Source organism: Sinimarinibacterium thermocellulolyticum, from assembly GCF_040327995.1.
Taxonomy (GTDB): Bacteria; Pseudomonadota; Gammaproteobacteria; order Nevskiales; family Nevskiaceae; genus Solimonas; species Solimonas thermocellulolyticum.
This window is the reverse complement of record NZ_JBEPIJ010000007.1, coordinates 57672-115213: the sequence shown is the minus strand read 5'-3', so window position 1 is coordinate 115213 and position 57542 is coordinate 57672. Positions and strand designations below refer to the sequence as shown.

46 protein-coding genes (2 of these 46 cut by a window edge) are annotated in these 57542 nt (G+C 67.2%); 25 read left to right on the top strand and 21 right to left on the bottom strand.

Features of this window, described 5'->3' with window-relative positions; genetic code table 11:
- The 3 genes from ABSH63_RS08080 to ABSH63_RS08070 form a co-directional block, all read left to right on the top strand.
- Positions 1 to 330, top strand: partial view of an acyl-CoA dehydrogenase gene (locus ABSH63_RS08080; protein WP_352888874.1) — the end only. Its footprint begins 927 nt before the window's first position; 330 of the gene's 1257 nt are visible here — the last part of the coding sequence; its start codon lies off the left edge, out of view; its stop codon occupies positions 328 to 330.
- Between the two features lie 52 nt (positions 331 to 382).
- Positions 383 to 1381, top strand: coding sequence for an NADP-dependent oxidoreductase (locus ABSH63_RS08075; RefSeq protein ID WP_352888872.1), 999 nt, complete (start codon positions 383 to 385; stop codon positions 1379 to 1381).
- A 69-nt stretch (positions 1382 to 1450) separates the two neighbouring features.
- Positions 1451 to 2788: a spinster family MFS transporter gene (locus ABSH63_RS08070; protein WP_352888871.1), complete on the top strand. Its 1338-nt coding sequence runs from the start codon at positions 1451 to 1453 to the stop codon at positions 2786 to 2788.
- A 145-nt stretch (positions 2789 to 2933) separates the two neighbouring features.
- Here ABSH63_RS08070 and ABSH63_RS08065 read toward each other — a convergent pair whose 3' ends face one another.
- The 4 genes from ABSH63_RS08065 to ABSH63_RS08050 all read right to left on the bottom strand — a co-directional run bounded on the left by ABSH63_RS08065 (position 2934) and on the right by ABSH63_RS08050 (position 7317).
- The gene (locus ABSH63_RS08065) at positions 2934 to 3341 is read right to left on the bottom strand and encodes an MAPEG family protein (RefSeq protein WP_352888870.1); all 408 of its coding nucleotides are present in this window, start codon (positions 3339 to 3341) and stop codon (positions 2934 to 2936) included.
- A gap of 196 nt (positions 3342 to 3537) precedes the next feature.
- A complete protein-coding gene (gene ppnN, locus ABSH63_RS08060; protein ID WP_352888868.1) occupies positions 3538 to 4908 on the bottom strand; it encodes a nucleotide 5'-monophosphate nucleosidase PpnN in 1371 nt (456 codons plus the stop codon).
- A 62-nt stretch (positions 4909 to 4970) separates the two neighbouring features.
- Complete coding sequence (locus ABSH63_RS08055; protein WP_352888866.1) at positions 4971 to 6107, bottom strand: acyl-CoA dehydrogenase family protein; 1137 nt, start codon at positions 6105 to 6107, stop codon at positions 4971 to 4973.
- A 10-nt stretch (positions 6108 to 6117) separates the two neighbouring features.
- On the bottom strand, positions 6118 to 7317 hold the full coding sequence (locus tag ABSH63_RS08050; RefSeq protein ID WP_352888864.1) for an acyl-CoA dehydrogenase family protein: 1200 nt from the start codon (positions 7315 to 7317) through the stop codon (positions 6118 to 6120).
- A gap of 214 nt (positions 7318 to 7531) precedes the next feature.
- Between ABSH63_RS08050 and ABSH63_RS08045 the strand changes: the two genes are divergently transcribed.
- Positions 7532 to 9610 (top strand): 3-hydroxyacyl-CoA dehydrogenase NAD-binding domain-containing protein, encoded by a 2079-nt coding sequence (locus ABSH63_RS08045; protein WP_352888862.1) that lies wholly within the window; start codon positions 7532 to 7534, stop codon positions 9608 to 9610.
- Between the two features lie 58 nt (positions 9611 to 9668).
- Here the strand turns inward: ABSH63_RS08045 and ABSH63_RS08040 are convergent, their stop codons facing one another.
- The 3 genes from ABSH63_RS08040 to ABSH63_RS08030 form a co-directional block, all read right to left on the bottom strand.
- Entirely contained in the window at positions 9669 to 12146 is a 2478-nt protein-coding gene (locus ABSH63_RS08040; protein ID WP_352888860.1) for an acyl-CoA dehydrogenase, read from the bottom strand.
- A complete protein-coding gene (locus ABSH63_RS08035) occupies positions 12143 to 12835 on the bottom strand; it encodes a TetR/AcrR family transcriptional regulator (RefSeq protein ID WP_352888858.1) in 693 nt (230 codons plus the stop codon). Before ABSH63_RS08035 ends, ABSH63_RS08040 begins: the two co-directional genes overlap by 4 nt.
- Before the next feature lie 144 nt (positions 12836 to 12979).
- Entirely contained in the window at positions 12980 to 15175 is a 2196-nt protein-coding gene (locus tag ABSH63_RS08030; RefSeq protein WP_352888857.1) for a prolyl oligopeptidase family serine peptidase, read from the bottom strand.
- Between the two features lie 100 nt (positions 15176 to 15275).
- On the opposite strand from ABSH63_RS08030, the gene ABSH63_RS08025 reads away from it, so the two are divergent.
- Complete coding sequence (locus ABSH63_RS08025) at positions 15276 to 16442, top strand: OmpA family protein (RefSeq protein ID WP_352888856.1); 1167 nt, start codon at positions 15276 to 15278, stop codon at positions 16440 to 16442.
- A 45-nt stretch (positions 16443 to 16487) separates the two neighbouring features.
- Here the strand turns inward: ABSH63_RS08025 and ABSH63_RS08020 are convergent, their stop codons facing one another.
- Positions 16488 to 17204 (bottom strand): class I SAM-dependent methyltransferase, encoded by a 717-nt coding sequence (locus ABSH63_RS08020; RefSeq protein ID WP_352888854.1) that lies wholly within the window; start codon positions 17202 to 17204, stop codon positions 16488 to 16490.
- A gap of 273 nt (positions 17205 to 17477) precedes the next feature.
- Here ABSH63_RS08020 and ABSH63_RS08015 point away from each other — a divergent pair, with 273 nt between their 5' ends.
- Positions 17478 to 18566 carry an acyltransferase family protein gene (locus tag ABSH63_RS08015; RefSeq protein WP_352888853.1) on the top strand — a complete coding sequence of 363 codons (1089 nt, stop codon included), beginning with the start codon at positions 17478 to 17480 and terminating at the stop codon, positions 18564 to 18566.
- On the top strand, positions 18563 to 19459 hold the full coding sequence (locus ABSH63_RS08010; RefSeq protein ID WP_352888852.1) for a sulfotransferase family protein: 897 nt from the start codon (positions 18563 to 18565) through the stop codon (positions 19457 to 19459). The genes ABSH63_RS08015 and ABSH63_RS08010 overlap by 4 nt, the downstream gene beginning before the upstream one ends.
- Here ABSH63_RS08010 and ABSH63_RS08005 read toward each other — a convergent pair.
- Genes ABSH63_RS08005 through ABSH63_RS07985 form a run of 5 tightly spaced genes read right to left on the bottom strand, consistent with a single transcriptional unit; the run spans position 19427 to position 25287 of the window.
- The gene (locus ABSH63_RS08005; protein ID WP_352888851.1) at positions 19427 to 20458 is read right to left on the bottom strand and encodes a hypothetical protein; all 1032 of its coding nucleotides are present in this window, start codon (positions 20456 to 20458) and stop codon (positions 19427 to 19429) included. The genes ABSH63_RS08010 and ABSH63_RS08005 overlap by 33 nt on opposite strands.
- A gap of 3 nt (positions 20459 to 20461) precedes the next feature.
- Positions 20462 to 21952 (bottom strand): MBOAT family O-acyltransferase, encoded by a 1491-nt coding sequence (locus ABSH63_RS08000; RefSeq protein WP_352888849.1) that lies wholly within the window; start codon positions 21950 to 21952, stop codon positions 20462 to 20464.
- Between the two features lie 35 nt (positions 21953 to 21987).
- The gene (locus ABSH63_RS07995) at positions 21988 to 22833 is read right to left on the bottom strand and encodes a sulfotransferase family protein (protein ID WP_352888847.1); all 846 of its coding nucleotides are present in this window, start codon (positions 22831 to 22833) and stop codon (positions 21988 to 21990) included.
- Positions 22834 to 22893: 60 nt separating this feature from the next.
- Positions 22894 to 24444: a flippase gene (locus tag ABSH63_RS07990; protein WP_352888846.1), complete on the bottom strand. Its 1551-nt coding sequence runs from the start codon at positions 24442 to 24444 to the stop codon at positions 22894 to 22896.
- 21 nt (positions 24445 to 24465) lie between these two features.
- On the bottom strand, positions 24466 to 25287 hold the full coding sequence (locus ABSH63_RS07985; RefSeq protein ID WP_352888845.1) for a TylF/MycF family methyltransferase: 822 nt from the start codon (positions 25285 to 25287) through the stop codon (positions 24466 to 24468).
- A 146-nt stretch (positions 25288 to 25433) separates the two neighbouring features.
- Here ABSH63_RS07985 and ABSH63_RS07980 point away from each other — a divergent pair, with 146 nt between their 5' ends.
- Genes ABSH63_RS07980 through ABSH63_RS07970 form a run of 3 tightly spaced genes read left to right on the top strand, consistent with a single transcriptional unit; the run spans position 25434 to position 29249 of the window.
- Positions 25434 to 26975: an MBOAT family O-acyltransferase gene (locus ABSH63_RS07980; RefSeq protein ID WP_352888843.1), complete on the top strand. Its 1542-nt coding sequence runs from the start codon at positions 25434 to 25436 to the stop codon at positions 26973 to 26975.
- A 13-nt stretch (positions 26976 to 26988) separates the two neighbouring features.
- Entirely contained in the window at positions 26989 to 27843 is an 855-nt protein-coding gene (locus ABSH63_RS07975; protein WP_352888842.1) for a hypothetical protein, read from the top strand.
- On the top strand, positions 27840 to 29249 hold the full coding sequence (locus ABSH63_RS07970; RefSeq protein WP_352888840.1) for a hypothetical protein: 1410 nt from the start codon (positions 27840 to 27842) through the stop codon (positions 29247 to 29249). The genes ABSH63_RS07975 and ABSH63_RS07970 overlap by 4 nt, the downstream gene beginning before the upstream one ends.
- On the opposite strand, the gene ABSH63_RS07965 is transcribed toward ABSH63_RS07970, so the two are convergent.
- Positions 29145 to 30236 carry an alginate O-acetyltransferase AlgX-related protein gene (locus tag ABSH63_RS07965; protein ID WP_352888839.1) on the bottom strand — a complete coding sequence of 364 codons (1092 nt, stop codon included), beginning with the start codon at positions 30234 to 30236 and terminating at the stop codon, positions 29145 to 29147. The two genes, ABSH63_RS07970 and ABSH63_RS07965, sit on opposite strands and share 105 nt — an antisense overlap.
- A gap of 1 nt (position 30237) precedes the next feature.
- On the bottom strand, positions 30238 to 31776 hold the full coding sequence (locus ABSH63_RS07960) for an MBOAT family O-acyltransferase (protein WP_352888838.1): 1539 nt from the start codon (positions 31774 to 31776) through the stop codon (positions 30238 to 30240).
- Positions 31777 to 31897: 121 nt separating this feature from the next.
- Between ABSH63_RS07960 and ABSH63_RS07955 the strand changes: the two genes are divergently transcribed.
- The 3 genes from ABSH63_RS07955 to ABSH63_RS07945 all read left to right on the top strand — a co-directional run bounded on the left by ABSH63_RS07955 (position 31898) and on the right by ABSH63_RS07945 (position 34742).
- Positions 31898 to 32899 (top strand): glycosyltransferase family protein, encoded by a 1002-nt coding sequence (locus tag ABSH63_RS07955; RefSeq protein ID WP_352888837.1) that lies wholly within the window; start codon positions 31898 to 31900, stop codon positions 32897 to 32899.
- Positions 32900 to 32964: 65 nt separating this feature from the next.
- Complete coding sequence (locus ABSH63_RS07950) at positions 32965 to 33891, top strand: glycosyltransferase family 2 protein (protein WP_352888835.1); 927 nt, start codon at positions 32965 to 32967, stop codon at positions 33889 to 33891.
- 41 nt (positions 33892 to 33932) lie between these two features.
- On the top strand, positions 33933 to 34742 hold the full coding sequence (locus ABSH63_RS07945) for a 2OG-Fe(II) oxygenase (RefSeq protein WP_352888834.1): 810 nt from the start codon (positions 33933 to 33935) through the stop codon (positions 34740 to 34742).
- Here ABSH63_RS07945 and ABSH63_RS07940 read toward each other — a convergent pair.
- Entirely contained in the window at positions 34730 to 35674 is a 945-nt protein-coding gene (locus ABSH63_RS07940; protein WP_352888833.1) for a glycosyltransferase family 2 protein, read from the bottom strand. The genes ABSH63_RS07945 and ABSH63_RS07940 overlap by 13 nt on opposite strands.
- 67 nt (positions 35675 to 35741) lie before the next feature.
- Between ABSH63_RS07940 and ABSH63_RS07935 the strand changes: the two genes are divergently transcribed.
- From ABSH63_RS07935 to ABSH63_RS07905, 7 genes are all read left to right on the top strand, one after another.
- On the top strand, positions 35742 to 36479 hold the full coding sequence (locus tag ABSH63_RS07935; protein ID WP_352888831.1) for a class I SAM-dependent methyltransferase: 738 nt from the start codon (positions 35742 to 35744) through the stop codon (positions 36477 to 36479).
- Between the two features lie 172 nt (positions 36480 to 36651).
- A complete protein-coding gene (locus tag ABSH63_RS07930; protein ID WP_352888829.1) occupies positions 36652 to 37419 on the top strand; it encodes a hypothetical protein in 768 nt (255 codons plus the stop codon).
- Positions 37420 to 37545: 126 nt separating this feature from the next.
- Positions 37546 to 38676, top strand: a complete 1131-nt coding sequence (locus ABSH63_RS07925; RefSeq protein WP_352888827.1) for an outer membrane beta-barrel protein — start codon at positions 37546 to 37548, stop codon at positions 38674 to 38676.
- 20 nt (positions 38677 to 38696) lie between these two features.
- The gene (locus ABSH63_RS07920; RefSeq protein WP_352888936.1) at positions 38697 to 39452 is read left to right on the top strand and encodes a polysaccharide biosynthesis/export family protein; all 756 of its coding nucleotides are present in this window, start codon (positions 38697 to 38699) and stop codon (positions 39450 to 39452) included.
- A gap of 51 nt (positions 39453 to 39503) precedes the next feature.
- Positions 39504 to 41675: a GumC family protein gene (locus ABSH63_RS07915; protein ID WP_352888826.1), complete on the top strand. Its 2172-nt coding sequence runs from the start codon at positions 39504 to 39506 to the stop codon at positions 41673 to 41675.
- 58 nt (positions 41676 to 41733) lie between these two features.
- Positions 41734 to 42240: a hypothetical protein gene (locus ABSH63_RS07910; protein ID WP_352888825.1), complete on the top strand. Its 507-nt coding sequence runs from the start codon at positions 41734 to 41736 to the stop codon at positions 42238 to 42240.
- Positions 42240 to 43694: an O-antigen ligase family protein gene (locus tag ABSH63_RS07905; protein ID WP_352888824.1), complete on the top strand. Its 1455-nt coding sequence runs from the start codon at positions 42240 to 42242 to the stop codon at positions 43692 to 43694. Before ABSH63_RS07910 ends, ABSH63_RS07905 begins: the two co-directional genes overlap by 1 nt.
- Here the strand turns inward: ABSH63_RS07905 and ABSH63_RS07900 are convergent.
- Positions 43671 to 45446 (bottom strand): patatin-like phospholipase family protein, encoded by a 1776-nt coding sequence (locus ABSH63_RS07900; RefSeq protein WP_352888934.1) that lies wholly within the window; start codon positions 45444 to 45446, stop codon positions 43671 to 43673. The two genes, ABSH63_RS07905 and ABSH63_RS07900, sit on opposite strands and share 24 nt — an antisense overlap.
- A 38-nt stretch (positions 45447 to 45484) precedes the next feature.
- On the opposite strand from ABSH63_RS07900, the gene ABSH63_RS07895 reads away from it, so the two are divergent.
- Together ABSH63_RS07895 and ABSH63_RS07890 are read left to right on the top strand one after the other, a co-directional pair.
- Positions 45485 to 47314, top strand: coding sequence for a hypothetical protein (locus ABSH63_RS07895; RefSeq protein WP_352888822.1), 1830 nt, complete (start codon positions 45485 to 45487; stop codon positions 47312 to 47314).
- Between the two features lie 65 nt (positions 47315 to 47379).
- A complete protein-coding gene (locus ABSH63_RS07890) occupies positions 47380 to 47985 on the top strand; it encodes a YdbL family probable chaperone protein (protein ID WP_352888820.1) in 606 nt (201 codons plus the stop codon).
- Positions 47986 to 48045: 60 nt separating this feature from the next.
- Here the strand turns inward: ABSH63_RS07890 and ABSH63_RS07885 are convergent, their stop codons facing one another.
- From ABSH63_RS07885 to ABSH63_RS07875, 3 genes are all read right to left on the bottom strand, one after another.
- Positions 48046 to 49998 (bottom strand): M2 family metallopeptidase, encoded by a 1953-nt coding sequence (locus ABSH63_RS07885; RefSeq protein WP_352888818.1) that lies wholly within the window; start codon positions 49996 to 49998, stop codon positions 48046 to 48048.
- 19 nt (positions 49999 to 50017) lie between these two features.
- Positions 50018 to 51505, bottom strand: coding sequence for a peptide MFS transporter (locus ABSH63_RS07880; protein ID WP_352888816.1), 1488 nt, complete (start codon positions 51503 to 51505; stop codon positions 50018 to 50020).
- A gap of 116 nt (positions 51506 to 51621) precedes the next feature.
- Positions 51622 to 52095, bottom strand: coding sequence for a DUF4112 domain-containing protein (locus tag ABSH63_RS07875; RefSeq protein ID WP_352888814.1), 474 nt, complete (start codon positions 52093 to 52095; stop codon positions 51622 to 51624).
- A 91-nt stretch (positions 52096 to 52186) separates the two neighbouring features.
- Between ABSH63_RS07875 and plsB the strand changes: the two genes are divergently transcribed.
- The 3 genes from plsB (at position 52187) to ABSH63_RS07860 (ending at position 56683) form a co-directional block, all read left to right on the top strand.
- Entirely contained in the window at positions 52187 to 54676 is a 2490-nt protein-coding gene (plsB, locus tag ABSH63_RS07870) for a glycerol-3-phosphate 1-O-acyltransferase PlsB (RefSeq protein ID WP_352888812.1), read from the top strand.
- An 87-nt stretch (positions 54677 to 54763) separates the two neighbouring features.
- Entirely contained in the window at positions 54764 to 55507 is a 744-nt protein-coding gene (bamJ, locus tag ABSH63_RS07865) for a BamJ family beta-barrel-assembly machinery protein (protein ID WP_352888810.1), read from the top strand.
- A gap of 165 nt (positions 55508 to 55672) precedes the next feature.
- On the top strand, positions 55673 to 56683 hold the full coding sequence (locus tag ABSH63_RS07860) for a DUF3080 family protein (protein WP_352888808.1): 1011 nt from the start codon (positions 55673 to 55675) through the stop codon (positions 56681 to 56683).
- A 43-nt stretch (positions 56684 to 56726) separates the two neighbouring features.
- Here the strand turns inward: ABSH63_RS07860 and ABSH63_RS07855 are convergent, their stop codons facing one another.
- On the bottom strand, positions 56727 to 57542 hold the 3' portion of the coding sequence (locus ABSH63_RS07855) for a DUF1329 domain-containing protein (RefSeq protein ID WP_352888806.1). Its footprint extends 537 nt past the window's final position; only the last 816 of its 1353 coding nucleotides appear in the window; its start codon lies beyond the right edge, outside the window — the gene reads right to left on this strand; the stop codon is at positions 56727 to 56729.

The window sequence follows — 57542 nt, the reverse complement described above, 5'->3', positions numbered from 1 at the left end:
GACTCGGCGCGCCTGCTGACGCTCAAGGCGGCGTACATGATGGACACCGTCGGCAACAAGGTCGCGGCCAAGGAGATCGCGATGATCAAGGTCGCGGCGCCGAACATGGCCTGCCAGGTCATCGACTGGGCGATCCAGGCCCACGGCGGCGGCGGCGTGACCGACGACTTCGGCCTCGCCTACGCCTATGCGCAGGCACGCACGCTGCGCCTGGCCGACGGCCCGGACGAGGTGCACCGCAATGCGATCGGCAAGATGGAACTGGCCAAGTACGTCGGCAAGGACGCCATCAAGGCCTACGTCGGCGCCAGCGGCGTGTCGCGCGCGTAGTTCGGGCCACGCCCATCGCCGGCCCGCGCCCCCCACACTCACGGAGAAGCGGATGTCCACCAATCGCCAGTTCAAGCTCAAGCAACGCCCCGTCGGCATGGTCAAGCGCGAGGACTTCGAGTTCGTCTGCGGACCGGTCCCGGAACCGGGCGACGGCGAGTTTCTGGTCCGCAACGCCTATATCTCGCTCGATCCGGCGATGCGCGGCTGGATGAACGAAGGCAAGTCTTACGTGCCGCCGGTCGGTATCGGCGAGGTGATGCGCGCCGGCGCGGTCGGCAAGATCGTGAGGTCGAATCATCCGAAGTTCGCCGTCGGCGAGCACGTCGTCGGCCTGTTCGGCGTGCAGGACTACGCCGTGTCCAACGGCAAGGGCGTGACCAAGATCGACCCGAAGCTCGCGCCGCTGCCGGTGTACCTGGGCACGCTCGGCATGCCGGGCATGACCGCCTACTTCGGCCTGCTGGAAGTCGGCAAGCCCAAGGCCGGCGACACCGTCGTCGTCTCCGGTGCGGCCGGCGCGGTCGGTCAGGTCGTCGGCCAGATCGCGAAGATCAAGGGTTGTCGCGTCGTCGGCATCGCCGGTGGCGCGGAGAAGTGCCGCTACGTCGTCGACGAGCTCGGCTTCGACGCCTGCATCGACTACAAGAACGAGGACGTCAGAAAGGCGCTCAAGCAGCATTGCCCGCAGGGCGTGAACGTCTACTTCGACAACGTCGGCGGCGACATCCTCGACACCGTGCTCACCCAGCTCGCGATGCGCGCGCGCATCGTCATCTGCGGCGCGATCTCGCAGTACAACAACACCGCGCCGGTGAAAGGCCCGAGCAACTACCTGTCGCTGCTGGTCAACCGCGCGAGCATGACCGGCATGGTCGTGTTCGACTGGGCCGACCGCTACGGCGAGGCCGTGCGCGAGATGGGCGGCTGGCTCGCCGCCGGCCGGCTCAAGACGCGCGAGGATATCGCCGAGGGGCTGGAGAACTTTCCCGAAACCCTGCTGCGCCTGTTCAAGGGCGATAACATCGGCAAGCTGGTGCTCAAGGTATAGCCCGCGTCCGCAAAACTCGCGAGTGTCGCGCTCGATCGCGGCGCCGCCACAACGAGAGGAGAAGCACGCATGTCGCAGACCGGCGAGCGTCCGGTGACGGTGCCTTCCGCACCATCACTGGCGTACCCGTGGTTCGTCGTCGCGATCCTGATGATCGCCTATGTGTTCTCGTTCGTGGACCGGCAGATCCTCAATCTGCTGGTCGGGCCGATCCGCGCTGACCTGGGCATCAGTGACACGCAAATGAGCCTGCTGATGGGCTTCTCGTTCGCGATCTTCTACACGATCCTGGGCATTCCACTGGCGCGCATCGCCGATGCCAAGAGCCGGCGCGGCCTGATCGTCGCCGGCCTCGTCGTCTGGAGCGCGATGACCGCGTTCTGCGGGCTTGCAAAGCACTACTGGCAGCTATTGCTGTTTCGCATCGGCGTCGGCGTCGGCGAGGCGGCGCTGTCGCCAGCGGCGTACTCGATGATCGCCGACTACTTTCCGCCCGAGCGCCGCTCGACGGCGATGAGCGTGTACTCGATGGGCATCTTCCTCGGTTCCGGCCTTGCGTTTCTCGTCGGCGGCCTGGTGGTGCAGTACAGCGTCGCGCGGGGCACGGTGCTGTTGCCGCTGCTCGGCGAGATCCGGCCATGGCAGACCGTGTTCCTGATTCTGGGCATCGCCGGCATTTTGTTCAGCTTCGCCTTCCTGCTGGTGCGCGAGCCCAAGCGTCAAGGCGTGATCGACGGCCAGAACAGCCTGCCGTTTTCCGAGGTCGTCGCCTACCTGTGGGCCAACCGCCGTGCGGTGCTCAGCCACAACGTCGGCTTCGCGATGCTGGCGCTGTGCTCTTACGGCACCACCGCGTGGATCCCGACCTACTTCGTTCGCTCTCATGGCTGGACCGCGTCTGAGATCGGGATCGTCTTCGGTCTTGAGGTCGTGGTCTTCGCAAGCGCCGGCATCATCATCGGCGGCCGCATCGCCGACCGCTGGATCAAGCAGGGCCACCGTGACGCGGCGCTGCGCGTCGGTGTGCTCGCCGGCGTCATCACCATGATCGGCGGCGCCGGCTACCTGCTCGCGCCCAACGGCCCCTTCGCCGCGGTCGCCCTGGTGGTGCCGGTGTTCGGACTGGCGATGCCCTTTGGCGCCGCCCCGGCGGCGCTGCAGGAGGTCGTGCCCAACCGCATGCGCGGCCAGACCACCGCGGTCTACCTGTTCATGACCAACATGATCGGCCTGGGCATCGGCCCGACCGCGATCGCGCTCATCACCGACTACGTCTTCGCCGACGACGGCATGCTGCGCTGGTCGATGCTGATCGTCGCCTGCGTTTCGCTGCTGACCGCGATGGCGATTCTCGCCGCCGGCATGAAGCCGTATCGCGAGATGTACGCGCGGCTGGCCGCGCGCTGAAACGGCATCGGTGCGCCGGATCGGCAGCGGAGCAAATCGAGCACGGAGATCCGGCGCCGTGCGCCCGCTGGCGGCGCCGCCAGCGGGCAAAGGGTGCGTCCGCCGCCTCGTCAGTCGCGTCGAGACCGCGCGATATCCGCTCGCCTCAGAGCATCAGCAGCTTCACCGCGATATAGCCGATCAGCGCGATCTGGATCAGGAAGAACGTCGCGCGCAGCAGAATCTGGATGAACGAGGTGCCGCTGATGTGCATCACGCTCTGGGCCACGCGTGCGTAGAGCACGTAGGCAGCGACGCCGTCGGCGATCGCGATCTGGTCCATCAACGCGGCCACGGCGACCACGCCGACGAACAAGGGCAGGTTCTCGATACAGTTGAGGTGCGCGTTCTTGGCGCGCTGCAAGAACGGCGGATCCACCGGCGCCTTGTTGCGCTCCCAACTGTCGATGGGCTTGGCGCCCAGCAGCGCCTGCGGGATGCGCGGCCCCGCGTAGATCAGCAACAGCACGATCATCCACAGGATGTAGAGCAGTACTGCGTCGAATGCCGTCATCGCAAGTTCCTCGGTGCACGTGGATATCGGCCCTGACGCGACGAGCCGTCGCGGCTTGCCGAGACGCCGGGCCCAGCGGGTCCATCGCCTATCACTATAACCACCTCGCCGTGGCCCGCCAACACCCGCACCGGAAGCAGGGTCCGATCTCGGCCAGCCTCGGGCGCGCCGCAGCGCTCGAAACGTCGGCGGACGCTCAGCGCACGATGCGATAGCAGGGCACGTAGTCGCTGCCCGGCAGCTTCATGCGGTGGCTGGCGGCGAATGCACCGAGCAGAGCGTCGAGGCGCGCCATGATGCCCGCATCGCCGCGGATCTCGAACGGTCCGTGTTCTTCTACGGCCTTGATGCCGTCCGCCTTGACGTTGCCGGCGACGATGCCGGAGAAGGCGCGGCGCAGTTGCGCGGCGAGCCGATGCGGCGGCTGGTCGCGGTGCAGGTCGAGCCCGGCCATGTTCTCGTGCGTGGGGACGAACGGGCGCTGGAACGCCTCGTCGATCTTCAGCAGCCAGTTGAAGGCGTAGGCGTCGTTGCGCCGACGGCGGAACTCGGCGACTCGTTGCACACCCTCGGACATCTGACGCGCGACCTCGGCCGGATCGTCGACGACGATGCGATAGCGTTCGCGCGCCTCATCGCCCAGCGTCGCGGCGACGAAGTCGTCGATCTGTGCGAAGTAGTCGCGCGCCGATGCCGGGCCGGTAAAGACCAGCGGATACGGCATGTGCCGATTCTCCGGGTGCAGCAGGATGCCGAGCAGATAGAGGATCTCCTCGGCGGTGCCGACGCCGCCGGGAAACACCACGATGCCGTGCGCCATGCGCACGAAGGCTTCGAGGCGTTTCTCGATGTCGGGCAGGATCACCAGCGCGTTGACGATCGGATTCGGCGCCTCGGCGGCGATGATTCCGGGCTCGCTGATGCCGAGGTATTGGCCATCGGCAATGCGCTGTTTGGCATGGCCGATGGTCGCGCCTTTCATCGGCCCTTTCATCGCCCCCGGTCCGCAGCCGGTACCGATGTCCAAGCCGCGCAAACCCATCTCGTAGCCGACGAGCTTGCTGTAGTCGTACTCCTCGCGCGAGATCGAGTGCCCGCCCCAGCAAATGATCAGTCGCGGTCGCGTCGTCGCGCGCAGCACGCCGGCGTTGCGCAGGATGTGGAACACCGCGTCCGTCGTGCCCGCGGACGTCGTCAGATCGAAGGACGGGTTGTCCATCACGCGCTCGCTGACGTAGAGGATGTCACGCAGCACGGCGAACAGGTGCTCGCGGATGCCCTGGATGATGCGACCGTCGACGAAGGCCTGGGCCGGCGCGTTCTTCAGTTCGAGCTGCAGGCCGCGCTCCTGCGGCACGATGCGGATGTCGAAGTCCGGATAGCGCGCGAGCAGCGCACGGCCGTCGTCGATGTCGCTGCCGGTGCTCAGCACCGCGAGCGAACACTGCCGGAACAGGGCGCGCAGGTCGCCGCGGCTGGCATCGAGCAGGCGCGCCACCTCGGCGCGCGACAGCAACGCCAGATGACGGCTCGGTGAAACCGTGGCGTCGACGACGGCTAAGGACATGGGCATCGGGGCTCGCGGAAGCGGGCCCCGAGTGTAGCGGCTCGACGCACGCCGTTCGCGGCCTATGCCGCCATCTGTGCGCCGAACAGTGCGAGGTGATGGTCGGCGTCGCCGAACAGCATCGTGATCATCGTCAGCCGCTTGAAGTAGTGGCTGACCGGAAGCTCGTCGGTGACGCCGATGCCGCCGTGCAGCTGCACCGCCTGTTGCCCGACGAAGCGCGCGCTCTGGCTCACCAGCACCTTGGCAGCCGACACCGCGCGCCGACGCTCGGCGACATCGGCATCGAGCTTGGCGGCGGCGAGATACACCATCGAGCGGGCCTGCTCGGCGTGCAGATACATGTCGACAGCGCGGTGCTGCAAGGCCTGGAAGCTGCCGATCGGCACGCCGAACTGCTTGCGCGTCTTGAGGTAGTGGACGGTCTGCTCGATCAACGCCCCCATGTTGCCGACCGCCTCGGCGCAGAGCGCGACGTTGGCGGCATCGACGGCCTTCTCGATGACCGGCAGCGCGGCGTGCTCGGCACCGATCAACGCCTTGGCATCGACGCGGACCTGGTCGAAATGCAGATCGGCGGCGCGCTGGCCATCGTGGGTGGGGTAAGCCCGCCGGCGCAGGCCCGGGGCGCCGGCGTCGACCAGGAACAGCGACAGGCCCCTGGCGTCCCCCACCTCACCCTCGGTACGCGCGGCGACGATGATCTGATCGGCGATGTCGCCGTGCAGCACCGCGGTCTTGTCGCCGCTGAGCAGCCAGCCGTCGCCATCCCGCCGGGCGCGCATCGCGATGCGCGTCGGCGCGTAGCGCTGCCGCGGCTCGTCGAGCGCCACGGCCAGCAGAAGTTCGCCGCTGCCGACGCCCGGTAGCAGCGCCGCCTTCTGCGCCTCGTTGCCGGCGTCGGCGATCACGCCGGCGCCGAGCACGACGGTGGCGAGATAAGGCTCGACCACCAGCGCGCGCCCTAGGGCTTGCATGACCAACAGTGTGTCGAAGGCATTGCCTCCGAAGCCGCCGTGATCCTCGGGCAGCGCGATCGCCAGCGCGCCGAGTTCGGCGAGCCGCTGCCACTGCGCCCGGCTCCAGCCTTCGGCAGAGCGCATGATCGCGCGGCGCGTGTCGAAGTCGTAAGCCTCGCGCAGATAGCGCTCGAGGCTGTCGCGGAACTGGCGCTGCTCGTCGGTGAAATCGAAGTCCATGTCCCCGCCCTCAGAAGCCCAGGATCATCTTGGAGATGATGTTTTTCTGGATCTCGTTGCTGCCGCCGTAGATCGTGGTCTTGCGCATGTTGAAGTACTGACCGGTCAGCGGTGGTGCATAGGCGGGGCCAATGATCGGTCCGTCGTAGCCGGCGTCGAGCGCGGCGTGTTGGAAGGCCAGCGCGTCGTGGCCCAGCGCGAGCATCATCAGCTCCGAGAGGGTCTGCTGGATCTCCGAGCCGCGGATCTTGAGCAGCGAGGCCTCGGGTCCCGGCGCCTTGTGTTCCATCTCGGCGGCGATCACGCGCAGATTGGTCACTTCCAGCGCCATCAGCTCGATCTCGATCTGCGCGATGCGGTCGCGAAAGCGCGGATCGTCGATCAGACGGCCGCCATCGGCGGCCGGCTGCTGCGCGGCGATCTCTTTGAGCTGCTTGAGCCAGCGCTTGGAGCGGCCGATCTCGGCGATGCCTGTGCGCTCGTGGCCGAGCAGGAACTTGGCGTAGGTCCAGCCCTTGTTCTCCTCGCCGACGCGGTTGGCGACCGGCACCTCGACGTTGTCGAACCAGACCTCGTTCACCTCGTGCTCGCCGTCGAGCAGGATGATCGGGCGCACGGTGATGCCGGGCGATTTCATGTCGATCAGCAAGAAAGAAATGCCTTCCTGCTTACGCGCCTGATGATCGGTGCGCACCAGGCAGAAGATCCAGTCGGCGTGCTGGCCGAGCGTGGTCCAGGTCTTCTGGCCGTTGACGACGTAGACGTCGCCGCGGCGCTCGGCGCGGGTCTTGAGCGAAGCCAGATCCGAGCCGGCCCCCGGTTCGGAATACCCCTGGCACCACCAGTGCTCGCCGGAAAGGATGCGCGGCAGGAAGTACGCCTTCTGCGCCTGCGAGCCGAAAGCCATGATGACCGGCCCGACCATGCGCAAGCCGAACGGCAGCGTCGGCGGCGCGCCGGCGTCGGCCAGCTCCTCCTCGAAGATATGGCGCTGCACCGCGTTCCAACCGGTGCCGCCGTACTCCACGGGCCAGTTCGGTGCGACCCAGCCTTTGCGGTAGAGGATCTCGTGCCAGCCGAGATAATCCGCTTTGGTCAGGCGCTTGCCGCCGAGCACCTTGGCGCGCAGTTCGGGTGAGAGTTCGGCATCGACGAAGGCGCGCACCTCGGCGCGAAACGCCTGCTCCTCGGGCGTGAAGTTCAGATCCATGGGCCGCCGTGGACATGTCGGTGGAGGGCGCAGCTTAGTCAGCGCCACCGCACCGGCACAACTGAAACAAGTGCATGGGGATGTATAAGAACTCCGCATGTCGCGGCGCGCGTCACCATGCGTGCGACGAATCCTCGTGCATCGACGGATTTCATTTGCCCCGTCGGTGCGGCCTGCCTACCGTGCGTCGCTGGGCCATGATCGAGGAGACCCGATGAGCGTCTTGAGCTACGAAACCCGCGGCGAGATCGCCGTGATCCGCATGCACAGCCCGCCGGTCAACGGCCTGGGGCTCGACCTGCGCAAGGGCATCGCCGAGGGCTTGGCGAAGGCCGCGGCCGACGCCGCGATCAAGGCGGTGGTCCTGACCGGGACCGACAAGGCTTTCTCCGGCGGCGCTGACATCCGCGAGTTCGGCTCGCCGAAGATGACGGCCAGCCCGAGCCTGCACGAGATCATCGACACGCTCGACACGAGCAGCAAGCCGGTGGTCGCGGCGATCGCCGGCATGGCGCTCGGCGGCGGCCTCGAACTGGCGCTGGGCTGTCATTGCCGCGTCGCGCGCGGCGATGCGCAGATCGCGCTGCCGGAGGTCAAGCTCGGCCTTTTGCCCGGCGGCGGTGGCACCCAGCGCCTGCCGCGCGTGGTCGGCGTGCAGACCGCGCTCGACATGATCGTCTCCGGCGCGATGCTGCCGGCGGCGAAACTCGCGCAGACCAAGCTGTTCGACGCCGTCGTGGATGGCGATGTCGTCGAGGCGGCGATCGAGCTGGCGCGCCGCATGGACAAGCCGCGGCGCGTGCGCGACCTTGGCGTCGAGCTGCCGGACGCGGCGGCCTTTTTCGCCGAGGCGCGCGAGAAGGTAAAGAAGGCGGCTGGCCCCTTGCCGGCGCCGATCAAGTGTCTCGAATGCGTCGAGGCCGCGGCGACGCTGCCCTTCGACGAGGGCATGAAAGTGGAACAGGCTGGCTTCATGTTCTTGTTGAACGGCCCGGAATCGCGGGCCCTGCGTCACGCCTTCTTCGGCGAGCGCGCGTGCATGAAGATCCCCGACGTCCCCGAGGACACGCCGCTGCGGCCGATCGAGCGCGCCGCGGTGATCGGCGCCGGCACCATGGGCGGCGGCATCGCGATGAGCTTCGCCAACGCCGGCATCCCGGTGCACCTGCTCGAAATCGATCGGCAAGCCCTGGACAAGGGATTGGCCGTCATCCGTCGCAACTATGAGCAGCAAGTGCGCAAGAACAAGCTCACCGCCGAGCAGATGGAACGGCGCATGGCGCTGATCTCCCCGACGCTCAGCTACGCCGATCTGGCGCAGGACGACCTCGTCATCGAGGCGGTGTTCGAGGACATGCAGGTCAAGCAAAAAGTCTTCGAACGGCTCGATGCGGTGATGAAGCCCGGCGCGATCCTCGCGAGCAACACCTCGACGCTGGACCTCAACCGGATCGCCTCGTTCACGAAGCGACCGGCCGACGTCGTCGGCCTGCATTTCTTCTCGCCGGCGAACGTGATGCGCCTGCTCGAAGTCGTGCGCGGCGAGAAGACCGCGAAAGACGTGCTGGCCACGGTGATGAAGCTCGCCAAGACCCTGCAGAAGCTGCCGGTGGTCGCCGGCGTCTGCGACGGCTTCATCGGCAACCGCATGATCGGCAAGTACGCCGGCGAGGCCCTGCGCCTACTCGACGAGGGCGCGCTGCCGCAACAGGTGGACGGCGCGCTCGAACGCTGGGGCATGGCGATGGGGCCGTTCCGCATGAACGATCTGGCCGGCAACGACGTGAGCTGGCTGATCCGCAAGCGGCACTACGCCGAAGACCCCAAGCGGCGCCGCGAAGCCGTCGCCGACCGCCTGTGCGAGCTCGGGCGCTACGGCCAGAAGACCGGCAAGGGCTGGTACCGCTACGAGCCGGGCGACCGCACCGCGCACCCGGACCCACAGGTCGAACAGATCATCGACGAGCAGCGCAAAGCCGCCGGCATCACGCCGCGACAGATCAGCGACGAGGAGATCGTCGAGCGCCTGATCTTCGCACTGGTCAACGAGGGCGCGCGCATCCTCGAGGAAGGCATCGCCTTGCGCGCCTCGGACATCGACATGATCTACCTCAACGGCTACGGCTTCCCACGGCACCGCGGTGGGCCGATGTTCCATGCCGACACGATCGGGCTGGCCAAGGTCGCGCAGCGCATGCGTGAATTTGCGCAGCGTCCCGGCGCCGATGCCTCGTTCTGGCAGCCGGCGCCGTTGTTGGAAAAGCTCGCCGCGCAGAACAAGACCTTCAACTGACCATCCTCGTGCAAGGGCCGGGCGCATGCGCCCGGCCTCGTCCGCGCCGCGGCGGATTTCAGGCGACGCGGGCGCGCGCCGCCGCCATCACGGTCGGCTCCGTGCGCTCGGCGTCGTAGTCCCCGGCGATGTAGGCCTTGCTGAAATCGTCGGTGGCGATGACGTCGTAGCGCACCGTGTCGTAGGCCTCGGCTTGCTCGACTTCCTGCGGCGTCATGAGGCCGCGGGCCAGCGCGTCGCGCAGGCGTTCGGCCACCGTATCGCCGGCGAGCTCGCCCTGGTTCGCGAGCTTGAAGAACTTCGCATACGCCGCCTCGCAGTCCTGGGCCACGTGCCAGGCGTGCTCCATGCGGCCGATCGGATCGTCCTTGCCGCCGCTCACGAAGACCAGCCACGACAGGCGCTCGCGCAGCTCGCTGGGCTCGAGGATCAGATCGGCGACCCTGGCATTGACGCGGTCGGACACCGGAGCGAAGCGGTTGCCGAGCGGGAACACGACCAGGCGCATCACCGCACGCGCCCAGGCCACCGGGAAGTTGCGGATGAAGCCGTCGAAGGCCTGGGCGATCTCGTAGAGCGCGTGGTCCAGCGCCCAGCGCGCGTGCGCCCATTCGGCCTCGCCGCGCGGCCCTTCGAGGTAGTACTTGGCGACGCAGGAGGCGATGTAGAGCTGGCTCAGGACGTCGCCGAGGCGCGCCGACAAGCGCTCCATGAACTTGAGCTTGCCGCCGAGCACGCCCATGGTCAGGTCGGCCGAGAACGCCAGCGCCGCCGAGAAGCGCTCCAGGTGCCGAAAATACGGCGCGATCTGTCCCGTCACCGGCGCGCGCGCCAGACGCGCGCCGCTGACGCCGAGCGTGAAAGCGCGCACGGCGCGGTTGATCGAAAAGCCGATGTGGCCGAACAAGAGCTTGTCGAAGGCGACCAGATCGTTGTCGCGCGCCGCCTCCATCTCCGGGAACACGTATTCGTGGCAGCGGATCGCGCCCTGGCCGAAGATCATCAGATTGCGCGTGAGGATGTTGGCGCCTTCCACGGTGATCGCCACCGGCGTCGCCTTGTATGCGGTGGCCATGAAGTTGCGCGGCCCTTGCTGGATCGCGCGGCCGGCCATCACGTCCATGCCGTCGTTGATGATCCTTCGCATCATCTCGGTCATGTGGTACTTGGCGATCGCGGTGACCACCGAGGGCGCGCAGTGGTCCACCGCCGAAGCGGTCATCACGCGCATCGCCTCCAGGGTATAGGCGAGTCCGCCGATGCGGCCGGTGGCCTCCTGCACGCCTTCGAACTTGCCGATCGGCACCTTGAACTGGCGACGGAAACGTCCGTAGACGCCGGTCATGCGATAAGCGGTCTGCCCCGCCGCCGTCGCCAGCGCCGGCAGCGAGATGCCGCGGCCGGCCGACAGGCACTCGACCAACATGCGCCAGCCTTTGCCCGCCATCGCCGGCCCGCCGATGATCCAGTCGACGGGAATGAACACGTCCCTGCCATGGATGGTGCCGTTCATGAAGGCCGCGCCCGGATAGTGACGCCGGCCGATCTCGACGCCGGGGTGCCGGGCCGGAATCAGCGCACAGGTGATGCCGTAGTCGCGCCGCGACGCATCGCCGAGCAGCCCGTTTGGATCGCGCAGCTTGAAGGCAAGGCCAATGACCGTGGCCACCGGCGCCAGCGTGATGTAGCGCTTGGAGAAATTGAGCCGGATGCCGAGCACCTTCTTACCCTCGTGCTCGCCGTAGCAGACCACGCCCAGATCCGGCATCGCCGTGGCATCCGAACCGACCTCGGGGCCGGTCAGACCGAAGCAGGGGATCTCGCTACCGTCGACCAGGCCCGGCAGCCACTGCTTCTTCTGCGCCTCGGTGCCGTAGTGCATCAAAAGCTCGCCGGGGCCCAGCGAGTTCGGCACCATGACGGTCACCGCCAGCGTGATCGACTTGGTGGCGAGCTTGGTGACCACCGCCGACTGCGCATTCGCGGAAAAGCCCAGGCCCCCGTATTCCTTTTTGATGAGCATCGCGAGGAATTTCTTCTCGCGGATGTAGGCCCAGACCTCGGGCGGCAGGTCGCGGGCCTCGAACTCCACCTTCCAGTCGTCGCAGAGCTTGCACAGCGCCTCGCACTCGTTGTCGAGGAAGGACTGCTCCTCGGCGGTGAGTGCGGTGTACTTGAAGTCCAGCAGCTTGCGCCAGTCGGGGCGGCCGCGGAACATCTCGGCCTCCCACCAGGTGTCGCCGGCTTCGAGCGCCTCGCGCTCGGTCGACGACATCTCCGGCAGCACCTTCTTGAAGGCTGCGAAGATCGGCGCGGTGAGCACGGCGCGGCGCAAGGGCCGCAGGTTCAGCAGCAACGCGAGGGCGACATAGAGCGCACCGGCGACCGCAAAAGCGGCCGTGCCGATCAGGTCCAGGGCCGCGAGCGCGAGCAGCAAACCGCCGAGCGCGGCGGTCCAGACCCACAGCGGCGCACCGACGTAGGCCAGTGCCCAGGCGGCGCCGAGTGCGAGCAGCAGAATGACGAGAGCGGTCATGACGACTTCTCCGTGTTGAGTTCATCGGATCGGTGCGAGGCGGTGCCCGTGCCGGCACCGTCGATCGCGACCGGGCGTTCCGCCGCGGCCAGATCGTCCACGCCGGTGCGCGGAATCAGTGTCTTGATCATCAGCTTCAGATACTCGTTGAACGCCGCGCCGCTGGGCATCAGCGCCGGGGTGTCGCGGCGGATCTGCAGGTTGCCCATGAAGGTGGCGTAGGCAAAGCGCGCCCAGTGCTGGGCGCGCGCCGCATCGAAGCCGAGCGCCTCGTAGCACGTCACCAGATACTGCATGCGCCGCTCCGACACCCGCTGCACGAACTCGCGCACCAGCGGGTTGTCCTCGGCCGCAGCGATCGCCAAATACAACCGGCCCGAGCGGTAGCCGGCATTGGCTTCCTTGAACACCTTGACGATGCGCGCATACGGGTCGGGCTCGTCGCCGACCCGCGCCAGCACGTCCTCGGTCTCACGCTTCTCCCACAGCTCCAGCGCGGCGCGCAGCAAGGCTTCGCGGTTGACGAAATGCCAGTAGAAGCTGCCCTTAGTGACGCCGAGCCGGCGCGCCAGAGGCTCGACCGCGACCGCGTCGAGGCCGCCGGCGGCCATGGCGTCCAGGGCCGCACGCGCCCAGTCCTCGGCGGTCAGGCTCGGTTTGGCATCGCTTCGGTCGATCGCGGCTTTCATCGGCACATACGCGAACGTACGGTGGGCGCATCCAACCATACGCGAGCGTATGGACGCAAGGCCGCGCGAGCCCGGCCCGTCTGTCGTAGCGGCCAACACGACATCGGTCAGACGCCGGGCGCGGGCCGGCCGCCCGCAAGACCCTCAGCGCGTCGTGTAGTGGCGGATGAAGGCGAGCCGGTCCGCTTCTTCGTCGATCAGCTTGCCGATGGGCTTGCCGGCGCCGTGACCGGCCTTGACGTCGATGCGGATCAAGATCGGCCCGCCGGCATCGCAGTCGGTGCCGACCGCGCCGCAGTGCCGTGCGCGGTAGGCCTGGTGCGCAGCCTGCAGGGTCGCTGCGTACTTGTACGAATGTCCCGGCACGACACGGTCGTCGTGATCGGCCGTGGTGATCAGCACCGCCGGATACTTCACGTCGGTGCGCACGGTGTGCAGCGGCGAGTAGCGCGAAAGGTATGCAAAGCCCTCTTTCGTGTCCGCAGTACCGTAGTCGCCGGCCCAGGCCCAGCCGATGGTGAAGCGGTGATAGCGCAGCATGTCCATGACGCCCACCGCCGGCAGCGCTGCCGCGAACAACTCGGGGCGCTGGTTGAGCACGGCGCCGACCAAAAGCCCGCCGTTGGAGCGGCCGCTGATCGCCAGATGCTCCGGCGCAGTCCAGCCCTCGCGCACGAGATATTCGGCAGCGGCGATGAAGTCGTCGAAGACGTTCTGCTTGCGCTCTTTGGTTCCGGCCTCGTGCCAGGCACGGCCGTACTCGCCGCCGCCGCGCAGATTGGCCTGGGCGTAAATGCCGCCCTGCTCCATCCACACGAGATTGGGCACCGAGAACGTCGGTGTCAGGGCGATGTTGAAACCGCCATAGCCGTAGAGCAGGGCCGGCGTCGCCGCATCGCGCTTGAGCCCCTTGCGATAACTGATGAACATCGGAATGCGGGTACCGTCTTTCGACGGATAGAACACCTGCTCGGTGACGTAGTCGTTGGGATCGAACTTGAGCGTCAGCGGCTGATGCACGCCACCGCGCCGCTTGCCGAGATCGTAGCGATAGTTCGTCGCCGGCCGGTTGAACGAGGTAAAGGCATAGAACAGCTCATCGTCGCCCGGCGCGCCGCTGATCTGCACGCCGCCGAACGACAGATCCGGCACGCTGCCCAGACCGGGCAAGGCGATCTCGCCGGCCGGCTCGCCGTCGAGGCCGTAGCGCACCAGCCTGGATGTGGCATCGCGCAGATACAGCGCCACGATGCCGTCGCCGGCGAACAGCGCGTGCTGCAGCGTGTCGGCCTGCTGCGGCACGACCTCGCGCCAGCGATCGGGCAGCGGTGCGTCGAGATCCGCGGCGAGGATGCGTCCGCGCTCGGCGCCCGCATTGCTGCGGAAGTACAAACGGCTGCCGACGCTGCCGATCAGCGTGTAGTCGGACTCGAACGTGTCGACCAGTCGCAGCACGGGTCCGTCGAGTGCCGGCCGCTGCGGATCACCCAGGTCGCGCACGTGGATGCGGTATTCATCGGCCGAGCCGCGCCAGATGCTGATGACCAGATAGCGCCCGTCGTCGGTGACCTGGGCGAGGTAACCCCACTTGGGCTCGTCGGCCACGGCGTAGACGCGCACATCCGCGGTCTGCGGCGTGCCGACACGGTGGTAGTACAGCGCCTGATCCGCCAGATCGTCGAAGGTTCCGGCGTCGGCCCCGGCCGGCGGCTCCGGATAGCGCGAGTAGAAAAAGCCGCGGCCGTCGCGCGTCCAGGCGATCGACGAAAACTTGATGCGGCGCAGGACCTCGGGCTGGTCCTTGCCGTCGGCGACGCTGCGCACGCGAAACTCGTTCCAGTCGGAGCCCGCCGCCGCCGTGCCGTAGGCGAGCCAGCGGCCGTCGGGCGAGACCGCGTACTGGGTCAGCGCCACCGTGCCGTCGGCGGCCAGCCGGTTCGGATCGAGCAGCACGCGCGCTGCGGCCTTCGCATCGTCCTGCACCACCAGCACCGGCTGGTTCTGCAAGCCGTCGTTGCGCAGATAGAAATAGCGACCCGCGACCTTCTCGACGAGACCGTAACGCTCGTAGTTCCACAGCGCCTGCAAGCGCGCATGCAGGCGCTCGCGCTCCGGCAGCGCGGCCAGATGCGGCAACGCCAGCGCATTCTGCGCCTCGACCCAGGCGCGCGTGCGCGCCGAGTCCACGTCTTCGAGCCAGCGGTAAGGGTCCGCGACCTTCGTGCCGAAGTAGTCGTCGACGACCTCGCCGCGTGGTGTCTCGGGGTAGTCGATCGCCGTGATGGTGGCAGCGTTCAATGTCGACAGGCTGGCAAACGCGAGGGTGAGGGCGGGCTTCACGCGGACGGCTCCGAGCGCGCACGATCCATGCGCCGCCATACACGTTAAACTCTAGATTGGTGTAACAGCAAAATTCCGGGGACTGCAGGAGATCGAGACGATGAAACCCGCGACGCGCTTGCTCGTACTGGCCTTGTCGCTGTCGACATGGCCGGCGCTCGGTGCCGAACGCCCACCGAACTATGTCAGTGCACTCGGAAGCTACGTGCTGCCGGATTCCGTACGCAACGACGAGAACGGTCCGGGAGCGGCCCTGTCGTACGGGATCCAGCTCGGCGCGGGGCTGAGCGCGGAATTGAGCCTGTTCGCCCATACCCTCGATCGCGAGCTCGACTCGGCCAGCGACGACGGCTTCTTCGGCGGCGGCATCGATCTGCGCTACCTGCTCGGCAGCGCGCGCCTCGGTGGCTTCATCATCGGCGGCATCGGTGGCTTGTATGAGGACTACGTCGAGGAGTCCGAGTCATCGCCATACGCGAATCTCGGCATCGGCATGCTCGTCGGCATCACCGATCGTCTCCAGGTGCGCGGCGAGATCCGGCAATACGCGGTCTTCAACGACGTCAACTACCCCGGCGAGGACCGCCAGTTCGACACGCGCCTTGGCCTCGGCGTGCAGTACGCGCTGGCGCGCATGACCACCACCGCCGGCGATGTCCCCCAGCCCCCACCCTGTCCCGATGCGCCGCCCGGCGTCATGGTGGATGCCCGCGGCTGCCCGCTTCCGCCACCGTCGGACAGCGATGGGGACGGCGTGGTCGACGGCATCGATCAGTGTCCGGACACACCGGCGGGCAGCGTCGTCGACGCCAGTGGCTGCCCGGCCGACGAAGACGGCGATGGCGTGCTCAACGCCCAGGATGACTGCCCGCGCACGCCTCCCGGCTTCGAGGTCGATGCGCGCGGCTGCGTGCGCGAACGACAAACCGTCGTTGTGCTGGATAGCGTGTCCTTCGAGTTCGACTCGGCCGAACTCACCGATCAAGCGCGCCGCACGCTGGATCGCGTCGTCGCCGGCCTCAAAGGCCAGCCGGGCATGCGCGTGGAGATCGCCGGACATACCGATGCGCTCGGCACCGAGGCCTATAACGACCGGCTCTCGCTCGCGCGCGCGATGGCGGTCCGCAACTTCTTGGTCGCACTCGGCATTGCGCCGTCGCGGCTCGAGGTACGCGGCTACGGCGAGTCGCGCCCCATCGCCGACAACGATACCGACGAAGGTCGCGCTCGGAACCGACGCGTCGAATTCAGCGTGCTGAACCGCTGAGCGCGTGGCGCGCCATCGAGCCCCGGGCACCTGCCCGGGGCTTTTTCACGTCTGCGTGCGTCGGCAAACCCAGAACACCTGGCTGTTGAGCAAACCGCCGAGCCGCGGCAACGGGGCATACAACACGCGCTCGATGACGAAACCCTCGTCCGGCAAGCGCGCCGCAAGGGCGCGATGATCGAAGCCGACGTGCGTTTCGATGTAACCGTCGCGACTGGGGCGGACGATATGACGCGCGCGTCCGAAGCTCGCCCTGAGCACATTACCGAAGCTGGCATTGACGAAACGCTGGCCGAGCGCCGCACGCACGGCGTTCTTGGCCAACGCGGTGGCGCCGGTCTCGATTGGGACCGACAGCATCAGCAAGCCGTGCGGTCGCAACAGCAGGCGAAAATCGGCGAACGCCTGAGCGAGCAGCGGCGCATCGAGATGCTCCATCACCTCCATGCAGGCGAGTTTATCGACGGTCACCCCGCGCAGCGCCTCGCGTCGTGCGTACAGCTCCGGTGCGATACCGGCGCGCGACCAGAGTACCTGCGCCTGCGCACGCATCTCGGCGACCGGCTCGAACGCAAGGTAACGCGCCTGCGGCTGGCGTTCGGCCAGCAATGCGATCAGGTAGCCGTCGCCGGTACCGTAGTCCAGCACCGCCTCCCCGGCTCGAGGCGACAACAGCCTTGCCGCGACCTCGAAGCGACGACGGTGGCTGAAGCGCTTGACCCATGCGGGATTGTCGACGGTCTGTTGATCGTAGGCTTTCACGTGCGGCTCCGGCAGGAAAGGATGGTCGCGAGCCGCGCACGAGCGCGGCGCCGCGGTCCGGCGCCCGTCGGTGCGCGTCATCACCGGCGCGAAGGCCCAAGCCTAACGCAGGCACTGCCGTCTTGGAGACGACGCGTCGCTGCGAATCCGCTTGCACGAACGGAACCGATCGCATCCGGATGGTTCATGGCGCGCACGATCGCCGAGCGGAGCGACTTTTGTATCAGACCACACGGTGCTAGGGTTGGCCAACGCCCCTTACGCAAGCGCTCCATGTCCGTCGCACGCGAATTCAATCCCAACATCCACGGACTGCGCGGACTGGCCGCGTTCATGGTGTTCTGGTGCCATGTGTACGCGGGCGCCCTCGAAGCCGGCTTTTATCCAGAACACTGGCATCCGCTGCTCGCCTGGCTGCTGCACGCCGGGCGCTATGGCGTCGACGTGTTCTTCATGATCAGCGGCTATCTGATCACCGAAAGCCTCACGCGCAAGGGGCAGGTGCGACGCTTTCTGGCCGACCGCGCGATCCGTATCTACCCGGCCTTCCTCGCCGTGCTGCTGCCATTGATCGCGATGGGCATGCTGACGCGCGCCAAGCTGTTTGCCGACACCGATCCCTTGATCTGGCCACTGCAGGTGCTCGCCAATCTGCTGTTCCTGCCCGGGGTCTTCGACATGCCGCCGATCCTTGGCGTGGCGTGGTCGCTCTCGTTCGAAGCCGCGTTCTACCTGACTGCGGCGCTGGCGTTCGCACTCAAGCGCAGCGGCCGGCAAGAACTGGCGGTCGCGGTCTGCGCCGGCGCCGGTCTGCTGCTGTTCCCGCAGTATCCGGGCGTCATCTTCTTCTACGCCGGCGCACTGATCTATCTGTATCGGGACGCATTACTGCTGGGCCTTGCGCGCGTGCACGTTCCGTTCACCGCGCTGATTGCATTGCTGGCCGTCTGGCATCTCGTCATCGTGCACTACCATCGCGCCGAAGCCGACCTGAGCGTGGGCTTTGCGGCAATGCTGCTGCTGAGCTTCGTGCTCGGTCTACTGTTCTTCAACGGCGTCGTCGCCGGCGCGGGACCGTTTGGCATCTTCCTGCGCAGCGGCGCGCTCCAATTCCTCGGCACGATCAGTTACAGCTTCTATTTGTGGCATACGCCGGTCATGTTTTTCACCAAGCGCATCGTCCTCCACTACGTCGCGCCCGAACAGGGGGACGCGATGGCCACCTTGTCGTTTGCGCTGCTGAGCCTGCCGCCCGCATTGCTGGTGTCGTGGATCAGCTACCGGCTGTTCGAGGCGGCCGCTGGACGGATCTTGCACCGGCGTCTCAACCAGCAGCGCACCGCCGCCAGCGTCGCTTCGTGAGTTTTCCCAACACCTTCATCGTCGGCGCCGCCAAAGCCGGCACGACCTCGCTGCACCACTATCTGGGCCAGCATCCGCAAGTCTTCATGTCGGCCTGGAAGGAACCGCATCACTTCGCCGACATCACGATCGATCCGAACAAGTCGCACATGATGCGGCGCTACGCCGACGAGCGCGCATATCAGGCCCTGTTCGCCAAGGCGGGGGACCGGCCGGTGGTCGGCGAGGCCAGTCCATCGTATCTGTGGGATCCGCAGGCTGCGGCGCGCATCCGCGCGCGGGTACCGCATGCACGAATCATCGTGCTGCTGCGAGATCCGGTGCAGCGGGCGTTCTCGCACTATTGGATGGACGTGCGCGAAGGCTTACAGACGCAGGCCCCGCTGAAGGCCTTTCGCGACGACTACGCGCTCCCCGGTAAGCGCTGGGGCGGCAAGGGACATCTGTACGTCGAGTTGGGTTTCTACGCGCGCCAGCTCGCGCGTTTTTACGAGGCGTTTCCGGCCCCTCAGATCCGCGTCTACCTGTTCGATGAGTTGCGGTCGCGACCGCAAGCGGTGCTCGTCGATCTCGCCACCTTCCTCGGCATCGACCCGGCACCGATGAGCGCGATCGACACCAGCGAGCCGCTCAATCCCTACGCGCGGCCTCGCAACGCCCTGGCCGGCGGCCTGATGCGTCAGGCCTGGTTGCGGCAGGCGGCACAGCACATGATCCCCGCTCGTCTGCGTCGCAGTGTGCGCGATCACCTGCTGCTGCGGCGCGACGCCAAACCGCCGGCCGACCGCGAGGCGATCGCCTGGCTCAGCGCGCTCTATGCGCCCGAACTCGACGCGCTCGAACGCCTGCTTGGTCGCGCGCTACCGGCGCTGCGCACCAGCTTGGTCGGTTGAGGGCAAGTAAGGCGAAAGCGCCTGGAGCAGCTCGGCCGTGTGTCGGCGCTGACATTCCTCGTTGAGGTGGTACACGCTGTCGAAGAAGCAGCTTCGCGGATACTGCGAGCGGTTGGGCAACTCGATGAAACCCGCACCGTTGCGCTCGTAGATCGCACGCACCCGCTCGATCATGCGTGGATCGATGACCACGTCGTCGGCCACCTGTACCAGCCCGCCGACGACCACGACCCCCCGTGCACGCAGGCTGGCGATGAAGTGTTCCAGCACCTGGGTGTAGAAGTATCGCTCCGGCGTGAAGTCTTCGAGCGGCGGCAGCTTCCACGCCGTCGCCGCGATCAGCGCCTCGAACACGCGGCCCTGTTCGGCAGTGTGCCCCGTCTCGTCCCCCCACGCGTTCAGATTGCCGGCGCCAAAGACACGCGTGGCGCCAGCCTGTCGCCGCAAGCCTGTCTTGGCCAGGACGTTCTCGGCGATGGCCGAAGCCAGATACGGCAGGTCGAAGTGAAACAGAGCGTGTAGCTGCCGCACCATCGGCATGCGTCGCAGCGTCGCACGGTCGTATGCAAACAGATAAGCGGCATCGCGCTGCGTGACGACGAAATCGCGGTCCCAAAGGTATTGCTCGTAAGCGAGCGGGATATAGACCACATCGCCCGCATGCAGCAGCGGCGTGAACTTCTCCGCCATCAGATCGATGCCGACGTCGGCAAGGAATCCGGCATTCACGCAAGGTACGCCGGTCTGCCGCTCGGCGAGTTCGCAGCTAAGGCCAAACCGCACATTGCTCCCGCCGAAAAACACCAGCTTCGGCGACGGCAAGGCCGCCGCACGCGCCGTCTTGATCGAGAAATAGTCGGCAATGGTGCCGACCGACAAGGGCTTGTGCAGAACCCAGCCAAACAGCAGCGCATACAAAGCCACCGATGCCAGCATCGCCATCGCGATCGCGAGCGCGTGACGCGGGCCGGCGGCAGTGGTGGTGATCGTCAGCGCCATGACTCAAAACTGAAAGTACAGGAACTGTGCCGGCACCCCGGCAAAGAGCGCGCCCTGGATCGCGAACGCAAAGGTCGGCACCAGCAGCACCACGCGCTGCCGCGCCGAGAGCCGATGCAGATTGCGGCAGAAAAAGGCGAGCCACGCCGACAACAGCAACAGCGCCACGAACTCGGTCAGCCCAAGGACCGTGCCTTTGGCCAGATTGGGCATGTGCCGCAGCGGCTCGACCCAGCCCTGGAGGAACGGCAGCAACGCGAGCAGCTGATCCGGCAGCGCGGCGCCGTTGAGACCGAGCATGCCTTTCCAAATGTCCGTCGCGCTGCCAACGGTGTGCGCCCTGAACAGTACGAGGCCGAAACACCAAGTCAGGAAGGTCAGCATGCGCGCGACACCGTCGTCCCACCAGCGCCCCAGTTCGATGCCGTTGGCCTCGCGCCAACGCGTCCACTGATTGTTGACGATCAGCACGACGCCGTGCAGCAGTCCGAAGACAAAGAATGTCCAGCCCGCGCCATCGCCGTGCCAGAGCCCGCACAAGATCATCGTGATCAGCAGATTGACCTGCTGGCGCCTCGCACCGAGCCGGTTGCCACCGAGCGGGATGTAAACGTAATCGCGCATGAAGCGCATCAAGGTCATGTGCCAGCGCCGCCACAGCTCGGCCATGCTGCGGGATTGGTAGGGCGAGTCGAAGTTGTGCGGCAACTGGATGCCGAACAGGCGGGCGATGCCGATCGACATGTCCGCATATCCAGAGAAGTCGAAGTACAGCTGGAAGGTATAACCGAGCGCCGCCGCCCAGGCCTCGAACAGCGTCAGCGACTCGCCGGCGGCGGAGGCGGCGAAAGCCGGGTCGATGTAACGACCCAGCGGATCGGCGATCGCCACCTTCTTGAACAGGCCGAGGAAGAAAATCGGCAGGCCGGCGTTGAAGTTGGCCAGGCTCGGGCGGAACACACGGTCGTCCGCAAACTGCGGCAGCATCTCACGATGGTGGACGATCGGCCCGATGATCAGCTGCGGGAAGAAGGTCACGAACAGGCAATAGTTCATAAAACTGCCTTCGCGCTCGCACGTCCGGTAGGCGTCGACGAGGTAGGCGATCTGCTGGAAGGTGTAGAACGACAGCCCCAACGGCATGATCACGTGGTGCCAGTTCCAGCCGAGGTCCAACCAGCGATCGACCAGACCGTAAGCCGGATTGGCGTACTTGAAGAACAGCAGCAGCGCGAGATTCGCACTGATGCCGGCGACCAGCCAGACCTTGCGCCGCGTTCCGACCGCGACCCGGCGCGCCAGAAAGAAATTGCCAAAGATCGACGCGGCGAGCACCCCGATCTGCCAGGGCGACCACCACGCGTAGTAGAACAGCGAGGCCAGCACCAGCCAGGCCACCGCCAAGCGCGGCAACTGGCGCCAGCCGAGCAGAAAGAACCCGGCCAGGGTCGCGGGCAGGAATATGCAGATGAACTCGAAGGAGTTGAACAGCATCGCTCAACGCCAGGGCCTGGGATGGACCTGCCGCGCTAGCTGCCGTCGCCCTGTGCATGCCACTGCGGCAGCGCTCGCCCGAGGAGCGCCTCGATGCGTTCCACCTCGCCGGCGAGCTGCCGTCGCAGAAAGTGCAGATCTTCCGCCGTGGGCTCGCCGCCGGATTCGCGCACGCCGAAGAATAGTTGCTGTAGTCCCAGCCTGCGCGCCCAGGCGATGGGGCCGAACCAGCGTGCGCGGCGCAACGGCCCGCGGATCATGAAGCCCAGGCGCGCCAGGCGCGGATGGCGCGGCGCGCCGGTCGCATTGACACGCTCGGCCCGCAACTCGGGGGGTGGCGGGCGCGGCGTCAGACCGGTGATCTCGCAGATCCGCCGCGCAAAGGCCTCGCTGTCGGCAGCCAGATCGTCGAGCAACAGCACATGCACGCGCTGGGCGCCGAGCTGTGCGCGCAAACGCTGGACATGGCTGGCGTAGCGGCTGGCATCGAGAATCTGCGGATGCTCGATCACCGCTTGCTGCAGCGGCGCGTTGGTGGCGCCGTAAGCGCGCATGTGCTGATAGGCCGAGTAGCTGCGTTTGACCGGGTCGCGCAGCGTGCAGACGACGTGCGCCTGCGGCACCAGCGCGGCAATCCTGGCCCCAACCTGTGCCTGGTGAAAGTAGGTCGGCGCCACCTCGGCCATCAGCGGCCGGTCGAGGTCGTTGCCAAAGTGCGACAGATACCACGCCACCCCTCGCTCGAAATGCCGATCGAAGAAGAACGTCTCCTTGGTCGCGGTCGGCAGGCACACGTCGCCGCGCAGCGCAAGGTAGCGGTGGATCCAGGTCGTGCCGGTGCGTTCCGGTCCGACGAAGAACACACCGGGTAGACGATCCACGTTGCCCCCTCCCGTGAAGGACAGTTGCACTGGTGCATGGTTTCTGGCGCCAGCCCCCGTTCAGGGGCCGACACTCCGCCTCCACGGCGATCTTATCCGTTTCGCCAAAACACTGCGCTGCGTGTCGTCGAGCAGACGCCGCCAGGCCAGCCAGGCGAAGGCGGCGATCCACAGGGTCGCGTACGGCGCGCGCACGCCGAGCGGCAGCGGCGTCAAGAGCGGCGCGAAACTGGCCAGCAACAAGGCAAACCCGGGGGCGGCAGCGATCAAGCTCGGGCGCGCCGGCGGCAGCAGCCGCTGCGTCGCCCAGATCAGGAAGCTGAAGTCGACCACGATCTTGGCCAGCCACACGAGTGCGGCGCCGATCAAGCCGCCATGCTGGATCGCCAGATACAGGCCCGGCAGGTAGACCGGCATCTCCACTGCGAACAGCTTGGGCACCCAGTCCGGCCGGCCGGCTGCTTGTACCAGGGCGAGCGTGACGATACTGAAGCTGTTGATGAACACGCCGATGGCGAACAACTGCAACAGCGGCGCGGCGATGTCGCGATACTGCGCGCCGAGCCATAGTGCGAGGATCTCGCCGGCGAAGGCGGTCAATAGAAAGGCCGCCGGCCCGACGACCACGACCACCGCCTTCATCGCCGTCAGGAACACGCGTCGCGCGCGCGCCGGATCATCGACCAGATGGATGCTCAGTGCCGGAAACAGCACACCGACGATGGCCGTGACCACGACCCAGAGCTTGGTCACCATCTGGTAAGGCACGATGTAAAAGCCCACCATGGCGACCGAGACCAGGGCGCCGATCAGGAAGTGATCGGTGTAAGTCAGCAAAGGGCCGAGCGTGTTGCCGGCCGTGATCCAGCCGCCGAACACGAACAGCGCGCGAAACTCGGGCGCCGACCAGCTCCAGCGTGAGGTCAGATCCGGCACCAGCCGTAAACTCAGGCGCAACAGCGTCAGAGTACCGACCAGCTTGCCGGCGGCCAGCATACCGATCAGCCAGACCATGTCCTGCGTGAATGGCAACATCGCCAGCGGACCGAGAAACAGGTAGAGGCCGCTGGACAGTCGCACCAGGTTGACCAGGTCGAAACGCTGGAAGGCCTCGAGCACACCGCGCAGCACCGTACCGACGATCACGAAAGGAATTGCCAGCGCCAGCACGCGCAGCACACCACGCGCCTCGGCCTGCAGCGCCGCCGGGATCGTCATGACGTGATCGACCAGCCAAGGGGCCGCGAGCCAGACGACGGTCGCGGTCGAGGCGGCGAGCAGCAACACCGAATTGAGCGCCGTGGCCACCAGCGCCGGGATGCTCGCCTGACGACGTTCGGCGATGCGCGTGCTCACGACTTTGGTCAGTGCGCGGCCGAAACCCAAATCGAAGATGTTGAAATAGCCGATGAATACCCAGGCCAGGGACAGCAGACCGAAGCGCGCCTCGCCCAGATCTCGGATCAGCACCGGGATCGCGAACACCGCCACCGCGAGCGGCAGCAGCACGCCGAGCAGGTTCCAGCCGACGTTGCGCGCGAGCAGTCCGCCGCGCGTGAGTGCGCGGGCCTGCGGCGGATTCGCCGCGGCGCGCGTCGGTGACTCAGCCACTGCTAAGGCCCTAGTACACGGTCACTTGCGCCAGTAAACACCGCTCCAGTCGATCTTGTGGATCGGCGATGTGATCCCGTTCGCGGCCCTGAATTCATCCACCGCCTTTCGGCAACCCGGCAAGGCGTAATCGTCGATGATGCAAAAGCCGCCTTCCGAGAGCTTGGGATACAGTGGCCGCAAAGCATCCATCGTCGATTCGTACATGTCGCCGTCCAGCCGCATCACGGCGAGGCGCTCGATCGGCGCCGTCGGCAAGGTGTCCTTGAACCAACCTTTGAGAAAAACCACGCGCTCGTCGAGCAGTCCGTAGCGCTCGAAGTTGGCGCGCACCTGCGCCTCACTGACGGCGAGGTGTTCGAGCGTGTGGTGTCGATCGCCCGCATCCTCCGGGTACTTGTCGGGATCGGGCGGCGGCAATCCCTGAAAGGAGTCCGCGACGAAGACCCGTCGCGTGGTGTCGCCGTAGGCACGCAGGCATCCCTTCATGAAGATCGTCGCGCCGCCGCGCCAAACGCCGGTCTCGATCACGTCGCCCGGGACTGCATCGGCGATCACGCGTTCGAGGCAGTACTGCAAGTTGTCGAGCCGCTTCATCCCGATCATGGTGTCGGCATAGCGCGGCCACACCCGCCCCTCCTCGCGCCGACTGCGGTCCACGATACGGTAGGCCTGCAGACCGGCGACACGCAGACCGCGCGACAGCGCCGCCACGGCCAGGCGAAACGGTAGCCGGCGCAGGTGATTGTTCATTTCGATCGGATGACCGATGTCCTCCCAGAGGCTGAACGACAGCGTCTTTTTGAGTAGGTCGAGGTAAAGCCCGCGAACGTCGCTGTCCATACTCCCTGGCGTCTCATGCATGATCCCGAATCGGCATTGTGACGACGCCCCCAGCGGAAATCCACCGAGCGTCACGGCGCCGCGCGAACAGGAATACCATGGCGCCGACAGCCGGGGGCGGACGCGCACCGGCTCGGGGGAAAACCATGCTGTTTAGTTCATGGGCGTTCATCGCCGGCTTCCTGCCGGTCGTTGTGCTGCTGTACCGCCTGCTGCCGACGACGCGATCGGTGCAGTGGCTGGTCTTGGCCTCGCTGTTCTATTACGGCTGGTGGAATCCGGTTTACCTGCTGCTGATCCTCACGTCGACCGCCGCCAACCACGCGCTCGGACACTGGATCGCGCGATCGTCCGGACGGCCGCGGCGACTGCTCACCGCCGCCGGCGTGGTCGCGAACCTCGCGGCGCTCGGTTACTTCAAGTATCTCGACTTCTTCATCGGCGCGATCAACCAGCTCAGCGGCAGCGCCTTGGCGCTCCAGAACGTCACGCTGCCCTTGGCGATCTCGTTCTTCACGTTCCAGCAGATTGCCTATCTGGTCGACGTGCATCGGGGCGGGTTACGGGTGAAGTCGCCATGGGAATACGCGCTGTTCGTGTCGTTTTTTCCGCAGTTGATTGCCGGGCCGATCGTGCACTACCGCGAGATGATCCCGCAGTTCCAGCGACTGGGACGCTCCGGGGTCAACACCGCCAACATCGCCATCGGCTGCGCGGTGTTCGCCGTAGGCCTGTTCAAAAAAACGGTGATCGCCGACGGTCTGGGGGCCTCCGCCGACGCGGTGTTCGACTACGCCGATGCCGGCCATCGCCCGTCCTTCATCGAATCCTGGTGCGGGGCACTGGCCTATACCTTCCAGCTTTACTTCGACTTTTCGGGTTATGCCGACATGGCGATCGGCGCAGCGCGCATGTTCGGCATCGTCTTGCCGGCAAACTTCGCATCGCCGTACAAGGCGGTGAACATCATCGACTTCTGGCGGCGTTGGCACATGACGCTGTCGCGCTTTTTGCGCGACTACCTCTACATCGCGCTCGGCGGCAATCGCCATGGTCGCGTACGGCGCTATGTCAATCTGCTCGTGACCATGCTGCTGGGCGGGCTGTGGCATGGCGCCGGCTGGAACTTCGTGCTCTGGGGTGGATGGCACGGCCTGATGCTCATCATCAACCACGCTTGGCAAGCCATGCGTGGCTCCCAGCGACAGACCGCGAGTCCTGCGGCACACAGGATCTGCGCCTGGTTGCTAACCTTCCTCGGCGTCATCGCCGGCTGGGTATTGTTCCGCGCCGAAACCTTCGGCGGGGCGATACGCATGTTCGAGGCGATGACCTTGGCCGACGGCATCGCCCTGCCGGCACGCTGGCTGGCGCGGCTCGGCGCGCTGGCCACACCCTTGCAGGAGGCAGGCGTGATCGGCACCGGGCTCTCGTCTCACGGTCTGATCGCGGACTGGCACGAGCTCATGGTGCTGCTCGCGGCGGCCATCGTCCTGTGCCTGGCCGCCCCCAATACCCAGCAGCTCTTCGCGCGCCATGCGATCGTTCTCGAATCGCCACCGCCCCGAGGCTTGGTGCACTTCGCACTGACGCCAGGCTGGGGCGTCGCCATCGGCGCCGTCGCCTTCGCGGCGCTGCTCTACCTCACCACCCGCGGCCATGTCGAATTCATCTACCGCTTCTTCTGACGCCCGATGCTTTTTGCTCGCGGCCGCACTCACGTTACTGGGGCTGACGGCGGCCGCCGAGCTGTGGCTACGCTGCGCGGCAGTCCATCGCGACGCCGTCGTTGCCGCGATCGTCGGCGCGCACGAGGGCCGGGGCAGCGGCGTCATCCTCGGACATTCGCACACCTTTGCCCTGGGCGCACGGCTTAAGGGGTACGACAACCTATCCATACCGGGGGCGAACATCCCGACCATGCGGGCGCTCGCCGCCATACGCATCCGCGGCGCACCTTTGCGACATGCCATCGTCGCGGCCGGTCCGGAACTCTTGTCGGTGGCCAGCCTCGCACGTGGCGATAGCGGCCTCGGCGACATCCTCGCGCTCGGCCCTTTGTATTTGTTGCAGGCGCCGCTCGCGCGGCGACTGGTGCCGAGCCTGCTGCGCCCGACGGCCGGCGCCGAGGCCGAGATGCGGGCGCTGGGCGTCGGCGACCGCTGGAACGAGGTGGCACCGGAACGCCGGGCAATCTGGACCGGCGCTCGCGTCGATCAGCAGCGTCCGGGGACGGGTGCCGAGCGGGACGCCCACTTGCAGATCTACGCCGCGATGCTGGCCGATCTGCGCGCGGCCGGCGTCCAAATCTGCCTGGTGCGTACACCGGTCACGCCGGCCTATCTCCAAGCCATTGCCACCGATCCGGCCTTCGTCGCCGCCGAGCAGGCGCTGCGCGGACTGGCCGTCCAGGCCGGCGCGCACTGGATCGACTTTCGTGAGATGCAGCCACCGCTGGCGCTGTCGGCGTTTCTCAATCAGGATCACGTCAATGCCGTTGGTGCCGCGCGCTTCGCGCCGTGGCTGCGACGACGTTGCGAGGACTCAGCTCGATGAAACCCCTGATCGACGCTCCGCCCGTCAAGGCCGTAACGCCCGACATGCCGCTGCTGGCGCTGGTCGCCGGCGTCTGGTGGCTGCTCGGCATCGTCGACTCGGCACTCCCACAACTGCAGATGGCGTTGTTCGGCGGCACGGTGCCGATCCGGGGCGCGCTGCTCGACATGCTGTTTCTCGGCTTGCTCGGCCTTCTGGCACTGCGGCGCGGCAGCCTGCCGCCGGCCCCGAGGGCGCTGGGCGCTGCGACGGCGGCCTTCGGCGCCTATCTGTTCGTCGAGCTGCTGTTCCTGCACGCGCGCCGCGATACCGCGATTCTGGGGCTGGTCACCGATTACTACCGCTACTACTTTTTCCTTTTGCTGCTGCCATTTGCGTACTACGCGCAGTCTGTGATCGATGCGCGCCAGCTGCTGCGGGCCTTGTTGTTCGCTTTCGTGCCACTGGCATGGCTGGGCCTTGCGCAACACTTTGGCGGCGACCCTCTGCTGCCGACCAGCTCGGCCGATGGCCGCTTCCAGGTGTTTGCGTGGGCCTTTCAGGGCGAGGTTCGTGCGTTCTCGCTGTTCAACTCGGGTTGGAGCTTCGGCCACTACGCCGTGCTGGCCGCGACCTGTGCCGCCTTCCTCGCCGCCGAGCCGCAGGCCCGGGCACACACGCGCTGGCTCTGCCAAGTGCTCATCGTCGTCGCGCTGGTCTGCGTCTACGCCTCGCATACACGTACCGTATTCCTCGTGGCCGTTGCAGCCGCAGCGGCGACGCTACTGCTCGTACGCGCCCGCCGCCGCGGGACGCTCGACGCCGCCAGCATCTCGATGCCGCTGGCCTTCGCCGCCGTCGGCTACTTCGTCGCCCACGGTGCGCAGGGCATCGTCCAGTGGCTCGGCCTGGGTGACGCGCGCTTGTTCGCCACCGGTTCCATCGAAGCCCGCTGGGACGCCTGGGCGGAGTACGGGGCGCGTTGGCTACAGGGCTCCTGGGCGGAGCTGTGGTTCGGCCTTGGCATCGGGCAACACGACAGTGGCATGCTCTACAGCGAGAGCACGGTTCTGATCGACAACATGCTGATCGCGATCGGTGCGCAGCTCGGATTGGTCGGCGTCGTCCTGTGGCTGGTGATGATGTGGCAGATCTGGCGCATGGTGTTGCGTCGCGCCCAAGAACAGGACAGCGCACTGCATTGGGGCATCGCGGCGATGTGGGCCGCCTGGCCCTTGTCGCTGACCTTCAGCGCCTCCAGCCTCTACTATGGCCTGCTGGCCGTCGGCACAGTACTGACGCGCGCAGCATCCCGCGCCGATTCAGTCGTCTACAACGATGCCGAGCTCGCGCAGGCTGTGCATCACGGCGTCGGCGATCAGGCGGTGACCGGCCACGCCTGGGTGCGTGTCGTTCGGCAAAAATAGATCGCGCACGCCGGCTTTCACCGCCGCATCGAAGACACGATCGACGCGGACCAGTTGCAAGCCACCCGCGGCGGCCAGCAGCGCGGGTACCTCGGGATAATCGGGCGGCAGGGCCGGTAGATGCGCGCGATAGGTGCTGAGCTTGTCGGGCACGACGAGCACCAGCAGCACCGTTTTCCCCGAGGCCTGCACCGCATCCTGGATCTCGCGCAGCGCACAACGCTGACGCGCAAGCTGGTCCGGTGTCATGTCGAGTTTGCGCAGATCGTCGGCGAACACCAAGAGCTCGCGGTCGCGACGGCTGGAGAACAGACCGGCGCGGTCGAGTGCGAAGCGCCGAACCGGTTGCCAGGCCGAAGGCAACAGTTGTGTCAGCACGCGCCGCTTCAGGTGATGAGCGCCGAGCGAGAAATCGACGCCTCGGGCGCTGGGCCGTGGGGGCGGCAGCGGCAGCGGCTGGCGTCCAAGCGGACGCAGCGGCAAGGGATCGAACACCGGCGTCGCCGCACCGTCACAGCCGCTGCCGTTTCCGTATCCAGCGGTGATGCGCTCCAGACCGACGATCGCCCGCTCGGCGAACTGCACGATCAGCACGCGCGGCGGCGCCTGGCGATACACCGCGTGTTGCAGCACATCATCCAGCGTCCAGTCGTGGCGGTGCAGCGCGGCGACGCGCCAGCCGGTCCGTGCCGCGAGGTAGTTGGGCCAGTAGCTGCCGGGGTCGGTTTGCTCGCCGCTACGGTGCAGCGACATGGAATCGCCGAAAATCAGCACGTCGACCGGCGCATCGTAGCGATGCGCGTGATACAGCGGTGGATCGAAGCGCGCCTGGGGTTCGGTCCAGCCGAAGTCGTCCTCCGAATAACCCCCGAGCCGTGTCAGGTCACCGACGTACGGCGGCACGGTCGCCCCGTACCAGGCGATACCGATCGCAAATGCCGCGAACACGGCGACGAGCGCGAGCAGTTTCGGCAGCAGACGGGGCATGTCAAAACTGGAAGTACAGAAACGGGCTGATGTTCGACAGGTTCAACAAGGCCAGTGCCGCGAGCGCAGCGAGCGCGAGCGTCCACGGCCAAGTCGGGCGCCAAGACAGGCGTTTAACCGCAGCCGGCGCATCGGCGCGCAACACGGGCCGGTAATGCGCGAAGATCTGGTAGACATTCGGGGCGAACGTCGCGATCGCACCCAGCGCGATGATCCACAGCAGCGGCGCATAAGTCAGCATTAGCGTGGCATTGGCGAATCCCACGCCCATCGCCTCCAGCAGCCCCACCAGCGGCTGCAGGGCCGTGCGCCAATGCAAAGGCAGAGTGGCGCCGTTCGCGCCCGCCATCGCCGCGAGCATGCGCAGCGCAGTGTCGACCGAATCGGCGCGGAACAGCACCCAGCCGGCGACCACCCCGACGAAGGTCAGCAGCCAGGCAAACACCGGCCACACCGCAAGGTCGCGATCCCAGCCGGCGCGCCGGCGCAGCGCGGTCCAGGCGTGATTGACGATCAGCATCAGACCATGCCACGCGCCCCAGAGCACGAAGGTCCAGCCGGCACCGTGCCAGATGCCGCCGAGCAGCATGGTCAGGAATAGGTTGAGATAGCGCCGCGCCGCACCGCGACGATTGCCGCCGAGCGCGATGTAGAGGTAGTCGCGCAAAAAGCGCGACAGCGTCATGTGCCAGCGCCGCCAGAAGTCGACGATGCTCCGCGCCTTGTACGGCGAGTTGAAATTGATCGGTAGGCGGATACCGAACAGGCGCGCCAGGCCCACCGCCATGTCCGAGTAGGCCGAAAAATCGAAGTACAACTGCATCGTGTAGCACAGCGCCCCGGTCCAACCGAGGAAGAAGTCCAAGGTTTCGCCGCGCGCGGCGGCCGCGAAGATCGCATCGGCGTGTACGGCGATGCCGTCGGCCAGCACGATCTTCTTGAACAAGCCGACGCAGAAGATCGACAAGCCCACGAGCAGATTCAGGGTGCGCGGCGCCATGCGCTCGCGACGCGCGAACTGCGGCAGCATCTCGCCGTGGTGCACGATCGGCCCGGCGATGAGCTGCGGGAAGAACACCACGAACAGCGTGTAGCGCCCGAATGAGTATTCGCGCGTCAGTCCGCGATACGAATCCACGAGGTAGGCGATCTGCTGGAAGGTGAAGAACGAGATCGCCAGCGGCAGGACGATCGGCGCCGGGTTGAGGGTGGTGCCGGCGATGGCATCGACCGTGCCGAGCAGAAAGTTCGTGTACTTGAAGTACCCCAGCGCACCGAGGTTCGCAGCGACCCCGATCGCGAGCAGCATGCGCGTGCCGCGGCCCCGTCGCGACAAGCGCCGGCCGAGCGCGTAATTGCCACCGACCGAGGCCAGCAGCAACGGTAGGTAGACCGGATTCCACCAGCCATAGAAGAACAATGACGCCGCCACCAGCCACCATAGCGCGGAACTCGCACCGAACCAGCGCGCGGCGCTCCAGTAGCCGAGCAGCGCTACTGGCACAAACAGAAAAATGAACTCGTAGGAGTTGAAGAGCACCGGTCGGCGATCAGATCGGGTTCGGCGGCGCGCGCAAGCTCGCACCCTTCGCGTTTTCGTTCGCCGTCTCCCCGGCGAGCCCGTATTCTATGCTGCATCCACGCGGCCGACGCCGCCCACCATGCCGAATCGCAGCTACGTCCTCGTTCTCAACTGGAACGGTTGGGCCGACACCCTGACCTGCCTCGAAAGCCTGCTGCACAGCCGTGGCTTCGATGCGCGCATCGTGGTCTGGGACAACGGCTCGACCGACGACTCGGTCGAGCGCATCACGGCCTGGGCGCGAGGCGAGCTCGACGTGCTGCCGTCGATACCGCGCACGCTGCACGACCGCGTGCGGCCACCCACACCCAAGCCGCTCGCGTTCGCCACGCGCGAGCCGCAAGAAGCCGATGCGGGCGAGCCGCTCGTGCTGATTCGCGGCGATCGCAATCTCGGTTACGCCGGCGGCAACAATGCGGCGATGCGCTGGGCCCTGGCGCGGCCCGACTGCGGCTGGCTGTGGATACTCAACAACGACATCGTCGTCGATGCACAGGCCGGCGCCGAGCTACTCGCCGCAGTGCGCAACGACCCCTATGACCGACCTGCAGGCTCCTTCATCTTTCACCTCGACGAGCCCGAGCGCCTGCAGGCCTGCGGCGGTCAACGTCTGGGTCGCGGTCCGCTGCTCGCGCCGCGCTACGTCGACCGGATCGAGTCGGTCGACTACCTCACCGGCGCCTCGCTGTTCATGTCGCGGCGTCGCGCACAGCAACTCGGCCTTTTCAACGAGGATTACTTTCTGAACGCCGAAGATCTGGAGTACACCTACGCTTACGGCCGCCGCTTCGCTCGCGCGCATCCCGGCGTGCCGCCGTTCCTGGTCGCCGGTCGGGTCTGGCATCGCGAATCGAGCAGTCAAGCGCGCAACCGATACCTGCACACGTACTACTACACACGCAATCTGCTGTACGCCGCGCGCCGGATCGGTCCGATCCACGGCGTCGCCACTTTGGCGGCCGCCCTCGCGCGGGTCGGTCTTGCACTCTTGCGGGGCGAACCGCAGGCGGCACGCGGCATCGCACGCGGTATCCGCGACTATCGCGCCGGTGTCGTCGGCGCCTGGCAGCAACGCCCATGAACGCGGCCCCGGACACCGGACCGCGGCAAAGACCGCCGGTTACGCCCGAGGGCCCGGTGCTGTCCGTGGCCGTGCCGTACAAGGACTTCGACGTACTGCCACTCGCGCACCGCCTGGTGGCCATGGCCGCGGACTGTGCCGGGCGCGTGGAGATCCTGTTCGCCGACGACGGCTCCGAAGATCGCGACATCGGACGGCGGCTGCTCGCCCTGTTCGCCGGCGCGCCGGTCGCGTGCCGGCTGCTGAGCTTCGCTGCGAACATCGGCCGCAGCGCCATCCGCAACCGCCTCGCCCAGGCCGCCCGTGGTCTGTACGTGCTCTATCTCGACGCCGACATGCTGCCCGATCGGGCCGACTTTCTCGCGCGCTACCTGCGGCACGTCGAGAGCGGCGCGCTCGACGTCGTCTGCGGCGGCCGCAGCTATCTCCAAGTCCGTGACTGGCCTGCCGCGCAGGCGCTGTACCGGTACTTTAGCCTTCGCACCGAATGCGTCGGTCCGCAGGTGCGCAATACCCGCCCCCTGTGGTACCTGCTCACCAACAATCTCTGCGTCCAACGCCGCCTGCTGCTGCAGCATCCTTTCCACGAATCTTTCCGCGGCTGGGGCTTCGAAGATGCGGACTGGGCGCTCAAGCTCGGCGACGTGCGTGTGCTGCACATCGACAACCCCGCGACCCATACCGGACTGCTCGACGAACGCGAGCTCCTCAGCAAGTACGACAGCTCGCTGGACAATTTCCGGCTGATCTGCCGATCGAGCCCCGAGTTCCGCCGTTTCGCCCTTTATCGCGCCAGCCGGATGCTCGCCTTCGTGCCCCTGCCCGCCGCCCTGATGCGCATGTTGGCGCGGCAGCTGGTGCTAACCCGCGCCCTCCCGATGTGGTTGCGCTATCTCGGCGTCCACGGCTACCGCGCCGCCTCCTATGCCGGCGTTCTGCGCCAAGACGCGCTGCGGCGCCTTGCGCGCCCCCGCGCCGCGCCGCATGCTTGACGCGCCTCGACCTGAAACCGGCATCTTTGCAACCCTCCCGCATGAACCGTCAGCAACTCGGTCTTCTCGTCGCCCAGCGACTGCGCGCCGACGCGTCCGAACTGACCCGCCAATGGCACGCCAGCGGCACCATCCGTCATGTGACGGTGGATGGCTTGCTACCGGAAACGACCGCGCGCGCGATCTACGACGCCTTCCCCTCGTTCGATCGCATGGTGCGCAACGTCAGTCTGCGCGAGAGCAAGTCCATCGCGGTGCAGATGGACCGCTACGACCCACTGACCGAGGAAGCCCTATACGCCTTCCAGCAGCCCGAAGTCGTCGAGCTCGTCGGCCGCATCACCGGCCTGCCGGGCCTCGAACCCGACCCCAATCTCTACGTCGGCGGCTTGTCGGCAATGCGCAAACACGACTTTCTCAACCTGCACATCGACAACTCGCACGACAAAAACCGCGCGCGCTGGCGCGTGCTGAATCTGCTCTATTACGTCACACCCGACTGGTCTGCCGAGGACGGCGGCAGCCTCGAACTGTGGCCGCAGGGGCGCCGCGGCGCCCCGGTCGTGATTCCGAGCCGGTTCAACCGTCTGGTGATCATGGAAACCCACCAAGGATCATGGCACTCGGTGAGCCCGATCCGGCGCGACGGCACGCGCACCTGCGTGTCCAACTACTACTTCTCGGCGACGCCGGCGCGCGACAGCGACCGGTTCCACGTCACCTTCTTCCGCGGTCGACCCGAGCAGCCGCTGCGCGATCTGATCCTGCTGGCCGATGGCTATGCCCGTATGGCCATTCGCAAGGTGTTCCGCCTCGGCATCCGCGAGAACCCGCACGTCTACAAGCGCTGACCGGGCAGCATTTGCGGCCTGCGGAAGTAGTGCTTCTGCCCACTCAAGCGCAGGCGCACCGGAGCGGGAAGGCGCTGTTGGCGTCGCCCAAGATGAAAAGCGGCGAGCTTGCACGCCGAACGCAGCAGCGCCTCGGGAATCCGCCACGGCGCGCGTCGCAACAGATACGCAAGCTCGGAACGCGCGAAACGCCAGCCCTCGCCGCCGCCTCCGCCGAACTCGCGCAGCAGCCAGTCCTGCTCGGAGTAGAACGCGCCGATATCGAAATAGCGGCGCACGTCGCCGACGAGGTTGTACGCATGCGAATGGATCACGGCGGCCTCGGCGACATAGGCCAGCGACCAGCCCCCTTGCAGCATGCGCCCGCCCACGTACATGTCCTCGCTGACGATCGCCCGCGCCGGGAAATTGCCCACCGCCAACAAGGCCGATCGGCGGTACGCCGCGTAGGAGTCGGACAGGAACGGGGCGCGGATTCCCCAGCGCGGGGCTTCGGCGGGTGTCACCACCCGCGACTGCGGCGGGTAGCTGAACAGTCGGTGGTGTCGCTCGATGGGCCCCGCCTGCGGCCGCGGCAGTTGCCGTCCGTAGGCGGCACCGAGCCGCTGCCATTCGAACACTGCGAGCAGCCGGGCCAGCGAATCGTCGCCGTGCAGGATCGCATCCTGCGTCATGTAGACGAGGATGGGCTCATCGACGAGTAGCGCCGCTTGTGCGCGCGTGCCGCCGTGATCGAAATCCGCCCGCGACACGGTGACCACCTGCGCCCCGTGCGCCAGCGCAATCGCCGGCGTGGCGTCGGTCGACTCGGAGTCGACGATCAGCACGCGCGTCGGCTGGAGCGTCTGACGCTGCAGTGCCTGCCACCACTGCAGCCAGGCGTCACCGGCGTTGAGCGTGGGTACGACGACCGCGAAAGACGGGGGCGACATGAGCGGCGCTTGTGGCATCTCGGAGAGCTTCGATTATGATCGCAGGCTCGCGCATCCCGCATCCGCCATGCCCGCCGCTTTTGCCACCCCGCCCGAGTTCCACTACGCGACGTCGCAGGTGGGCTGGAGCACGTACGCACCGTCCTTGCGGGCACTGATCCGGGAACACCGACTGCGCAAGCTCATCGAGATCGGCGGCGGCGCCAACCCCAGCTTTGGGTCCGACGAGGTCCGCGCGCTGGACCTCGACTACACCCTGCTCGACATCTCACAGGCGGAACTCGACAAGGCTCCGCCCGGTTACCGCACGCTGTGCGCGGACATCGCCTCGCCGACACTGCAGATCGACGCCGACTACGACTTCGCGTTCAGTCACATGCTCGCCGAGCACGTGCGCGACGCCGAATGCTTTCATCGCAACGTCTGGCGCCTGCTGCGCCCGGGCGGTTACGCACTGCATTTCTTCCCGACCCTATGGGCACCGCCCTTCGTGGTCAACTGGATGCTGCCCGAGCGCCTCGCCGATGGTCTGCTGCGGCGCCTCGCACCCGGCCGCGACCGTTACCGTCAGGCCAAGTTCCCAGCGTATTACCACTGGTGCCGGGGACCGACACGTTCGCAGATCGCACGCTTCGAACGCATCGGCTTCACGGTGGAACGCTACGATGGCTATTTCGGACACGAACGCTACTATCAGCGTTTCCCCCTGGTCCGCCGGCTGCATCGGGCTGGCAGCAAACTGCTGTCGCGGCATCCGTTGCCGAGTTTGACGAGTTTTGCACTCGTCGTACTCAGAAAAATCTGACTCAGGAAGTTATCTTTTCTTACATCGCGCGCGACACGCCGCACCGCGACGATCATCGGTACCGCACCACGCGGCGTCATCATGCGGACTTGCAGCGGGATCAAACTTGTGGCGCCCCCGGCGGATCGTTATGATCCGACATCCTACGGGCAGCGTCTGCGAGGGGAGCATCGTGAGCACTCAGTCCAGCCGGCGGCTCGGCCGCGTATCGATCGGCATCGTGTTGATCAGCGTATTCGCCGCACCCGTATTCGCCTCGCCGCCAGCCCAGGCCACTTGCGATGACATTATCGACAAGGCCGCGGCCGTCTCCACGATGGTCGCCGCCGCCAAGGCCAGCAGCGATACTCTGGACGGCATCGTCAACTGTGCGGCCAACCGCTTGTCACGCGACGAGTTCCGTGAAGCGATCGCCGAGGCCGCCGCCCAGTTGTCCGACGAACGCCAGGCCATGCTGGTGATCGAGCTCGGCTCACAGATCCTGCTCGGCGACGTCAACACCGAACTTGGGGTCGATTTCCGCTTGATCGAGCCGACACCGACGCCGACACCGACACCGACATCGACGCCCACCCCGACGCCGACGCCCACCCCGACGCCGACGCCCACCCCGACGCCGACGCCCACCCCGACGCCGACGCCCACCCCGACGCCGACGCCCACGCCGACACCCACGCCGACGCCGACACCCACGCCGACGCCGACACCCACGCCTACGCCGACACCCACGCCTACGCCGACACCCACGCCGACGCCCACGCCGACGCCCACGCCAACACCGACGCCCACGCCGACGCCGACGCCCACACCGACGCCGACGCCGACGCCCACACCGACGCCGACGCCGACGCCCACACCGACGCCGACGCCGACGCCAACACCGACGCCCACGCCCACGCCCACGCCGACGCCCACGGATCCGCCGGCGAGTCCCGCGTAATCCGTTTTCGGTCGTTGGTCGTATGCGTTTGTCCAACTCGGCGATTCAGAATCGAGAACAGGGATTTCGATGATGCGTTCTACACCATGGTTGATCGCAGCAGTCGCATTCACAGGCATGCCCGCGATGGCACAGCAACCCACGGGCATCGCGCTGGGCTCGGGCTGGTCGATCGAGCCCTCGCTGGCGACGGCGCTGGAGTACGACGACAATTTCTACCGGCAAGCCGATGCCGAGCGCACCGCCACCGGCACCTTGATCACTCCGCAGCTCGATCTGGTGTACCTGACGCGCAAGAATCAGCTGCGATTGAGCCAGCGCGGCGAGTTCGCGACCTACAATACCGGCAACTTCGACGACTATGCCCATTACGACATCGGGTTGGACGCTCGGATCAACGAAGGCGGCCAACATCGGTTCAAACTGTCGGCCTTGCGCGACGAGGGCAGCGATCCATTCGGCACCGAGCGCAGCGAATTGACGCCGGCGACGCAGCGTGACGTCGATGAGTTCGTCCTGACTGCCGCCGATATCGCCTACACCTACGGTGCGCCGAGTGCGCGGCTCAATCTGACGCTGTTCGCCGGGGGGACGAGCAAGGAGTACCAGAACAACCGCGACCTCACCCGGATTCTCGACCGCGATCGCGTCGGCGGTGGTAGCGAGCTGCGCGTGCGCATCAGCCCGCGCACCGGATTGTTGTTCGACGTCTCGCATTACGAAGTCCAGTTCGACACGGTGGTCGCGGGCAGCACGCGCGATGGCAGCGAGCAGCGCGCGCGCGTCGGCCTGCAGTGGCAGGCCACGGCCACGACCACCGGTCGGGTACGTGTGGGCGCCCTGCGGCGCGAAATGGACGCCGCCGATCGCGATGACTTCAGTGGCGCTGACTGGGAAGCGGCGATCAGTTGGCAACCGACGAGCTACGCAGAGGTGGTGTTCGAAAGCGGACGCGGGATTCAGGAAGCCTACTTCGAGGAGTCGGACTTCATCGACGTCGAGCACATCGGATTGCGCTGGTATCAGCAATGGTCCGCCCAGTGGTACAGCCAGCTCGGCGTGCGCGGGACTCGCTACACTTTCGAAGGCTTCGACCGCGAGGATGATGTCATCCAGACCGACGCGCTGTTGGGCCTGCAGCTCACCCGGCAGTTCGGCATCGAGGCCGGCTTGCTGATGCAGGATCGCGATTCAAATCAAGATCAGTTTGACTTCGACCGATTGATATCGCACCTTCGCCTCCGACTGCGTCTCTGAGGCGATTCACCGTCTTGTTCATGAGTCATAAAGCAGGGGCGTTTGCGCTCCGCGGATCCGTTTGCATGGCTGCATGCCGTCTCGGCGTCCTCCTCGTGTGCGCGCTGTCGATCACGGCCTGTGCGCTGTTCGAGGAACCACCGCCGCCCCAGCCGCGCTCTCCGGTGCCGGTGGCACAGCCGCCCGCGCCATCCGCGTACGGCCACAGCGCGCAAGCGCCGGCGACGAGTCTGCCCGCACAGCGGCAGCAGCCCTCCACACCGCCGCTGGGGGTGAATCAACCGCCTACGCAGCCGATTGCCGGTGCCGCGGCGGATCGCGGCGGTTACCGTCTCGGGGTCGGCGACGTCATCCGTATCTCCGTGCACGGAGAGCCCGACCTGACCGTCGACGTGCGCATCGGCGAGTCGGGCATCGTCAACTACCCGTTCCTCGGCGACATCCGCGTCATCGGCATGACCGTCAGCCAGCTCGAGCGCACCATCGACCGCGGACTGCGCGGAGACTATCTGGTCAACCCCGACGTCCGCGTCCTGGTCACGGCCTATCGCTACTTTTACGTCAATGGCGAAGTGCGCACGCCCGGCGGCTACCCCTACGTGCCAGGCCTGACCGTCCGCCAGGCCGTGACACTGGCCGGCGGCCTGACCGAACGGGCATCGTCACGGCGCATCACCGTTTATCGCGAGACCAATCCTTCGGTCCCGGTCGAGGCGACGCTGGACACGGTCGTCGAACCCGGCGACATCGTCGTAGTCGATCAGGGACTTTTCTGAGAATGCGTCGTGACTGATCTGTCCGGTGTGCGCAGTGTCGGCGCGGCGGCCATGTCCCGCCCCCCCATCGACGGCGGCGCGCCCTCGCCGCTGCGCATCCTCTGGCTGTCCGCGTGGCAGATTCTCGGCCTGGCCGTCATCGGCGCCGGCTTAGGCGCCGCTTACAGCCTGTGGGTCGAGCCCGAGTATGAAGCGACCACGACGCTGCTGATCGAGCCCAAAGAGGCCAACGTCGTCGAAATCGACAAGGTCTACGACAGTTCCAGCGTACTGCGCGAGTACCAGCGTACCCAGTACGAGCTGCTGCGCTCGCGCGAGCTCGCCGCCGCCATCGTCGAGTCCCTGCGGCTCGAAGCACACCCCGCTTACGCCGAGGAGGTCGCCCGCATGCGTAGCGGCGAGACCTCGTTCAAGGCGCGCATCGCGGCCTTCGTCGAGAAGCATGCGCCGGAGCTCTATACCGCGCTGAATCTGGAAACCCATCTGGCGCGCCGAGAATCGTTGCTGGACCGGGTCATCGAGCAACTGTCGGTGCGACCGGTACCCAACACGTATCTGGTCGACGTCAGCTTCCGCTCGCCGGATCCGCAGCTCGCGGCCGATGTGGCCAACGAGGTCGTCACGCGCTTCGTCGAGCGCGAACGCGCGGCGCGCGCCGGTATCACCCAGGAGGCGGCCGGATGGCTCACCGAACGCTTGGAGGATTCGCGCAAGGCGCTGCAGGCATCCGAAGCGCGTCTGCAGCAGTTCCTCGAGCAGCAGAATCTGGTGAACGTCGGCGGCGCGCGCGGCCTGGTCGAGGACGAGCTCACCGAACAGACCCGGCGTCTGCGTGAGGCGCGGCTGCGGCGCGAACAGCTCGCGAATGTCTACAACAAGATCCGCGCAGCCGGCCGCGCCGTCGAGCTGTTGCAGGAGATCCCGCTGATTCAGGAAGACCCCCTCGTTCGCGACACCAAGGCCGCGTACCTGGCAGCCAAGGAGGCGCTGGAACAGCTCGGACCGCGCTACGGCGTCAAGCACCCGACGCGGGTGACAGCACAGGCACGCTTCGATGCGGCCCGCAATGCCTACTTCACGCAGCTGCGCATCCGCGCCGATGGGCTGCGCTCCGAGTACGAATTGGCCGACCGCACCGTCGCCGACCTGCAGGCGATCGTCGACCGTTCGACCGAACGCATCCAGAATCTGGACCGCAAGGATTACGAACTGCGCGTCCTCGAACGCGAGGTACAGGCCAATCGAGAGCTGTACGAGACCTTCCTGCGGCGCTACAAGGAAACCGAGGCGACCACCGACTTGCAGCCCGGCAACGTCCGGGTGATCGATCGCGCGCTCGTGCCGAACGAGCCGGTCTGGCCGAAGCCGCTGCTGTTGATCGTGGCCTGTGGCGTGCTCGGCCTGTTCACGGGTTGCGGGCTGGTCCTGCTGCGCGAGACCTTGGATGACAGTGTCAAGACCACCGAGGAACTGGAGAGCCTCACGGGCACCCCGATCCTGTGCTCTCTGCCGAAGCTCAGCGGCAGCAAGTCGGCGGCGGAGAAGCTGGTACGGATGGAGCTCGACGATCCCAAGTCCACCTATGCGGAAGGCATCCGCACCCTGCGCACCAGTGTCCTTCTGTCCGACGGCGACGCACGGCCGACGCGGCGGATCATGGTCTGTTCGTCCCTGCCCGAGGAGGGCAAGACCTCGATTTCCAGCAATCTCGCCATCGTCCTCGCCGAACGCGAAAAGGTTCTGCTGATCGATACCGACCTGCGCAAGCCGCGGTTGGCCACGCTGTTCGGCCTGCCAGCCAGCCCCGGCCTGTGGCAGGTGTTGTCGGGCGACGCGCCGCTGGACGCCTGCATCCAGAGCTTCCCCGAGGGTCATCTGCATGTCATGACCGCCGGCAGCGAGATTCGTAACCCACAGGTCATGCTCGCTTCCGAACGCTTCCGCGCGCTGCTCGATACGCTGAGCGCGCGTTACGAGCGCATCGTCTTCGACACGCCGCCCGTGCAGCTGGTCAGCGACGCGTTGCTGTTCGCACGCATGATGGACGCCGTCATCCTGGTCGCGCGCGCCAATGGCACCGCACGCAAGATCGTGGCCTCGGCGGCGCGACATCTGCGCGGCGCCGAGGCGCCGCTGCTCGGCGCGGTGCTCAACCAGGTCGACATCCGCCGTGCCCGCAGCTCCGAGGGCGGCTATTACTATCGCTACGGCTACTACGGCTGAGTCGGCGCCGCCGACCGTCAGCGGCCGCGGCTGGATTTCGCGCCTGCTGCTCACGGCCGTGACCGCTGGCGCTGCGTTGCTCGCGGTCGCGTACCGGCCCGTCTCGAGCGAGCCGCCGCTGCTGCGCCAGCCCACCTGGCCGTATCACTGGGCCGGGGCCGCACAGCGCCTGGCCGCCGAAGCAGACTTCTCTGCGGCCTTCGACGAGGCGCTGGCGATGGCGGCCCACTACGGTCCTTCCGAGCGCAAGCTGCGCCTGCATTTAGCCCTGCTCGGCCTGCGGCACTGGGACGCGCTCAGTGAGCGCGCGCGCGCCCTGACGCAGGCGCACGTCGATGCGAGTCTGCGCGTGCAGTCTGGCGCCCTGCTGCGCGCCGCATTCGCGATGCGTCGGGAGACACTGGTCTGCGCGCGAGTCGGCGATGATCCCGAGCTGCTCACGGTATGCGAGCGCTACGCCGGGTTACGCCGCCTTTGCGACCGTCCGCGGCCCAGTATCGATCTGACCGTCTGGTGCCTGGAGCGCTACGCACAGCCGCGGCATCCGCCAAGGGCAGCTCGCTGATGAGCGCACCCCATCAGCCGGAGCGCATCCGCGCGCCATGGCCAGACCGGGCGCTGACCGTATGCGGAGTGCTGCTGTTGCTGGCGATGCCCTTGCCCGCCGGAAGCAACCGCGACTGGGCGCTGGCCGGGTTCGCAGTGGCTTGGGCCGGTCTCGCCGCTCTGGTCGCGTTCCGCGTCCTGGCGCTACCGCGGCCGCGGCGCCTGGATCGCACCCAGATCGGTGCCGTCGTGGTCTGGTGCCTGTGGTTGCTGTGGATCGCCCTGCAGGCGGCGCCTCTGCCTGTGCCCCTGCTGGAAGCGCTCGCCCCCGCGTCGCTGAGCGCGTATCGAGAGGCGAGCGCCTGGGTCGGAATGTCCGCGCTACCCCGCATCTCCGTGGATGTCGACCAGACCCACGCGCACCTGCGCGAAAGCGCAATGTACTTTTGCCTGTTTTTGTGGGTGCTGCTGTGCGTGCGTGATCGCCGCAACCGCATCTGGCTGGTGTACGGTCTGATCCTCGCCGCGGTCCTGCAAGCGCTGTGGGGGACGACGATGACCTTGAGCGGCGCGGAGATCGGCCCGTTCGGGCGCAAAACCGACTACCTGGGCTCGGCCACGGGCAGCTTCATCAACCGCAATCATTTCGCCGGTTATCTGCAGATCGGCGGCGCACTCGCCGTCGGGCTGCTGCTGGCGCGCGTCGCCACGGCCGAGCGCGTGCGGGGCTGGCGCGAAGCCTTGCGCGCGCTGATCAATCTCGTGCTCGGCCATGCGCCTTTGCTGCGCATCGCGCTGCTGCTGATCGTCGTCGGCCTGGTGGCATCGCGCTCGCGCATGGGCAACATCGCGTTCTTCACCGCGATCACCCTCGGCGGCGTGCTGTTCATTCTGCGCAACCGCGGCAATCCGTTACGCAGTCTGTTGTTCCTCGCTCTGGTGCTCGCCCTGGACCTGGTCATCGTCGGTGGCTACCTCGGCCTCGATGAGCTGATGCAGCGCATGCAGCCGACGCAACTGATGGCCGACCAGCGCTTGGCCAGCTTTCCGGATCTGGTGCGCATGGCCGAGCACTACCTGCCGCTGGGCGCTGGCCTCGGCAGCTTTGCCGTCGCCTATCCGCAGTTCCGCTCGCCAGCCGTGTTCGCGAACAACACCCACGCACACAACGACCCCCTGCAATTCCTCATCGAAACCGGCATTCCCGGCGTCGTCCTTCTGGGCCTGCTGCTGACGCTCGCGCTGGGGCGGGCGCTACAGGTCATGCGCCGGCGACGCGACCCGCAGACGTTGGGAATGGCCCTCGGCGCCGCCCTGGCCGTACTCAGTCTCGGACTGCACGGCCTGACCGACTTCAACTTGCAGATTCCGGCCAATGCCGCGAGCATCGTCGCGCTGCTGGGCCTGATGCTCGGGCTGTCGGCACGACCTCGCCGCCGGCGCGAGGACTCAGCCGAGCAGCCGCTCGCGTGAGTCGCCGAGCCGTTCGATCGCGTACCGATAGCCGCGCTCGACGACCTCGTCCATGCGCTTCCAGTCGAACATGCCGATCTTGCTCACCGGCATGCGCAGATAAACGTCGGCGCGGGCGGCGCGCTGAGCGGTGCCGCTTTCGCTGGTCAGCGTCGCGGTGCGGAACATGATCGAGAACAGCCGCGGCCGCTCCTCGCCCTTGATCTGCAGCAAGCCTTCCGGATCCGGGCCCTCGATGCCGGGCGCGGCGATGCCGCCCTCGGTACTGACGTCGGACGCGATGATCGGTCCGCGCTCCAACTGTTGCATGACGTCGGTCGGTAGGCTGTTGACCACCGCGCCATCGCACAACAACTCCTCGCGCCAGACCACCGGCGGCGCCACGCCGGGCACGGCCATGCTGGTGGCGACCCAAAGGTGCAAGGGGCCGCGGTCATGGACGACCGCGGCACCGCGCGTCAGATTGGTCGACACGCAGAAAAACGGCATGCGCAGCGCTTCGATCCGGCGCTCGTCGAAAATCTCGTGCAGACGCCGCACGAACTTGCGTCCGCGGATCAGCGCGACCGTCGGGAACAGGTAGTCATTGAGGTGGTTCTGGCGCACGAAGGTGTCGAGCGCGATGTGCGCCATCTCGTGATGGTCGTAGCCGCAGGCGATCAGCGCGGCGAAGAAGGCCCCCATGCTCGATCCGCCGACCAGATCCACCGGAATGTCCAGTTCCCGCAGCGCGCGTACGAGACCGATGTGGGCGAAGCCGCGTGCGCCGCCGCCGCCGAGCACCAGGCCGATGCCGCGTCCGGTGAGCTGGCGCGCAAGACTGGCGTAGTCGTCGTCGTGATCGCGGCGCAGGTAGTAATGACTGTTCGCACCGACGCGCTCGCGCCAACGCAGGACCTCGACCGGCTCGGCACCGCCGGGACGCAACATCACCAGATCGACCGGGGCGCGCGCGCCGCAGCGTAGCAGCTCGTCGACCATCGCGGTGGCGATCGGCGGCGTCTGGGTGTCGACGACGAACAGGATGCGATCGGCCTGGCGCATGCAGCGCCGCGCCCACGGGTCGGCGTCACCGCCGGCGACGTAGATCAGATGGGTTTCTTCGGCTTCGATGCGATTCAGGTGCTCGACCAGCCGGCGGTTGTGTTCGCCACCGTCGATGCGTGTCTGCGCGGCGCCGGTGCCGAGCGCGGCGTCGACGGCGGCGGCGTCGATCAGCACCGGCCGGCAGGCCGCCGCCACCGACAAAGCCTGCGCGAACCGGCGCGCCACCGATGTGACGTCGATCGCCGGCGTCGCCGGCACCACGGCGAAGCAGCGCGTCTGCCGCTGGCGTTCGCGATGATGCGCGCGCTGATTGCGGCGCAGCCGGTGGATGATGACCCGCGTCATCTCGATCAACGCCTGCGGATGACGGGTCAGCACCTCGTACAGGTGGTCCGCCGGAATCCGCACCAGCAGGCTGTCGCGCACCGCGTGCACCGCCGCGACCGCGGGTTCGCCCGACAGCGCGCTGATCTCGCCGACCGGCTCAAGGCGCGTGATCGCACCGGCGACGCTGCCATCCGGCAACACCGCCGACAGCCGTCCGGCGGCGACGATGTACACGCTGGTGGATGCCATGCCGGGCTCGATCAGGGTGCGTCCGCTGGTCAGTTCGACCAGCTCGGCGCGCTCGGCCAAGGCGTCCAGCGCAACCGGGTCGAGCCGGACGAACAGCGGGCATTCGGCGAGGACGGCGCGCGGATTCATGCTCACCGCCCGAGTGTAGCGCGCAGACGGCTGCGGTAATGCGCGCGCCGGCGCATCATGCGCAGGTGTATCGCATCTTGCCCCTGCTCGCCCTGATCCTGGCCGCACCCGCGGCGGCGCTGGAGCGCATCGAAGTGCAGATCACTCGCATCGACGGCTCCGGCTGGCAGTTGCGCGATGTGCGCGGACACTGGCAGGCGCACGGGCGGCTCGGCGTGGCCGGACGACTCGAAAGCGGGCTGCCCGCCCGCTCGTTCGTCGAACTGTCCTGCGCCAAGCTGCAGGCACGCGGACTCGCCTGTGATGCGCTCAGACTGCGCGCGCGCAACCCGGCATTCGGTTCGCTGGATGCACGCGGCGCCGCGCAGCTCGATGCATCCGGTGGCTGGCGGCTGCAGCTCCGGCGTGCGGACGTGACCCTGCAGCACAACAGCGCCGATGGCCGTCTGGCCGCCGAGAACCTGCGGCTGGGCTTGACCGGCGAGGCCCGACACGACGGCAAGCATCTACAGCTCTGGCTGCAGGCGGCGACCGCCGGCGGCCTTGCCTATATCGAGCCCTACTTCGTCGACTTCGGCGCGCAGCCGCTGCACGTCGATGTCGAGCTGCGGCAGGACGGCGGGGCCCTGCGAATCGAGCACCTCGCTGCGCGTCAGACCGGGGTGGGCTCGATCGCGGTCCGCGGCGCGCTTGATCCCGCGGCCTGGGGGCGGCGGCACGAGTTGTTCATCAACGCCGCCATCGACGATGCCGCCAGCGCCGCCACGCTGTACGCCCAGCCGGCGCTGACGGCGACCCCGCTGCAGGGCCTCGCGCTCGCCGGCGCGCTCGAGCTGACGGCACATCTGCGCAACGCGCAGCCGCTGACGGTCGAGGCGCGGCTGCGCGCGCTTGAACTGCGCATTCCGCGCTTGGGCGTCTCGCTCGACGGCCTGCACGGCAAACTGGCCTGGGCGACGGCGACGCAAGCCACCTCGCAACTGCGCTGGAGCGGCGGCCAGCTCGGCCGCCTGCCGCTCGGTCCGGCACAACTGCAGTGGCGTGCCGCCGGCGCGGCCTTGGCGCTGAGCGCGCCGACGCGCATTCCGCTGCTCGATGGCAGCGTCGACATCGATCGGCTCGCCGTCTCCGGTATCGGCGGCGCGGCGCTCAAGGCCGAGTTCGCCGCACGTCTGCAACCCATCGATCTGCGCGAACTGTGCCGCGCCTTTGGCTGGCCGGCGTTCTCGGGCACGCTCTCCGGCCACATCCCCGGTCTGCGCCTGCACGACCGTCGCATCGAACTCGACGGCGCGCTGACGGCGGATGCCTTCGGTGGCGAGATCCGCATCGGCGCGCTCGGCGTGACCGATCCTTTCGGCGTGCTGCCGCGCGTGAGCGCCGACATCCAGCTGCGCCGGCTCGATCTCGCCGCGCTCACCGGCGCCTTCGATTTCGGTCGCATCACCGGCCGCCTCGACGGCGACATCACGGGCCTGCGCCTGATCGGCTGGGCACCGGTGGCGATGGACGCGCATCTGTACTCGACCCCGGGCGACCGCAGCCCAAGACGCATCTCGCAGCGCGCGATCGACGACATCGCTGCCGTCGGCGGTGGACCCACCGGCCTTTTGTCACGCGGCGTGATGCGTTTCTTCGACGACTTCGCCTACCGGCGCATCGGCTGGCGCTGCGTGCTCGACGACGGCATCTGCCGCATGGACGGCATTCGCCCCAGTGACGAGGGTGACGGCTACGTGCTGGTCGAGGGACGCGGCCTGCCGCGCATCGACGTCGTCGGCTACTCGCGGCGCGTGAGCTGGCCGGTGTTCATGGCGCAGTTGCGCAGCATCGGCAACGCCGGCGCGGCGCGGGTCGACACGCCCTGATGGTTCATCGTGCATTCGTGGCCGCCGCCTATACTGGCGGCGTCGTCGACCGTAGGGACAACGCCATGACCACCCTGAGCCTGATGCGCGCCGCCATGCTGGCCGCGACCGCCGCCGCGATGAGTGCCGCCTGCGTCACCATCAATGTGTACTTCCCCGCGGCCGCCGCCGAGAAAGCGGCCGACCGCATCATCGACGATGTCTGGGGTGAGCGTGCCAGCCCGGCGCCGTCCGGCGAAACCTCGTCGCTGCGTGGCGCGCTGATGCGCTCGACGGTTGGCGTGCTCGAATGGTTGGTGCCCGCCGCCGAGGCCGCGGAGCCGAATCTCGACATCGGCTCGCCCGAGATCACGCGGCTGAAGACGCAGATGGAGCGCCGCTTCGCCGATCTCAAGCCGCTGCTCGACAAGGGCCTGGTCGGCCTGGGCAACGACGGCTTCGTCGCCGTGCGCGATCCGGCCGCCGTGCCGCTGGCCGAGCGCAACCAGGTGCGCAGCATCGTCGCCAACGAGAACGCCGACCGCGCGGCCTTGTATCGCGAGATCGCCGTCGCCAACGGTCAGCCGCAATGGGAGACACAGATCCGCGAGGTGTTCGCGGCGCGCTGGATCGCCAAGGCGCAGAGCGGATGGTGGGTGCAGGATGCGAGCGGCGCGTGGACGCAGAAATAGCAAGGCGCGAGCGTTGGAACGGCACCCGCGGGCGCCGTTCTCATCGTATGCTGGCTAAAGTCAGCGCTTCGCGCCGTCCCAGCCGCAACTCAAGCCGTCGTTCTGCTCCTTGAGATAGCCCAGCAGCGGCTCGAAGTATTCGATCAGCGCGCTGCCATCCATCTGGCGCGTACCGGTGAGCTTCTCCAGCGTCTCCTGCCACGGACGGCTGGCGCCCTGCGCAAGCATGTCCATGAAGCGCTTGCCGGCCTCTTCGTTGCCATAGATGTTGCAGGTGTGCAGCGGACCTACGTGGCCAGCGGCCGCGCACAGCGCCTTGTGCATCTGGAACTGCAGGATGAACGACAGGAAGTAGCGCGTGTACGGCGTGTTGCCCGGGATGTGGTATTTCGCCCCGGGATCGAAGTCCGCTTCGCTGCGCGGCACCGGCGGCGACACCCCCTGATAGCGCGCGCGCAGATCCCACCAGCCGGCGTTGTAGTCGGCCGGCTTGATCTCGCCGGCGAACACCTTCCAGCGCCATTGGTCGACGAGCTTGCCCCAGGGCAGGAAGGTGATCTTGTCGAGCGCCCACTTCATCTGTGCGTTGATCAGCGCCTTGTCGTCGGCCTTCTGCGGCGGCACCAGGCCGATTTTGGCCAGGTGCTCGGGCGTCAGCGACAGCGTGATCACGTCACCGATGGCCTCGTGGAAGCCGTCGTGCGCGGCGGCCTGGAAGATCGGCGGCAGGCCGTTGTACATCAGGTAGTAGTAGATGTGGCCGAGCTCGTGGTGGATGGTCGTGAGCTGCTCCTCGTCGGGCTCGATGCACTGCTTGATGCGCACATCGCCCTGCATGTTCATGTCCCAGGCGCTGGCGTGGCACACCACCTCGCGGTCGCGCGGCTTGACCAAGAGCGAGCGCTCCCAGAAGGACTCGGGCAGCTTGGGGAATCCCAGCGAGGTGTAAAAGTCCTCGGCGATGCGGGTCATTCTCACCGCCATCGCCGCATCCGCGGCGTGCTCGAGTTCGGCCAGATCCAGCGGCGTCGGCCTGCCGTCGAAGGCGGCGAGCAGACGCTTGTATTCGGCATCGCGCTGCTTCTTGAGCGCGGCGGTGACGTCGAGCGAACCCACGCCGGGATAGGGCTCGACTAGCGGATAGATGTTGCTCCACTGCTGCGCCCACATATTGCCGAGCAGGTGCGCCGGAATCAGGCCGTCCTTGGGCACGACTGCATCGCCATGACGGGCGTTGAGCTTGGCGCGCACATGGCAGTGCAGCGCCTCGTACAACGGGCTGACCTGCTGCCAGAGGCGTTCCACCTCAGCCTCGAACGCGGCCGGGCTCATGTCGTAGCCGGCGCGCCACATCTCACCCAGATCGGCGAAGCCCAGCTCGCGTGCGCCCTGGTTGACGAGCTCGGTGAAGCGCACGTAGTCCTCGCGGATCGGTTTGGCGGTTTCGTGCCAGCCGAGCCAGGCCTTCGCGCGCGCCTCTGGCGTGGCCGTGGGATCGTTCACGATCTTCTCGATCGCCGGCAGGCTCAGGCAGTCGCCCTCGCTGCGGCACCACTTGCCCGCCCCGTAGTTGGCTTCCATCTTGGACAGGATCCTCGCCAGCTCGGCGCGCTTGTCGGGATCGCTCGGCGCCGGGTTGGCGGTCGACAGCTTGAGCAGCAGGATCGCGCGCTCGGTGTCATCGCTCGCATCGACGTCGTTGAACCGCTTGGATTCCTGCACCTTGCGGCTGAGATATTCGAGCCACGCCTCGTTGGCGCGCGAGGCCAGGAGCTGGGTGTCCTCGGTGATATAGGTCGCCTGCGCCCACTGCGCGGCGCTGTAGTAGGGCAGCTGCTCGCGGTAATCGTCGTTGACGCCGGCGACGAAGGCATCGGCCTCGGCCGCGGTCGGCGCGGCCCGGACCTGGGCCTGCTCGTGCGCCTTGTCGCCGCTGCAGGCGGACATGCAAAGCACGAGGCTCAACAGCAGCGCGCCGGAGCCGATGATCGGTCGTCCTCGGGTTGCAAACATGCTCACTCTCCGGATGGTCTTACGGTGTCGTCGCCGAGCCGTCGGCCCGGCCTTCGAGTTTCTTGATCGGGGCGATGAACAGGGCCAGCAGCACGCCGAAGCCGGCCGTGGTCAGGAATACGGTCATGAAGCGCGACGGCATCTCGGCGACGCTGTCGTCGCCGAAGTAACCGGCGATCAGCCCGCCGATCAGATTGCCCAGCGCCGCGCCCATGAACCAGGTGCCCATCATCTGGCCCACATACCGCGGCGGCGCCAGCTTGGTCACCGCCGACAGACCCACCGGCGACAGGCACAGTTCCCCGGTGGTGTGCAGCAGGTAAGTCAGGATCAGCCAGGTCGGCAGCACCTTCTCGCCCTGCACGACGAACTGCGCGGCGAAGTAGAGCACGAGAAAACCCAGGCCCATCTGGAGCAGGCCGAGCGCGAACTTGGCAGGAATCGAGGGATCGAGATTGCGCTGCCCCAGATGCACCCACAACGCGGCGAAGCCCGGTGCGAGCAGGATGATGAACAGCGAGTTGACCGACTGCAGCCAGGACGCCGGCATCTCCCAGCCGAAGATCACGCGATCGGTGTAGCGCTCGGCAAACAGGTTGAAGCTCGATCCGGCCTGCTCGAAGCCCGACCAGAACACCGCGGCGCAGACGAAGAACACGGCGATCACGCCGACGCGCTTGCGCTCCTCGCCGTCGAGGCCGCCAAAACTGATCACCCAGATGAAGAACGCGGACGCGGCAGCGACGATCACGTAGACGCCGGCGGAGGCCATGGCCACCGCGTCGATCACGAACAGACCGGCCATTGCCGCGAGCGCCACCGCCAGCAGTGCCGCCGTCGCGCTCCACACGGCGATCCAGCCGCGGCGACGCGCGCGGACATCTCCGAGCTGCGCCTCGGCGCCGGCACCTCCCAGATAGTGCCCGGTCAGGCGGTACTGGATCAGACCCAACACCATGAATACGCCGGCGGCGCCGAAACCCCAGTGCCAACCGATGCGCTCGCCGAGAAAGCCGCAGACCAGCGGCCCGGCGAAGCCGCCGATGTTGATGCCCATGTAGTAGATCGAGAAGCCGGCATCGCGGCGCGCGCCCGTGTCGCCCGGATACAGGTGTCCGACCAGCGCACTGATGTTCGGCTTGAGCAATCCCGTGCCGAGCACGATCAGCAGCAGGCCCAGATAAAAAGTCGGCGCGAACGGCAGCGCCATCGTGAAATGGCCGGCGGCGATCAGGATGCCGCCATACCAGACCGCGCGCTGCAGGCCGAGCAGGCGGTCGGCGATCCAGCCGCCGGGCACCGCGAGCAGATACACGCCAGCCGTGTAGATGCCGTAGACCGCGGTCGCGGTCTGGTCGTCCAGGCCCAGGCCGCCGGTTTCGACGCCGGCGACCATCGCCAGCACCAGAATCGCGCGCATGCCGTAGTAGCTGAAGCGCTCCCACATCTCGGTGAAAAAGAGCGTCGAGAGACCGCGCGGATGGCCGGCCCAGGTCTTTTCGGTCATTTGATGGCAGATATCTGACGGCGCGCCGCACTATGCACGGGCCGGATCGTGTGCTGCATGGGTGTATTCCACTATGCGCATCCTGCGCAAGACGGCGCCATCCCTGGCGCCGGGATTCAAAACAGGCGGGCGAGGAGCGTCCACAGGCCGTAGATCGCAAGGAGCAGCACGGCGACGACGGCCGCGGCGAGTGCATAGGCTCGCCAGCGCATCGCCGGCGGGCGTCGGCCTTCGACGTGATCGAGGTGCTCGATCAGCAGCTTCGCATTGCGGCGATTGGCCTTGAAGGCAACGTCGAGGACATCGCCGAGCAGCGGCACGACACCGACCAAGGCATCGACGGCGATGTTGCCGGCCATGCGCAGCAGCGTCGAGGTGGGTGCGCCGACGCGCGCGCCTTCGAGCAGGAACCAGCCGCCGAGCACGACGCCGAGCGCATCGCCGATACCGGGAATCAGGCCGAGCAGCGCGTCGAGGCCCAGGCGGATGCGCGTGCCGGGAATGCCGACCGCGGTATCCAGCAGGCGTGAGAGCCGCTCGGCGCGTTCGCGCGTTGCGCGTGCGCGCTGCAGGGTTTCGGTGTCCGTCATGGTCGCAAGAGGGCCTGCGTTAGACTGCGCATTATCTGCGGATCGCGCGGCCGCCGCCGACGGCGTCGCGCCACGGGGCAAAGGGGACTGGATGCGCGCATGGCTCAACCGGGTGCTGTACGAGCTGGTCTGGTGGCTGTTCCGGCCGTTCGCCCCATTCATCCGTTACCGCAACGCGCCGGACCCGCTGGTTCCGGGACTCGCGCTCGACCGGGCCAAGCCGGTGGTGTTCGTGCTGTCCAGCCGCTCCTGGGTCGACTACTTCGTGCTCGACCGCATCTGCAAGGATCTCGGCCTGCCGCGGCCCAGCCGCACCGGCTCGAACTTTCCGACCCCGGAGCGCGCCGGCGTGGTCTACATGCCGGCACTGCTGGAGACGCGCCTGCGCAACACCGATCTGCTGCGCCTGATCGAGACCGGCATCGCGACCAAATCCTTCGAGACGCAGATCGTGCCGGTGTCGATCTTCTGGGGCCGCGACCCCGGCTCGGAAACGAGCTGGTTCAAGCTGATCTTCGCCGACAGCGTGCAAGCCGGCCGGGTGCGCAAGTTCTTCATCATGCTCGCCAACGGCCGCAATGTGTTCGCGAACTTCGGCCTGCCGCTGTCGTTTCGCGAGACGGTCGACCGCGAAAAGGACGCGCAGACCGCGATCCGAAAGCTGGTGCGCGCACTGCACTTCCACTTCCTGCGTGCGCGCAGCGCGGCGCTGGGCCCGACGCTGGTGCGGCGCCATGTGGTGATCGAGGCGCTGCTGCAGGCGCCGGTCGTGCAGCAGGCGATCGCGCGCGAGACTGGCCCGGCGCTGACGCGCGAGAAGGCACTCGCCTATGCACGCAAGTGCGCCGAGGAAATCGCCGCGGACTACTCGACCGCGGCGATCCGCTTTCTCGAACGCTTGCTATCGGTGTTCGTGTTCAAGCGCGTGTTCTCGGGCATCGACGTGCGCGGCCTGGACCGCGTGCGCGCATGGGCGCAGCAGTACGAGATCGTCTACATGCCGGCGCATCGTTCGCACGCGGACTACCTGCTGGTCTCGTACTCGCTATACCACGCCGGCCTGGTGCCGCCGCACATCGCGGCCGGCGTGAATCTGAATTTCTGGCCGGTGGGCGGCCTGCTGCGCCGCTGCGGCGCCTTCTACATGCGTCGTAGCTTTTCCGGCGATCGCATCTACACCGCGGTGTTCCGCGCCTATGTCGATTCGCTGATCCGGCGCGGCTATGCGATCGAGTTCTTCCCCGAAGGCGGGCGTAGCCGCACCGGCCGCCTACTCGCGCCCAAGACCGGTCTTTTGTCCATGGTGGTCGAGGCCGGCCTGCGCCAGCGCACGCGTCCGATCCTTCTGGTCCCGGTCTATGTCGGCTACGACCGCTGCTGGGAGGTGTCGAGCTATGCCAAGGAGCTGCGCGGCGCCAAGAAGCAGAAGGAATCCGCCGAGGGCTTGCTCAAGGCCGGAAAGATCCTCGGCAAGTCCTACGGCAAGGCCTACATCAACTTCGGCGAACCGATTTGTCTGCAGGACTACGCCGACGCGCACCTACCAGGCTGGCGTAATTACTTCGCGCCGGAATCGGACGCGCAGCCGCCCGGCTTCAAGCGCTTCGTCAGCCAGCTCGCGCTCGAACACGCACGCCGCGTCAACGCCGCGGCGGTGGCCAATCCCACCAGTCTCGTCGCGGTCGCTTTGTTGTCCGCGCCCGAGCGCGTGGTCTCGGCGGACGAACTGGTCGAACAGATCGGGCATCTGGTGTGGCTGCTCAAGGGCAATCCGGCCAGCGAGCACCAGTACGTTCCCGAGACCGCGCCGCGCGCGATCCTCGAGTTCGCGGCGCCGATCGCACGCGCGGTGCGCGTGCCGCACGCCTGGGGCGATCTGTACGGCGTGTCGGCACGCGATGCCGTGGCGCTGACCTATAACCGCAACAACATCCAGCACCTGTTCGCGATCCCGTCGCTCATCGCCAACTTGTTCCGCACGCGCATGCTCATGACCGACGAGCTGGTGGTGACGGCAGTGCGTGCGCTGCACCCTTTCCTGCGCACGGAGTTCTTCCTCGCCGACGACGGCGCGCAGTGCGAGACCACCACGCGGCGCTGGATCGAGGTGATGCTGCAGCTCGGCCTGCTCACGCGCGAGGGCGACCGCCTGCGTCGCCCGGATGCCGACGCGCCGGCGTACTCGACGCTGGCGATGCTCGGTCGCGTGCTCAACGAAACGCTCGAACGCTATTGCATGACCGCACTGCTGCTCGCCGAGGAACGCCGCGGCGCGCAGGCGCTCAAGCGCGAACGCATCGAGGAGGACTGCCGCATGCTCGCCGAACGCATGGCGATCCTCACCGGCCGCGATGCGCCCGAGTTCTTCGACAAGGCCCTGTTCCGCGGCTATCTGAACACCCTGATCGACATCGGCCTGGTGCGCCAGCGCGAGGACCAGAGCCTGGAGGTGGACGCACGCATCGATCGCATCGCCGAGCGTTCGCAGGAGCTTCTGTCCGACGAATCGCGGCAGATGCTGCTGCAACTGCTATCCCGGCGCAAAACTCCCGATGCGGCGAGTGCAAGCGGCGCGGTCTAAGGCGCGGGACCCCGCGTCGCCGGGCGCGCGCTATAATCCGACACGCCTGGGGCCACCACGCCCCTTTTTTCGTATCTGCGGGGAACCATGAACAACTCCTTTCGATTGACGGCCGCCGCGCTCGCATTCGCGGCGCTCGTCGCCTGCGTTCAGCAGCAGCAGGGTGCCGCCGACACCGCCGCCGCGCCGGCGTCGCTCGACAGCGATGCCCAGAAGTTCGGCTACGCCATCGGCGTCGATCTCGGCAAGTCGCTGCAACCGGTCAAGGATGATGTCGACATCGCCGCGCTCAAGGCCGGCCTCGACGACGCCTTCGCCGGCACCACGCCCAAGCTCGACGACGCCGCGCGTGAACAGATCAAGAACACCGTGGCCAGGCGCATGCAGGAGCGCCAGCAGGCCCAGCGTGCCGAACAGGCGGCCAAGGCGCTGCAAGAGGGCGAAGCCTTCCTCGCCGAGAACGCCAAGCGCGAAGGGGTGAAGGTGACCGAGTCCGGCCTGCAGTACGAGGTGCTGACCGAGGGCAAGGGCACCAAGCCAACGGCCGAGGACCGCGTCACCGTGCACTACAAGGGCACGCTGATCAACGGCGAGGAGTTCGACAGCTCGTATGCCCGCGGCCAGCCGGTGACCTTTCCGCTGTCGAACGTGATTGCCGGCTGGACCGAGGGTCTGCAGCTGATGACGCCGGGCTCGAAGTACAAGTTCTTCATCCCGTCGAAGCTCGCCTACGGCGAGCGCGGCGCCGGCGTGAAGATCGGCCCGAACGAGACTCTGGTGTTCGAGGTCGAGCTGATCTCGGTCGAGAAGGACGAGGCGAAGAAGAAGTAAGCGCCGCCGCCTTCGCGGCGGCGGTAGAGGGCGGCGGTCGCGCCAACGGCCGCCGTTCTTCCTTTGGGCCAGTCCCTCGCCGATCATGCGCAGATGTCGCATCGGCATCGGCTTGTCCTGCTGTTTTGCGCCCTGATCTCGGGCTGCGCCCAAGACGCGGGCGATATGCTGGGCGACTATCGCGCGCGCGTGCAGCGCGCCGCCGGCGTCGAGGTGCAGGCGCCGAGCGTCATGCCCCTGCCGGCTTATCCCACGCACCGGCAACGCGCCGTGCCGATCCCCGACGTGCGCGGCAGCGTCTGGGAACTGCTGTTCGATCTGCCGGACTGCGAGCTGGACCATCTGGTCGCGGAACGCAACAGCATCCTCGGCCGCCACTGGCCCGCGAGCAGCCGCTTCGACTACGAGCTGCGCTTTCGCTTGCGCCTGGACCGTTGCCGCGAGCGCCTGTCGCGGCAGCGCACGCTCGACGAGGCGCAGCGCGAGTTGCTCGAGCGGCTCGACGAGATCGCCGGCGCCAAGCGTGACACCCTGCCCGCCGTATGGTGGGCCGTCACTTACGACAGCGCCGAGTTCGAGCAGGCGTTCTCCCCGGCGGCGGCGCTGTTGCGCCCGGGCGATCGCGGCGCACAGGCCCTCGGCGCACTCGATCGGCTCTGGGCGACGCGCGCGGCGCTGACGCCGACGCAGGACGGCATCGACCGGGCGCCGCTGGATCGGGCGCTGGGTGTGCTCGCCGCCTCGCGCTACGGCGGCCGGCTACTGCGCAGCCTGGCGGCGCTGATCGCCGAGCTCGACGCCGCGAGCCTGGCCCTGGAGCGGGCGCGAGCGCGGCCGCTGTGCCCGCAGCAGCGCCCGACGCCGCGCGCGCAGGTGCTCAGACAAGTGCTGATGCGCCACTATGCCGCGCGCGTACAGCCCTACATCGTCGACGTGCAGCTGGGCGGACGGGCCTGGCTCGACGCGCATGCGCGCCTGCTATCGAGTCAGGGCGTGCGCTGGCCGGCGGCCTTCGAGCAGTTCCGCAGACTGGCGCTGGACGACGGCGCGGACTCCCTGTGGCGGCGCTGGACGGTCGCGCAGCAGCGCCACGTCCAAGCCTGGCAAGCGCTGCTCGGGGCCTGTGGCCTGATGCCGGGCACTACGGCGCAAGCGCCAGCGCCCGGTGCCACATGAAAAAGGGCGCCGGTCGGCGCCCTTTTTTCTTCACGCGGCCGGTTTACTTGGTCGCCTGCTTCTGTACGTTGGCCGGGTCGAAGTATTGGATCGGGAAGTCCCTCACCAGCGCTTCGGGCTCCTCGTTGCTGAACTCCAGCGCGAGGTAGCGGCCGCTTTGCATATCGTAGACCGTGCCCATCGCCGGTGAGTAGAACGGCTCGGCGTAAGCCTGCAGCGAGTGGCCCTCCTGCCAGCGCCACAACGAACCGCGGCGGTCGTAGATGTCGACCAGGGCGATCTGCCAGCTGTCCTCGTCGATGTAGAAGCGGCGCTTGGCGTAGATGTGTGTCGTCGTCGGCTTGACCTCGCCCTCGACCACCCAGACGCGGTGCAGCTCGTAGCGCGGCAACTCGGGGTTGATGTGCCCCTTTTGCAGGATGTCGGCGTACTTGTACTTGTCGCTCGACAGGTCGTAGGAGTTGTACGGGATGTACACCTCCTTCTTGCCGACGATCTTCCAGGTGTAGCGGTCGGTGGCGCCGTTGAACACGTCGAGCTGGTCGTTGGTGCGCAGACCGTCGGCCGCGGTGCCCGGATTGTCGTAGGCGACGTTCGGCGCGCGGCGCAGGCGACGCTGACCCGGGTTGTATTGCCAGGCACGGCGCGGCTCCTTGACCTGGTCCATGGTCTCGTGGACCAGCGTGATCGTACCGGCCAGACGCGCCGGGTCACGCACGATCTGCAGGAAGTAGATCAGGACGTTGTCGATCTCGTCCGGCTTGACCGCGGGATTGTTGTAATGGAACTTGATGTCCTCGGTGATCTTCACCAGGTTGTAGGCGCCGCTCGTGGTCACCGCGGCCTGCACGTTCCAGCG

What these genes read in the sequence shown, in the direction of transcription:
- ABSH63_RS08075 (WP_352888872.1), top strand. Translation starts at nt 383, where the DNA reads ATGTCCACCAATCGCCAGTTCAAGCTCAAGCAACGCCCCGTCGGCATG.
- ABSH63_RS08070 (WP_352888871.1), top strand. Translation starts at nt 1,451, where the DNA reads ATGTCGCAGACCGGCGAGCGTCCGGTGACGGTGCCTTCCGCACCATCA.
- ABSH63_RS08065 (WP_352888870.1), bottom strand. Translation starts at nt 3,341, where the DNA reads ATGACGGCATTCGACGCAGTACTGCTCTACATCCTGTGGATGATCGTG.
- ppnN (WP_352888868.1), bottom strand. Translation starts at nt 4,908, where the DNA reads ATGTCCTTAGCCGTCGTCGACGCCACGGTTTCACCGAGCCGTCATCTG.
- ABSH63_RS08055 (WP_352888866.1), bottom strand. Translation starts at nt 6,107, where the DNA reads ATGGACTTCGATTTCACCGACGAGCAGCGCCAGTTCCGCGACAGCCTC.
- ABSH63_RS08050 (WP_352888864.1), bottom strand. Translation starts at nt 7,317, where the DNA reads ATGGATCTGAACTTCACGCCCGAGGAGCAGGCGTTTCGCGCCGAGGTG.
- ABSH63_RS08045 (WP_352888862.1), top strand. Translation starts at nt 7,532, where the DNA reads ATGAGCGTCTTGAGCTACGAAACCCGCGGCGAGATCGCCGTGATCCGC.
- ABSH63_RS08040 (WP_352888860.1), bottom strand. Translation starts at nt 12,146, where the DNA reads ATGACCGCTCTCGTCATTCTGCTGCTCGCACTCGGCGCCGCCTGGGCA.
- ABSH63_RS08035 (WP_352888858.1), bottom strand. Translation starts at nt 12,835, where the DNA reads ATGAAAGCCGCGATCGACCGAAGCGATGCCAAACCGAGCCTGACCGCC.
- ABSH63_RS08025 (WP_352888856.1), top strand. Translation starts at nt 15,276, where the DNA reads ATGAAACCCGCGACGCGCTTGCTCGTACTGGCCTTGTCGCTGTCGACA.
- ABSH63_RS08015 (WP_352888853.1), top strand. Translation starts at nt 17,478, where the DNA reads ATGTCCGTCGCACGCGAATTCAATCCCAACATCCACGGACTGCGCGGA.
- ABSH63_RS08005 (WP_352888851.1), bottom strand. Translation starts at nt 20,458, where the DNA reads ATGGCGCTGACGATCACCACCACTGCCGCCGGCCCGCGTCACGCGCTC.
- ABSH63_RS08000 (WP_352888849.1), bottom strand. Translation starts at nt 21,952, where the DNA reads ATGCTGTTCAACTCCTTCGAGTTCATCTGCATATTCCTGCCCGCGACC.
- ABSH63_RS07985 (WP_352888845.1), bottom strand. Translation starts at nt 25,287, where the DNA reads ATGGACAGCGACGTTCGCGGGCTTTACCTCGACCTACTCAAAAAGACG.
- ABSH63_RS07980 (WP_352888843.1), top strand. Translation starts at nt 25,434, where the DNA reads ATGCTGTTTAGTTCATGGGCGTTCATCGCCGGCTTCCTGCCGGTCGTT.
- ABSH63_RS07970 (WP_352888840.1), top strand. Translation starts at nt 27,840, where the DNA reads ATGAAACCCCTGATCGACGCTCCGCCCGTCAAGGCCGTAACGCCCGAC.
- ABSH63_RS07965 (WP_352888839.1), bottom strand. Translation starts at nt 30,236, where the DNA reads ATGCCCCGTCTGCTGCCGAAACTGCTCGCGCTCGTCGCCGTGTTCGCG.
- ABSH63_RS07955 (WP_352888837.1), top strand. Translation starts at nt 31,898, where the DNA reads ATGCCGAATCGCAGCTACGTCCTCGTTCTCAACTGGAACGGTTGGGCC.
- ABSH63_RS07945 (WP_352888834.1), top strand. Translation starts at nt 33,933, where the DNA reads ATGAACCGTCAGCAACTCGGTCTTCTCGTCGCCCAGCGACTGCGCGCC.
- ABSH63_RS07940 (WP_352888833.1), bottom strand. Translation starts at nt 35,674, where the DNA reads ATGTCGCCCCCGTCTTTCGCGGTCGTCGTACCCACGCTCAACGCCGGT.
- ABSH63_RS07935 (WP_352888831.1), top strand. Translation starts at nt 35,742, where the DNA reads ATGCCCGCCGCTTTTGCCACCCCGCCCGAGTTCCACTACGCGACGTCG.
- ABSH63_RS07925 (WP_352888827.1), top strand. Translation starts at nt 37,546, where the DNA reads ATGGCACAGCAACCCACGGGCATCGCGCTGGGCTCGGGCTGGTCGATC.
- ABSH63_RS07920 (WP_352888936.1), top strand. Translation starts at nt 38,697, where the DNA reads ATGAGTCATAAAGCAGGGGCGTTTGCGCTCCGCGGATCCGTTTGCATG.
- ABSH63_RS07915 (WP_352888826.1), top strand. Translation starts at nt 39,504, where the DNA reads ATGTCCCGCCCCCCCATCGACGGCGGCGCGCCCTCGCCGCTGCGCATC.
- ABSH63_RS07905 (WP_352888824.1), top strand. Translation starts at nt 42,240, where the DNA reads ATGAGCGCACCCCATCAGCCGGAGCGCATCCGCGCGCCATGGCCAGAC.
- ABSH63_RS07900 (WP_352888934.1), bottom strand. Translation starts at nt 45,446, where the DNA reads ATGAATCCGCGCGCCGTCCTCGCCGAATGCCCGCTGTTCGTCCGGCTC.
- ABSH63_RS07895 (WP_352888822.1), top strand. Translation starts at nt 45,485, where the DNA reads ATGCGCGCGCCGGCGCATCATGCGCAGGTGTATCGCATCTTGCCCCTG.
- ABSH63_RS07890 (WP_352888820.1), top strand. Translation starts at nt 47,380, where the DNA reads ATGACCACCCTGAGCCTGATGCGCGCCGCCATGCTGGCCGCGACCGCC.
- ABSH63_RS07885 (WP_352888818.1), bottom strand. Translation starts at nt 49,998, where the DNA reads ATGTTTGCAACCCGAGGACGACCGATCATCGGCTCCGGCGCGCTGCTG.
- ABSH63_RS07880 (WP_352888816.1), bottom strand. Translation starts at nt 51,505, where the DNA reads ATGACCGAAAAGACCTGGGCCGGCCATCCGCGCGGTCTCTCGACGCTC.
- ABSH63_RS07875 (WP_352888814.1), bottom strand. Translation starts at nt 52,095, where the DNA reads ATGACGGACACCGAAACCCTGCAGCGCGCACGCGCAACGCGCGAACGC.
- plsB (WP_352888812.1), top strand. Translation starts at nt 52,187, where the DNA reads ATGCGCGCATGGCTCAACCGGGTGCTGTACGAGCTGGTCTGGTGGCTG.
- bamJ (WP_352888810.1), top strand. Translation starts at nt 54,764, where the DNA reads ATGAACAACTCCTTTCGATTGACGGCCGCCGCGCTCGCATTCGCGGCG.
- ABSH63_RS07860 (WP_352888808.1), top strand. Translation starts at nt 55,673, where the DNA reads ATGCTGGGCGACTATCGCGCGCGCGTGCAGCGCGCCGCCGGCGTCGAG.